General features: G+C 63.7%; 56 protein-coding genes (1 of these 56 cut by a window edge). 27 read left to right on the forward strand and 29 right to left on the reverse strand.

Going from position 1 to position 55201, the window contains the following annotated elements:
- Positions 1-360 precede the first annotated feature (360 nt).
- A complete protein-coding gene (locus DPM33_RS28685; protein ID WP_112100773.1) occupies positions 361-1149 on the reverse strand; it encodes a 3-hydroxybutyrate dehydrogenase in 789 nt (262 codons plus the stop codon).
- A gap of 225 nt (positions 1150-1374) precedes the next feature.
- Between DPM33_RS28685 and DPM33_RS28690 the strand changes: the two genes are divergently transcribed.
- Together DPM33_RS28690 and DPM33_RS28695 are read left to right on the forward strand one after the other, a co-directional pair.
- On the forward strand, positions 1375-2163 hold the full coding sequence (locus DPM33_RS28690; protein ID WP_112100875.1) for an acetoacetate decarboxylase: 789 nt from the start codon (positions 1375-1377) through the stop codon (positions 2161-2163).
- Positions 2156-3316 carry a patatin-like phospholipase family protein gene (locus DPM33_RS28695; protein ID WP_112100774.1) on the forward strand — a complete coding sequence of 387 codons (1161 nt, stop codon included), beginning with the start codon at positions 2156-2158 and terminating at the stop codon, positions 3314-3316. The genes DPM33_RS28690 and DPM33_RS28695 overlap by 8 nt, the downstream gene beginning before the upstream one ends.
- Positions 3317-3500: 184 nt before the next feature.
- On the opposite strand, the gene DPM33_RS28700 is transcribed toward DPM33_RS28695, so the two are convergent.
- A complete protein-coding gene (locus tag DPM33_RS28700; protein ID WP_112100775.1) occupies positions 3501-5111 on the reverse strand; it encodes an inorganic phosphate transporter in 1611 nt (536 codons plus the stop codon).
- A gap of 111 nt (positions 5112-5222) precedes the next feature.
- Positions 5223-5756 carry a TetR/AcrR family transcriptional regulator gene (locus DPM33_RS28705; protein WP_112100776.1) on the reverse strand — a complete coding sequence of 178 codons (534 nt, stop codon included), beginning with the start codon at positions 5754-5756 and terminating at the stop codon, positions 5223-5225.
- A 145-nt stretch (positions 5757-5901) separates the two neighbouring features.
- Here DPM33_RS28705 and DPM33_RS28710 point away from each other — a divergent pair, with 145 nt between their 5' ends.
- A complete protein-coding gene (locus DPM33_RS28710; protein WP_245442443.1) occupies positions 5902-7221 on the forward strand; it encodes an efflux RND transporter periplasmic adaptor subunit in 1320 nt (439 codons plus the stop codon).
- Positions 7218-10301 (forward strand): efflux RND transporter permease subunit, encoded by a 3084-nt coding sequence (locus DPM33_RS28715; protein ID WP_112100777.1) that lies wholly within the window; start codon positions 7218-7220, stop codon positions 10299-10301. Before DPM33_RS28710 ends, DPM33_RS28715 begins: the two co-directional genes overlap by 4 nt.
- Before the next feature lie 141 nt (positions 10302-10442).
- On the opposite strand, the gene DPM33_RS28720 is transcribed toward DPM33_RS28715, so the two are convergent.
- A complete protein-coding gene (locus tag DPM33_RS28720) occupies positions 10443-10898 on the reverse strand; it encodes a L,D-transpeptidase (protein ID WP_112100778.1) in 456 nt (151 codons plus the stop codon).
- 351 nt (positions 10899-11249) lie between these two features.
- Here DPM33_RS28720 and DPM33_RS28725 point away from each other — a divergent pair, with 351 nt between their 5' ends.
- The gene (locus tag DPM33_RS28725; RefSeq protein ID WP_112100779.1) at positions 11250-11582 is read left to right on the forward strand and encodes a hypothetical protein; all 333 of its coding nucleotides are present in this window, start codon (positions 11250-11252) and stop codon (positions 11580-11582) included.
- A 36-nt stretch (positions 11583-11618) separates the two neighbouring features.
- On the forward strand, positions 11619-11783 hold the full coding sequence (locus DPM33_RS36420) for a hypothetical protein (protein WP_167449258.1): 165 nt from the start codon (positions 11619-11621) through the stop codon (positions 11781-11783).
- 70 nt (positions 11784-11853) lie between these two features.
- Here DPM33_RS36420 and DPM33_RS28730 read toward each other — a convergent pair whose 3' ends face one another.
- Positions 11854-12555, reverse strand: coding sequence for a response regulator transcription factor (locus tag DPM33_RS28730; protein WP_112100780.1), 702 nt, complete (start codon positions 12553-12555; stop codon positions 11854-11856).
- Positions 12556-12649: 94 nt separating this feature from the next.
- Between DPM33_RS28730 and DPM33_RS28735 the strand changes: the two genes are divergently transcribed.
- Both DPM33_RS28735 and DPM33_RS28740 read left to right on the forward strand, forming a co-directional pair.
- The gene (locus tag DPM33_RS28735; protein WP_167449259.1) at positions 12650-13378 is read left to right on the forward strand and encodes a response regulator; all 729 of its coding nucleotides are present in this window, start codon (positions 12650-12652) and stop codon (positions 13376-13378) included.
- A 133-nt stretch (positions 13379-13511) separates the two neighbouring features.
- A complete protein-coding gene (locus tag DPM33_RS28740) occupies positions 13512-15614 on the forward strand; it encodes a sensor histidine kinase (RefSeq protein ID WP_167449260.1) in 2103 nt (700 codons plus the stop codon).
- A gap of 286 nt (positions 15615-15900) precedes the next feature.
- Here the strand turns inward: DPM33_RS28740 and DPM33_RS28745 are convergent, their stop codons facing one another.
- Entirely contained in the window at positions 15901-16311 is a 411-nt protein-coding gene (locus DPM33_RS28745; RefSeq protein ID WP_112100781.1) for a hypothetical protein, read from the reverse strand.
- Positions 16312-16777: 466 nt separating this feature from the next.
- Between DPM33_RS28745 and DPM33_RS28750 the strand changes: the two genes are divergently transcribed.
- Positions 16778-17980 carry an aromatic ring-hydroxylating oxygenase subunit alpha gene (locus DPM33_RS28750; protein ID WP_112100782.1) on the forward strand — a complete coding sequence of 401 codons (1203 nt, stop codon included), beginning with the start codon at positions 16778-16780 and terminating at the stop codon, positions 17978-17980.
- A gap of 265 nt (positions 17981-18245) precedes the next feature.
- Here the strand turns inward: DPM33_RS28750 and DPM33_RS28755 are convergent, their stop codons facing one another.
- Positions 18246-19664, reverse strand: a complete 1419-nt coding sequence (locus DPM33_RS28755) for an aminotransferase (RefSeq protein ID WP_112100783.1) — start codon at positions 19662-19664, stop codon at positions 18246-18248.
- A gap of 111 nt (positions 19665-19775) precedes the next feature.
- Between DPM33_RS28755 and DPM33_RS36425 the strand changes: the two genes are divergently transcribed.
- The 4 genes from DPM33_RS36425 to DPM33_RS28770 are packed head-to-tail and all read left to right on the forward strand — an operon-like array spanning position 19776 to position 22801.
- A complete protein-coding gene (locus tag DPM33_RS36425; RefSeq protein ID WP_167449261.1) occupies positions 19776-19958 on the forward strand; it encodes a hypothetical protein in 183 nt (60 codons plus the stop codon).
- Entirely contained in the window at positions 19955-20872 is a 918-nt protein-coding gene (locus DPM33_RS28760) for an ABC transporter permease (RefSeq protein WP_112100784.1), read from the forward strand. The genes DPM33_RS36425 and DPM33_RS28760 overlap by 4 nt, the downstream gene beginning before the upstream one ends.
- Complete coding sequence (locus tag DPM33_RS28765; protein ID WP_112100785.1) at positions 20869-21690, forward strand: ABC transporter permease; 822 nt, start codon at positions 20869-20871, stop codon at positions 21688-21690. Before DPM33_RS28760 ends, DPM33_RS28765 begins: the two co-directional genes overlap by 4 nt.
- Before the next feature lie 37 nt (positions 21691-21727).
- Positions 21728-22801: an ABC transporter ATP-binding protein gene (locus DPM33_RS28770; RefSeq protein WP_112100879.1), complete on the forward strand. Its 1074-nt coding sequence runs from the start codon at positions 21728-21730 to the stop codon at positions 22799-22801.
- Here DPM33_RS28770 and DPM33_RS28775 read toward each other — a convergent pair.
- The 5 genes from DPM33_RS28775 to DPM33_RS28795 all read right to left on the reverse strand — a co-directional run bounded on the left by DPM33_RS28775 (position 22765) and on the right by DPM33_RS28795 (position 27882).
- Positions 22765-24063, reverse strand: coding sequence for a flavin monoamine oxidase family protein (locus DPM33_RS28775; RefSeq protein ID WP_112100786.1), 1299 nt, complete (start codon positions 24061-24063; stop codon positions 22765-22767). The two genes, DPM33_RS28770 and DPM33_RS28775, sit on opposite strands and share 37 nt — an antisense overlap.
- Positions 24060-25139, reverse strand: a complete 1080-nt coding sequence (locus DPM33_RS28780) for an extracellular solute-binding protein (protein ID WP_112100787.1) — start codon at positions 25137-25139, stop codon at positions 24060-24062. The genes DPM33_RS28775 and DPM33_RS28780 overlap by 4 nt, the downstream gene beginning before the upstream one ends.
- 115 nt (positions 25140-25254) lie before the next feature.
- Positions 25255-26337 carry an ABC transporter substrate-binding protein gene (locus DPM33_RS28785; protein ID WP_112100788.1) on the reverse strand — a complete coding sequence of 361 codons (1083 nt, stop codon included), beginning with the start codon at positions 26335-26337 and terminating at the stop codon, positions 25255-25257.
- A gap of 57 nt (positions 26338-26394) precedes the next feature.
- Positions 26395-27081: a transcriptional regulator BetI gene (gene betI, locus DPM33_RS28790; RefSeq protein WP_112100789.1), complete on the reverse strand. Its 687-nt coding sequence runs from the start codon at positions 27079-27081 to the stop codon at positions 26395-26397.
- 168 nt (positions 27082-27249) lie between these two features.
- Positions 27250-27882, reverse strand: coding sequence for a class I SAM-dependent methyltransferase (locus DPM33_RS28795; protein WP_245442447.1), 633 nt, complete (start codon positions 27880-27882; stop codon positions 27250-27252).
- A 257-nt stretch (positions 27883-28139) separates the two neighbouring features.
- Here DPM33_RS28795 and DPM33_RS28800 point away from each other — a divergent pair, with 257 nt between their 5' ends.
- The 4 genes from DPM33_RS28800 (at position 28140) to DPM33_RS28820 (ending at position 33026) form a co-directional block, all read left to right on the forward strand.
- A complete protein-coding gene (locus tag DPM33_RS28800; protein ID WP_112100790.1) occupies positions 28140-29759 on the forward strand; it encodes a phytoene desaturase family protein in 1620 nt (539 codons plus the stop codon).
- Positions 29746-31320, forward strand: a complete 1575-nt coding sequence (locus DPM33_RS28805; RefSeq protein ID WP_112100791.1) for a phytoene desaturase family protein — start codon at positions 29746-29748, stop codon at positions 31318-31320. Before DPM33_RS28800 ends, DPM33_RS28805 begins: the two co-directional genes overlap by 14 nt.
- Before the next feature lie 211 nt (positions 31321-31531).
- Positions 31532-32761, forward strand: coding sequence for an aminomethyl transferase family protein (locus DPM33_RS28815; RefSeq protein WP_112100792.1), 1230 nt, complete (start codon positions 31532-31534; stop codon positions 32759-32761).
- A 1-nt stretch (position 32762) separates the two neighbouring features.
- Entirely contained in the window at positions 32763-33026 is a 264-nt protein-coding gene (locus DPM33_RS28820) for a hypothetical protein (protein WP_112100793.1), read from the forward strand.
- Between the two features lie 7 nt (positions 33027-33033).
- Here the strand turns inward: DPM33_RS28820 and DPM33_RS28825 are convergent, their stop codons facing one another.
- The 4 genes from DPM33_RS28825 to DPM33_RS28840 all read right to left on the reverse strand — a co-directional run bounded on the left by DPM33_RS28825 (position 33034) and on the right by DPM33_RS28840 (position 36216).
- Positions 33034-34092 (reverse strand): dipeptidase, encoded by a 1059-nt coding sequence (locus DPM33_RS28825; protein ID WP_112100794.1) that lies wholly within the window; start codon positions 34090-34092, stop codon positions 33034-33036.
- A gap of 257 nt (positions 34093-34349) precedes the next feature.
- Positions 34350-34649, reverse strand: coding sequence for a GNAT family N-acetyltransferase (locus tag DPM33_RS28830; RefSeq protein WP_095767389.1), 300 nt, complete (start codon positions 34647-34649; stop codon positions 34350-34352).
- A gap of 1 nt (position 34650) precedes the next feature.
- Positions 34651-35280, reverse strand: a complete 630-nt coding sequence (locus DPM33_RS28835; RefSeq protein WP_112100795.1) for an alpha/beta hydrolase — start codon at positions 35278-35280, stop codon at positions 34651-34653.
- Positions 35281-35283: 3 nt separating this feature from the next.
- On the reverse strand, positions 35284-36216 hold the full coding sequence (locus DPM33_RS28840; protein WP_112100796.1) for a VOC family protein: 933 nt from the start codon (positions 36214-36216) through the stop codon (positions 35284-35286).
- Between the two features lie 214 nt (positions 36217-36430).
- Here DPM33_RS28840 and DPM33_RS28845 point away from each other — a divergent pair, with 214 nt between their 5' ends.
- Positions 36431-37978: an alkaline phosphatase family protein gene (locus DPM33_RS28845; protein WP_245442448.1), complete on the forward strand. Its 1548-nt coding sequence runs from the start codon at positions 36431-36433 to the stop codon at positions 37976-37978.
- Between the two features lie 128 nt (positions 37979-38106).
- On the opposite strand, the gene DPM33_RS28850 is transcribed toward DPM33_RS28845, so the two are convergent.
- Positions 38107-39477: a PRC-barrel domain-containing protein gene (locus DPM33_RS28850; RefSeq protein ID WP_112100798.1), complete on the reverse strand. Its 1371-nt coding sequence runs from the start codon at positions 39475-39477 to the stop codon at positions 38107-38109.
- Between the two features lie 241 nt (positions 39478-39718).
- Here DPM33_RS28850 and DPM33_RS28855 point away from each other — a divergent pair, with 241 nt between their 5' ends.
- Positions 39719-40639 carry a diacylglycerol/lipid kinase family protein gene (locus DPM33_RS28855; protein ID WP_112100799.1) on the forward strand — a complete coding sequence of 307 codons (921 nt, stop codon included), beginning with the start codon at positions 39719-39721 and terminating at the stop codon, positions 40637-40639.
- Between the two features lie 8 nt (positions 40640-40647).
- On the opposite strand, the gene DPM33_RS28860 is transcribed toward DPM33_RS28855, so the two are convergent.
- From DPM33_RS28860 to DPM33_RS28875, 4 genes are all read right to left on the reverse strand, one after another.
- The gene (locus tag DPM33_RS28860; protein ID WP_112100880.1) at positions 40648-40851 is read right to left on the reverse strand and encodes a hypothetical protein; all 204 of its coding nucleotides are present in this window, start codon (positions 40849-40851) and stop codon (positions 40648-40650) included.
- A gap of 214 nt (positions 40852-41065) precedes the next feature.
- Complete coding sequence (locus tag DPM33_RS28865; protein WP_112100800.1) at positions 41066-41530, reverse strand: phage holin family protein; 465 nt, start codon at positions 41528-41530, stop codon at positions 41066-41068.
- A gap of 6 nt (positions 41531-41536) precedes the next feature.
- Positions 41537-41863, reverse strand: a complete 327-nt coding sequence (locus tag DPM33_RS28870) for an ElaB/YgaM/YqjD family protein (protein ID WP_112100801.1) — start codon at positions 41861-41863, stop codon at positions 41537-41539.
- 77 nt (positions 41864-41940) lie between these two features.
- Complete coding sequence (locus tag DPM33_RS28875; protein WP_112100802.1) at positions 41941-42702, reverse strand: Crp/Fnr family transcriptional regulator; 762 nt, start codon at positions 42700-42702, stop codon at positions 41941-41943.
- 155 nt (positions 42703-42857) lie between these two features.
- Between DPM33_RS28875 and DPM33_RS28880 the strand changes: the two genes are divergently transcribed.
- Positions 42858-43238 (forward strand): response regulator, encoded by a 381-nt coding sequence (locus tag DPM33_RS28880; RefSeq protein ID WP_112100803.1) that lies wholly within the window; start codon positions 42858-42860, stop codon positions 43236-43238.
- A gap of 38 nt (positions 43239-43276) precedes the next feature.
- Here DPM33_RS28880 and DPM33_RS28885 read toward each other — a convergent pair whose 3' ends face one another.
- Both DPM33_RS28885 and DPM33_RS28890 read right to left on the reverse strand, forming a co-directional pair.
- The gene (locus DPM33_RS28885) at positions 43277-43828 is read right to left on the reverse strand and encodes an RNA polymerase sigma factor (protein ID WP_112100804.1); all 552 of its coding nucleotides are present in this window, start codon (positions 43826-43828) and stop codon (positions 43277-43279) included.
- A 3-nt stretch (positions 43829-43831) separates the two neighbouring features.
- Positions 43832-44035, reverse strand: a complete 204-nt coding sequence (locus tag DPM33_RS28890; RefSeq protein ID WP_095767379.1) for a NepR family anti-sigma factor — start codon at positions 44033-44035, stop codon at positions 43832-43834.
- Between the two features lie 219 nt (positions 44036-44254).
- Here DPM33_RS28890 and DPM33_RS28895 point away from each other — a divergent pair, with 219 nt between their 5' ends.
- The 6 genes from DPM33_RS28895 (at position 44255) to DPM33_RS28915 (ending at position 47644) form a co-directional block, all read left to right on the forward strand.
- Positions 44255-45049: a response regulator gene (locus DPM33_RS28895; RefSeq protein ID WP_112100805.1), complete on the forward strand. Its 795-nt coding sequence runs from the start codon at positions 44255-44257 to the stop codon at positions 45047-45049.
- A gap of 172 nt (positions 45050-45221) precedes the next feature.
- Entirely contained in the window at positions 45222-45386 is a 165-nt protein-coding gene (locus tag DPM33_RS28900) for a DUF1328 domain-containing protein (protein ID WP_018429836.1), read from the forward strand.
- A gap of 188 nt (positions 45387-45574) precedes the next feature.
- Positions 45575-46606, forward strand: a complete 1032-nt coding sequence (locus DPM33_RS28905; RefSeq protein ID WP_112100806.1) for a sensor histidine kinase — start codon at positions 45575-45577, stop codon at positions 46604-46606.
- Positions 46607-46730: 124 nt separating this feature from the next.
- Positions 46731-46898, forward strand: coding sequence for a hypothetical protein (locus DPM33_RS36430; protein ID WP_167449256.1), 168 nt, complete (start codon positions 46731-46733; stop codon positions 46896-46898).
- A gap of 90 nt (positions 46899-46988) precedes the next feature.
- Entirely contained in the window at positions 46989-47315 is a 327-nt protein-coding gene (locus DPM33_RS28910; protein ID WP_112100807.1) for a hypothetical protein, read from the forward strand.
- A gap of 83 nt (positions 47316-47398) precedes the next feature.
- Positions 47399-47644, forward strand: a complete 246-nt coding sequence (locus DPM33_RS28915) for a YMGG-like glycine zipper-containing protein (RefSeq protein ID WP_112100808.1) — start codon at positions 47399-47401, stop codon at positions 47642-47644.
- 88 nt (positions 47645-47732) lie between these two features.
- On the opposite strand, the gene DPM33_RS28920 is transcribed toward DPM33_RS28915, so the two are convergent.
- The 4 genes from DPM33_RS28920 to xylF form a co-directional block, all read right to left on the reverse strand.
- On the reverse strand, positions 47733-49355 hold the full coding sequence (locus DPM33_RS28920) for a CHASE domain-containing protein (protein ID WP_112100809.1): 1623 nt from the start codon (positions 49353-49355) through the stop codon (positions 47733-47735).
- 131 nt (positions 49356-49486) lie between these two features.
- Positions 49487-50299 (reverse strand): ATP-binding cassette domain-containing protein, encoded by an 813-nt coding sequence (locus DPM33_RS28925; RefSeq protein ID WP_112100810.1) that lies wholly within the window; start codon positions 50297-50299, stop codon positions 49487-49489.
- A 15-nt stretch (positions 50300-50314) separates the two neighbouring features.
- Positions 50315-51619: a sugar ABC transporter permease gene (locus DPM33_RS28930; RefSeq protein WP_112100811.1), complete on the reverse strand. Its 1305-nt coding sequence runs from the start codon at positions 51617-51619 to the stop codon at positions 50315-50317.
- A 145-nt stretch (positions 51620-51764) separates the two neighbouring features.
- Positions 51765-52805 (reverse strand): D-xylose ABC transporter substrate-binding protein, encoded by a 1041-nt coding sequence (gene xylF / locus DPM33_RS28935; protein WP_112100812.1) that lies wholly within the window; start codon positions 52803-52805, stop codon positions 51765-51767.
- 267 nt (positions 52806-53072) lie between these two features.
- Here xylF and DPM33_RS28940 point away from each other — a divergent pair, with 267 nt between their 5' ends.
- Positions 53073-54314, forward strand: coding sequence for an ROK family protein (locus DPM33_RS28940; RefSeq protein ID WP_112100813.1), 1242 nt, complete (start codon positions 53073-53075; stop codon positions 54312-54314).
- A 159-nt stretch (positions 54315-54473) separates the two neighbouring features.
- Here DPM33_RS28940 and phoB read toward each other — a convergent pair whose 3' ends face one another.
- Complete coding sequence (gene phoB, locus DPM33_RS28945) at positions 54474-55163, reverse strand: phosphate regulon transcriptional regulator PhoB (RefSeq protein WP_010911896.1); 690 nt, start codon at positions 55161-55163, stop codon at positions 54474-54476.
- A gap of 17 nt (positions 55164-55180) precedes the next feature.
- Positions 55181-55201, reverse strand: partial view of a phosphate signaling complex protein PhoU gene (gene phoU, locus DPM33_RS28950; protein WP_112100814.1) — the final stretch only. 687 nt of this gene lie beyond the right edge of the window; the window shows 21 of its 708 coding nt (coding positions 688-708); its start codon lies off the right edge, out of view; its stop codon occupies positions 55181-55183.

A 55201-nucleotide genomic window follows, 5' to 3' on the forward strand; every position in this document is an offset into this window, starting at 1 on the left:
CAAGAAGAGCGTGTCGTTGCCCGCGACAATACCGTCGCCTTCGCGCGGCTCAGATTGCAACTGCCGCAAAGCCCGATCCGACACCACTTCGTCAAAGCCACCGTCAAGGTCAGGCAATACACTGACGGAACACTCGCAATCTTCCACGGACCGCGCCGCATTGCCACATACACCTCAGATGGCGCACCAATCCTGGACGGATGCTCAATCGGCAGAGCTGCGTGAACCGCTTCGACGCAAAACTGAAGCGGACAAATGACGTGCTACCAAACCGGACAACTTGATTAGCTACCGACAGAATCCAATTGTCGAGCAAGGCGGGCCCCCGCCCCGCCTCGCCCCACGAAATGCCGTCGGGCCTTACTGCGCCGTCCAGCCGCCATCCATAGGCAAGGTCGTGCCGGTGATCTGCTTGGCCGCGTCGGTGCACAAAAACAGCGTAAAGGCCGCGAGTTCCTCGACGGTGACGAATTCCTTGGTCGGCTGCGCCGCGAGCAGCACATCGTGCTTGACCTGCTCCTCGGTCATGCCACGCGCCTTCATCGTGTCGGGGATCTGCTTCTCGACCAGTGGGGTCCAGACATAGCCGGGCGCGATCGCATTCACGGTGATGCCGTTTTGCGCCACTTCCAGCGCCACGGTCTTGGTCAGGCCGGCAATGCCATGCTTGGCCGAGACATAGGCCGACTTGAATGGCGAGGCGACCAGCGCGTGCGCGGAAGCCGTGTTGATGATGCGACCCCACTTACGCTGCTTCATGCCGGGCACCACCGCCTTGATCGCATAGAAGGCGGCCAGAAGGTTGATGCGGATGATGGCCTCCCACTTGTCGTCGGGAAAATCCTCGATCGGCGCGACATGCTGGATACCCGCGTTGTTGACCAGGATATCGAGGCTGCCGAACGCTGCCTCGGCGTCATGGATCATGGCGGTGACGGCGGCGCCGTCCATCATGTTGGCGTCCGAGTAACGGCACTTGACGCCGAAATCCTTCTCGATGCCGGCCCGCTCCTGCTCGATCGCCGCGGCATCGCCCAGGCCGTTGATGGTGACGTTGGCGCCCTCGGCGGCAAAGGCGCGGGCGATTGCAAGGCCGATGCCGCTGGTCGAGCCGGTGACGAGCGCATTCTTCGAAGACAGGGAACCCATGGGAGATCTCGCGACAGGAGGGAAGTGAGCATAAGGGCACATAGTTTGTGCGCCGCAGCACGACAATGCCATGACCATATGTCGTAGGGATTACAATGTTGTGATGCTGTCAGGCGCCCGCAGAGCTGGCGCTCGATGGGGATGACATGGCACTGTCATGGTGCCGTGCAACATATCCTGCCGCGCGTTCCGCGCATGTCGTTCCTGAACCGATGGGTGAATAGCTTGGAAATCGACGATGTCGTGAAGCGCGCCTATGCGATGCCGCTCACCAATCCGTCCTTCCCGCCCGGCCCCTACCGTTTCTTCGACCGCGAATACATCATCATCACCTACCGCACGACGCGCGAAGCTCTCGAGGCCGTCGTGCCGGCGCCGCTCGAGATCGACGAACCGCTGGTCAAGTATGAGTTCATCCGCATGCCGGACTCGACCGGCTTCGGCGATTACACCGAGACCGGCCAGGTCATCCCGGTGCGCTACAAGGGCCAGCATGGCGGCTATGTCCATTCCATGTATCTCGACGACGACGCCCCGATCGCCGGCGGCCGCGAGCTGTGGGGTTTCCCGAAGAAGCTCGCCAGCCCCAAGATCGTGCATGAAGGCGAAGTGGTGGTCGGCACGCTGCACTATGGCAGCGTTCTGTGCGCCACCGGCACAATGGGCTACAAGCATCGCGAAGCCGATCACGACCAGGTGCTCGCCTCGCTCGCAGCGCCCAATTTCCTGATCAAGATCATCCCGCATGTCGACGGCTCACCGCGCATTTGCGAGCTGGTCCGCTATTACCTGACCGACGTCGCGCTGAAGGAAGCCTGGACGGCGCCCGCCGCGCTCGACCTTCGCCCGCATGTCATGGCCGATGTCGCGAAGCTGCCGGTGTTGGACATCGTCTCGGCCGTTCATTTCACCGCCGACCTGACGCTGGGTCTCGGCGAAGTCGTCCATGATTACCTCGCCGACCGCGGCCAATCCGCTGCCGGCGCGAGCGAGCTGGAGAAAGTCAGTGCTTGAGCGCACCCGCAACAAGACCGCCGCCGCCACCATCCAGGAGATCACCGCGCAATATGACCGCGTCGCGCTGGTCTTCCAGGGCGGCGGCGCGCTCGGTGCCTATCAGGCCGGCGTCTACCAGGCGCTTGCCGATGCCGGCTGCGAACCGACCTGGCTTTCCGGCGTCTCGATCGGAGCCATCAACGCCTCGATCATCGCCGGCAACGAGCCGAGCCGCCGCCTGCAGCGACTGGAACAGTTCTGGCAAACGATCTCGGGCCGCAAGATCTGGGCCCATACACCCGAAGGCGACATCTATCGCGATATCCGCAACCAGACTTCGTCATGGATGACCATGGCCATGGGCCAGCCCGGCTTCTTCAAGCCGCGCAGTCCCAACCCCTGGTTCCAGCTCTCGGGTGCGGAAGGCGCCACCAGCTTCTACGACACCGCCGAGCTCAAGGACACGCTGGAGAGCCTGATCGACTTCGACGTGCTGAACGACGGCAAGAAGCGGCTGAGCGTCGGCGCGGTCAATGTCAGGACCGGCAATTTCGTCTATTTCGACACCGACAAGGTGCGCATCGGGCCGGAGCACATCATGGCGAGCGGCGCGCTGCCGCCAGCCTTCCCCTCGATCCGCATCGAGGGCGAGTATTACTGGGATGGCGGCATCGTCTCCAACACGCCTCTGCAATATCTGCTCGACCAGGAAGAGGACCGCTCCTCGCTCGTCTTCCAGGTCGATCTGTTCAGCGCGCGGGGCGTGCTGCCGCGCGGCATGGCCGATGTCCTGTCGCGCCACAAGGACATCATGTATTCGAGCCGCACGCGCCAGAATACCGACAATTTCGAGCGCATCCATGCGTTGAAGATGAAGCTGCTCGATGCGCTGAAGCGCGTGCCGCCGGAACAGCTCAAGGACGGCGAGAAGGAGCTGATCGCCGACTATTCCAACGCCGGCGTGGTCAACATCGTCCACCTGATCTACCAGCACAAAGGCTATGAGGGCCACGCCAAGGACTATGAGTTCTCGGGCACCTCCATGCGCGAGCATTGGGAGATGGGCCTGGAGGACACCGAGCGCACGCTGCGCCACAAGAAGTGGCTGATGCTGCCCACCAATGTCGAGGGTGTCGCCATCCACGACCTGCACCGCGAAGACCCGACCTGACGCCTGAATAGCTGCCGCGATGGCGATCGCCGCCGCCCAAACGGGCGGCGGTTTCTTTTTTGCATCAGCAGGCTTTTCGGCGGGAGCCTGTCGCCATCGACTGAATTCGGAAAACGAAAGACGGCGCCGCGAACGGCGCCGTCTCTTCAGTCGGTCAGTTTTGAGCCGATGCGGCCCGATGGGCTCAGAAGACCTGGCGGAAGATCACGAACAGCACGAAGGCCAGCGCGATCGAGCAGGGCAGCGTCAGCACCCAGGCCAAGAGAAGGTTTCGCACGGTCGACCATTGCAGGCCGGAACCATTGGCCGCCATCGTGCCGGCGACGCCGGACGACAGCACATGCGTGGTCGACACCGGCAGGCCGAGACGGTCGGCCATGCCGATGGTGACCATGGCGACCAGCTCGGCGGCGGCGCCCTGGCCGTAGGTCAGGTGGCTCTTGCCGATCTTCTCGCCGACCGTGACGACGATGCGCTTCCAGCCGACCATGGTGCCCAGGCCGAGCGCCAGCGCCACCGCCACCTTCACCCAGAGCGGGATGAACTTCGTCGCGTTGTCGACCGCCTTATGATAGTCGGTGACAGCGTTGAGGTCGGCGGGCTGCATCGGCAGCAGCTTCTTCTTGTCGATCAGCTTCAACGCTTCACCGATCAGATAGATGTCGTTGCGCGCGTTGCTGACCAGATCGGTCGGAACATTGTCGACCGAGGCGTAGGGCTGCAGCTCGGCGGTCGTGTTGTGAATGTAGGTCTGCAGCGCGACCGTCGTCTGGTCGTTCCACGACTTGCTGCGCACGGCTTCCTGAACCGCCGCCTTTGCGGCATTGGCATCCGCGACGGTGACGCCGGGCTTGACGTACTTGCCCAGAGCCTGCTCGACGGCGACCGAGGCCGCCTTGTAGGCGTCGAGATAGTTGATGTCCGGCGTGCGGTTGAGCGCATAGGCGGTCGGCACCACGCCGATCAGGATCAGCATGATCAGGCCCATGCCCTTCTGGCCATCATTGGAACCATGCGCGAAGCTGACGCCGGTGCAGGTGAAGATGAGCAGCGCGCGGATCCACCATGGCGGCGGCGTGTTGCCCTTCGGCGCTTCGTAGAGCGCCGGATTGCGCACCAAGAGCTTCATCGCATAGAGCAGCACGGCCGCGGCAAAGAAGCCGACGATCGGCGAGACCAGCAAGGTGGTGCCGACATTGGTCGCCTGGCCCCAGTCGACGCCGCTGGTGGCGCTTCCTGCCGGGGCCATGAACTGGTTGGCGAGGCCGACGCCGATGATCGAACCGACCATGGTGTGCGAGCTCGAAGCCGGCAGGCCGAGGAACCACGTGCCCAGGTTCCACAGGATGGCGGCGACCAGAAGGGCGAACACCATCGCGAAGCCCGATGACGAGCCGACCTGCAGGATGAGCTCGACCGGCAGCAGCGACAGGATGCCGAACGCCACCGCGCCGCTCGAGGTCAAGACGCCGAGGAAGTTGAAGACACCCGACCACATGACGGCGAATTCAGCCGGCAGCGACCGCGTGTAGATGACTGTGGCGACCGCGTTGGCGGTATCGTGGAAGCCGTTGACGAACTCGAAGCCCAGCGCAATCAGAAGGGCGATGCCGAGCAGGATCCAGGGCACCGTCTTGGCGATCGCCAGATCCTGGCTGAGCGCATAGCCGACATAGATGACGCCGACGAGCACCAGCACGCCGAAAGCCGGCAGGAACCATTTGGCGCCGCCTGATTGTTCTAGGGGATGATCCGGTCTCGGGATCCCCGCCTCACTGGAAACTACGTCCACCATTGTCCCACTCCATTTGCATTGCAGCAAAGAACCGGGAAGGACGCTATGTCTCCAGGATGAAGCTGGTGTGACGCTGTTAACCGTTTGGTCACGACCAAATCGTCTGGTGACCTATCCGGCTATCTTCAGGAGCGTGGCGACGAGCAACTGGCGCTCGCTCTCGGACAGCACGTCTGAATCGAAGAGATTCATGCTGCGCATCCCCTCGATGGCGAGAAAGCAGACCAGCAGCGAGCCGAGGTCGTCCGTTTCCTCCTTCAGCCGTTCGAACAGCTGTCGTTTGAACGCCTTTATCGGCGTCAGGAAATCGGGGTCCTCCGCGATCGCCGAGAACATCCATGAAGCCGAGGGTTTGGGCTGCTCGCAATCGTCGGCCGACAGCTTGATGTAGGCCGAAAGCACGCTTTCATGGCCGGCCTCGGCGGCGCGTGCTTCCAGCGCCTTCTGGAAGTCGCTGAGATAGTTCTCGACAAGCCCCTGCATCAGCTTGGCCTTGGTCGGAAAATTGTAGAGCAGCCCGCCTTTCGACACGCCGGCGCGGCTGGCGACCGCCTCGAGCGACAGGCTTCCCGGGCCTGCCTCGCGCGCCACGGCGGCAGCGGCGGCAAGTATCTTTTCGCGCGAGTTTGCCCTGCGTGCTCTCATCCCGGCTCCCCTACATTAGCCTAGGCGGAATTGACAAGACCGTCCAGCCGGTACAGTAAGGCGCGCCATTTGAAATTGGGACCTGTCGTCGATATGTGTCCCGGCATCGATTGTTTTGCCGGTTGCCGGCTCGAGGGGACTGTCCGTGAAGCGCTTTTTCATCATCGCCGGATTCTTGCTTTTGCTCGCCCTGGTGTGCGTCGGCATCGTGGGCTTCAACTTCATGCGCGATGCCGGCATCAAGCAATTCTTTGCCACCATGAAGCCGCCGGCCGCGACGGTCTCGACCGTTACGGTCAAGCCGGCCGAATGGACCCCCGGCGTCGAGGCGATCGGCACCGTCAATGCGGTGCGCGGCGTCGACCTCACCGTCGAGACCAGCGGCATCGTCAAGGAGATCCTCTTCCACGCCAACCAGAAGGTCGCCGCCGACGCGGTGCTCCTGCAATTGGACGACGCGGTCGAGAAAGCCGATCTGGTAGCGCAGAAGGCGCAGGCCGCTTCCGATCAGGCGGCGCTGACCCGCGCCATCGAATTGCAGCGGCGGGGCGTCGGCACCGACGCGACGCTCGACGCCGCGCGTGCCGCGGCGGACGCCTCGGCCGCGCAGGTGAACAAGATGCAGGCCGTGCTCGATCAGAAGCAATTGTCCGCGCCCTTCGGCGGCACGGTCGGCATTCCGAAGATCGACGTCGGCCAGTATCTGACCCCCGGCAACTCGGTGGTGACGATCCAGGATTTGGACACGATGCGGGTCGACTTCACGGTTCCCGAACAGCAGCTGCCGCTGCTCAAGATCGGCCAGACCGTCAAGCTGGGCAGCAATCTGACCGACATGTCCTTTGCCGGTTCCATTCGCGGCATCGACCCCAAGATCGATCCGGCAAGCCGGCTGGTTTCGATACGCGGCGAGGTCGCCAATCCGGAAGGCAAGCTGACCCCAGGCCAGTTCGTGCAGATCCGTGTCGAGCTGCCGCAGGAAAACAACGTCATCTCCGTGCCGCAGACGGCGGTGACGACGAGCCTCTATGGCGATTTTGTTTTCGTCGTCGAGCCGGCAAAGCCTGCCGAGGGTGCCGCTGCCGCGCCGGCAAAGCCGGACGAGCAGAAGGCCGGCGCCGACAAGGCGGCCGGCGAGGCGGCCAAGCCGCAAGCTGACGCCTCCAAGCCAGCCGACAGCGCGGCAAAGCCCGCTGACAATGCGATGAAGCCCGCTGAAGACGCCAAGCCAACCGCGGACGGCGCCAAACCGGCCAACGCAGCGCAACAGCCCGCGCGCACCATCTCGCAAGTGTTCGTGAAGCTCGGCCGCCGCAACAACGGCATGGTCGAGATCGCCGAGGGCCTGAAGGATGGCGACCAGGTCGTCACCGCCGGCCAGAACCGGCTCTTCAACGGCATGTCGGTTGCCGTCGACAACACCATCGACCCCAGCAAATCGGCGAATAAGCAGGTCCAGCAATGAGCTTCTCCGACCTCTTCATCCGTCGGCCTGTCCTATCGACGGTGCTCGCCTGCATGATCCTGCTTCTGGGATTCCAGGGCATCTTCAACCTGTCGATCCGCCAGTATCCCAAGGTTGACGAGACCGCGATCACCATCACCACGGCCTATCCGGGCGCCAGCGCCGATCTCATCCAGGGCTTCATATCGGCCCCGATCGCGCGCGCCGTCGCCTCCACCGAAAACATCGACTACGTGACCTCGTCGAGCCGCCCGTCGTCGAGCACGGTGACGGTGCAGATGAAGCTCGGGTCCAATCCGGACGTCGCGCTCACCGAGGTGCTGTCCAAGGTCCAGGGCGTGCGCGGGACCTTGCCGGATGCCTCCAAGGACCCGGTGATCGTCAAGGGCACCGGCCAGCAGTTCGCGATGATGTATATCTCGATGCAGAATCCGAACATGACGAAGGAGCAGCTCACCGAATATATCGAGCGCGTCATTCGTCCGCGCATTTCGACCGTGGAAGGCGTCGCCGACGTTCAGGTCTTCGGCGCCCAGGAATATTCGATGCGCGTCTGGATCGACCCGATCCGGCTCGCCGCTCGAGGTGCCACGGCCGTGGACGTGCTGACCGCGATCAACAACTCGAACTTCCTGTCGGCGCCCGGCAACACCCAGAACGAGTATGTGGTCTCCTCGATCGCCGTGCATTCGACGTTGCAGACGCCTGAGGCCTTCGCTCAGCTTCCGATCCGCTCGACGGATGGCCAGGTGGTGCGCTTGCGCGATGTCGCGCGCGTCGAGCTCGGCGCCGAGAGTACCGACACCAGGGTAAGCTTCAACGGCAAGCCGGGAACCTTCCTTGCCATCTTCCCGACACCGGCGGCCAACCCGCTGACGACGGCGGCGGCGCTCACCAAGCTCGTGCCGCAGATCCAGGAAACGCTTCCGAAAGGCATGACGATCGAGGTCGTCTATGACGCGACCGGGCAGATCAGCGCCTCGATCGAGGAAGTGTTCAAGACCATCGGCGAGGCGGTCGCCATCGTCATCGTGGTCATCCTTCTGTTCCTCGGTTCGTTTCGCTCGGTCATGATGCCGATCGTGACGATCCCGCTGTCGCTGATCGGCGTGTGCTTCATCCTGTTTGCGGTCGGCTACTCGATCAATCTTCTGTCGCTGCTTGCCATGGTGCTGGCGATCGGCCTCGTCGTCGACGACGCCATCGTGGTGGTGGAAAACATCCACCGCCACATGGAAGAAGACCACATGTCGCCGATGCAGGCGGCCTTCAACGGCATGCGCGAGATCTTCTCGGCCATCGTCGCCATGACCATCACACTGGCCGCGGTGTTCGCGCCGCTTGCCTTCACCGGCGGCCTGACGGGCGCGCTGTTCCGCGAATTCGCGGTCACGCTTGCCGGTTCCGTGGTGCTGTCCGGCCTGATCGCGGTGACCATCACGCCGATGATGTCGGCGCGCCTCCTGAAGGCCGGCGCGCATGGCCGCTTCCAGCGCATCGTCGATGGCATCTTCAGCCGCGTCGAGCATGTCTACGAGCGTGCGGTCACCGCTTCGCTGAGAAACCGGCCGGTGACGCTGATCATCGTCGTGGCGCTCGTCGCGCTCACCGGCTTCATGTTCACCAAGACCTCGACCGAGCTGGCGCCGGAAGAAGATCAGGGCTTCCTGCTCTCGATCGTAACCGCGCCGCGCTACGCGACATCGGACTACACGGAGACCTATGTCAACCAGATGCTCAGCCTGGTGAGGGATATCCCGGAGACCAGGGCGCAGTTCTCGGCCGTCGCCTTCGGCGGCGCGACCAACGGCGCCTTCGTCGGTTTCGCCTTCAAGGACTGGGCGGAGCGCAAGCGCAGCTCGAAAGAGCTCCAGGCCGACATCCAGGGCCGCCTCGCCAAGGTGGCGGGCGTCGAGGCCTTTGTCTTCGCACCGCCGACGCTGCCCGGTTCCGGCGGCGGCTTGCCGATTTCCATGGTCGTGCGCTCCACGGGCAACCCCGCGGAGGTCTTCGAGCAGGCGGAAAAGATCAAGAAAAAGGCGCAGGCTTCGGGCCGCTTCATCGTCGTACAGAACTCGATGGCTTACGATGCGCCGCAGGTGACCGTCACCATCGACCGCGAGCGCGCCGCGGCGTTGAACCTGCCGATTGCCGATATCGGCAATACTTTGACGCTGCTCGTCGGCGGCGCCGAGGTGGCGCAGTTCGACCGTGATTCCAACAGCTACGACATCATCCCGCAGGTACCGCAGGAGTTCCGCGACAATCCCGAGAAGCTCGGCGAGTATTTCGTTCGCAGCGTCGACGGCAAGATGGTGCCGCTGTCGGCGGTGGTGAAGATTTCGACCAACGCCTCGCCGGCTGCCATCGAGCAGTTCAACCAGCTGAACTCCTCGACGATCTCGGCCCTGCCTCTGCCGGGTGTCACCACCGGCGACGGCTTGCAGGTGCTGGAGAACCTTGCCAAGGAGACCCTGCCCGACACCTTCTTCGTCGACTATTCCGGCCAGTCGCGGCAGGAGAAGGAGCAAGGCAACACCATCCTGATCGCCTTCGCCGCGGCCGTGGTCGTGATCTATCTGGTGCTGGCGGCCCAGTTCGAGAGCTTCCGCGACCCGCTGATCATCATGATGGCGGTGCCGCTGTCGATCTTCGGCGCGATCGTGCCGCTCAACATCGGCCTGGGAACGCTCAACATCTACACCCAGGTCGGCCTGATCACGCTGATCGGCCTCATCACCAAGCACGGCATTCTGCTGGTCGAGTTCGCCAATCAGCAGCGCGAGATGCACGGCATGCGCCGGCGCGACGCCATCATTGCCTCGGCCAAGGTGCGCCTGCGGCCGATCCTGATGACGACGGCGGCCATGGCGCTCGGCGTCGTGCCGCTGATCGTCTCCAGCGGCGCGGGCGCCGCCGCGCGCTACTCGATGGGCCTGGTCATCTTCACCGGCATCCTGGTCGGCACCATGTTCACGCTCTTCGTCGTGCCGATGTTCTACACCTTCATCGCCAGCAAGGATCTGCCGCACCTTGCCGAGAAGCCCGATCCGACGCTGATGCCGGCGCTGCCGAGCTGACCGGCATCGAGAGCTGAAAAACAAAAGAGGCCGGAATTTCCGGCCTCTTTTCTTGGCGGCTGCCTCACGGCTTCGGCTTACATCACGGAAGGCGGCAACCTGCCTGCTACTTGATCCAGTTCGTTACCTTAACCCAGCCCGTTACTTGACGATGACGATGCTGGTGTTGCCGGGGCCGAAGGCCTCGACCAGCTGGTAGAAATCGGCCGCCGCATCGGGATGGAGCCGCACGCAGCCATGCGAGGCCGGATGGCCGAGGCGGTTGACGGCGTAGGTGGCGTGCACCGCGTAACCGCCACTGAAGAACACCGAATGCGGCATCGGCGCGTTGTCGTATTTCTTCGAATACCACATCTCATGCATGCGTGTCGGCTTGAACGAACCGGTCGGCGTGATGTGCGCCCTGTCGCCAGTCGACACCTTCCAGGTGAAGGTCGGCCGGCCATCGACCCTGACCTCCATGACCTGCTGCGACAGCGAAACCGTGGCGACGATCTGATTGGCGTGGGCGGCATTGCCTGCCCCGAATAGCAGCGCCGCACCGGTAAGCGCGGCGGCGGTGACATGGATGAGCTTGGCGGAAATGGCGGTGTGCATGACGATCCCTCTCTGTTTTTTGCCGTTGTGTCCGGCTTCAATTTCGATGGGGCACTTATCGGGCGCGTCCGTTTCAGACCTATTTCGCTTGATACTCGTTTCTGTTTCGAATTCGTTTCCAAAAGTTAACAGCAAGCCTCGCGGCGCGGTGCTGCGGATTCTTTCCAGGCAGGGCGGTCAGCTGTCGCACAATGAGCCAAGGCCGAAAACGAAAGTTCATTTCGTGCCTATATGAAAGACACGTAGCCATTTTCGAAACCAATCTGCAACAAAGCGCGGCCACGGCGGCATGATGTTGATACAGGCCGACGTCAGATTTGACGCAACGGGAACAGACATCAGCAAACGAAAATGGGCAGGAAATCGAACCTCCGCTCCTGGTTTCTCAGGATCAGTGTCGCGGCGATCGTGATCGGCGGCGCCGGCTCAGTGGCCGGCAACCCGGCGACGACGCTGGCGGCGATGACGTCCGGCGAGGTTTCGACGCTGCACATGGCTCTGTTCATCGCCACGGTCTGGATTGTTTCCAGCCTGCGTGTCCACCGGCTGAAGGCCCTCTGGCGGGTCGGCCTTCGGTTGATGAGGACACGCGGCCCCTCCGGCTACTTGCTGCCGAGAGGACCGAAGGCCCGCGCCGCAGCGGGGGGCTCCGTCAGCGGCGCGGGCGCTTCGGGAGTTTCCTGAAGCACCGACGATTTTCGAGATAGGGGATTGATCGAGATGAATACGAGATTTGCTGCCTCCGTGCTTTCCGCGCTGCTTTACGCGCAGGGCCTGCTGGGCTTTGCCGCGCTGGCCACGGTGCTGCTCAAGGAGCGCGCCCAGACCGAGATAACCGCCAGCGCCGACATTCCAACTGGACACTCGGTCATCGTGGTGCGCTGAGCGCCAGCGTCGGACCCAAGTTTGCATCGCTTTGGGGGATCCGATGCTCAACGGCCCTTTTCTCTCTAACTCATTCGGTGCGCGGCGCCGGCGGATCGAAACGGTAGCCGGCGCCCCTGATGGTGGTGATGGTCTCGGTGTCGAGCTTGCGGCGCAGCCGCACGATGCGAGAATCGATCGAACGGTCGAAAGCGTCGGCATTCTCGGCGGGTGCCGCGGCAATGATGTCGTCGCGCGTCAGCACCTTGCGCGGGCTGGCCAGAAACAGCTTGAGCAACGCCACCTGCCCGGGAGAAAGCTGATCCTCCGTTCCGGAGCGATGCATGACCATGGCCGACCGCAGGTCGACGGTGGCGTTCTCCAGCACGATCAGTTCCCCGGCCGCCCTGCCGCGTCTGGTCAGCAAGCCGCCGATACGCGCGGCAAGCTCACGCACGTTGAGCGGGCTTTCGATCACATCGGCGGCACCGAGCTCGAGCGCCAGCACTTTGTCGACGAGGTCGCGCGGCCGGCAGATCAGGATGAAGTCGGGACCGCCCTCGCCGCCCCCGCCCTGGCCGCTATAGCGCCTGAGCAGTTCACGGCCCTCGGCCTGGGTGACGTCGTCGCCGACAACCACGACATCGATGCCACCGGCCGAAAGCAGCGTCTCCGCCTCCCAGGGCTGGCGCGCCTGGCGCACGTCGTGCCCGCGTCGGTCGAGATGGTCGGCGAGATCGCCCGCCACCACTTCGGCGACCGATACAAGCGCAATGACGGATCGTGCGGCCATTTTCTCCACTCCCGCCACAGACAACTCGAGATGAGTGCTGGACATCATGTTTATACCCAATCTACTTTCCACTGAAAGCGGGAGCGAGCGCGTTGTGAAGGCACGCATAATTGTCGTCGAGGACGAACCGGATCTGAGGGAGGCCGTGGCCGAGTATCTTGGCGCGAGCGGCTATGACGTCGTCACCGCCGAGAGTGCCGCAGCGGCACGCACGCTGTTCGAGGCGCAGTCCTTCCACATTGCCATCCTCGACATCGCCATGCCCGGCGAGGATGGGCTGTCGCTCGGCCGCTGGCTGCGCTCGAAGACACAGATCGGCATCATCTATGCCACCGCCGCCGGTACCGCGCTCGACCGCATCGTCGGGCTGGAACTCGGCGCCGACGATTACATCGTCAAGCCGTACGAATTGCGCGAAGTGCTGGCGCGGGTGCGCAGCGTGCTGCGCCGAGTGCCGCAGCCGGCTGAGCCGCAACCGGCGAAGGCCGAAACCGTCAACCGCCGCTTCATGAATTTCGGCGGCTTCCAGGCCGATTTCGACGGCCGCCTGGTCACCGGCGCCAATGGTGCGGTCATCGAGATGGCCAAGAGCGAGTTCGACGTGCTCGAGGTTTTCCTCACCCGCGTCAACCGGCTCCTGACGCGGGCGACCATTTCCGAAGCCATCGGCTTCGTGGAAGATCCGGAATCGTCGCGCGCGGTCGACATCCGCATCATGCGATTGCGCAAGAAGATCGAGGCCGACCCCGCCAATCCAAAATTCCTGCGCACGGTGCGCGGCGAAGGCTATATCTTCTCGCTGCCGAGCGGCGACAGCAATTGAACTCGCCCAATGCATGTTGCCCAAAAATGCGCAGCGGTTTTGGGAAACGACATGCATCAAAAACACTGGCTTAAGCTCATCGCTCTATCCATTGACGCGACGTGGTTGAGCGGGCTCCGAGAGACGGCCGACCATGACTGCTGATGCAGCACGCACCGATATGCACGGCTCGCGTCCGGGCGGTGCCGCGATGGCGGCCGTCCATGTCGTGCGCCGCCTGCGCGAGGCGGGCGACTGGCAGCGCGAGATGGATGGCATACTGGAAACGATGTGCCGAAAAATGGAATGCCAGCGCGGCATCCTTTTCCGGCTGCGCGAATTGCCGGGCGAGGGCTTCGCGCAGTCCGTCGCCGCTTACTGGATCGACCCGGATTTCGGTGGCGAACTGGCATCGCCCACGGTGATCATGCAGTCGATCATCAACTCGGACACGCTGCTGGAGCGGCTGCAGGAGGACGAGCGGCAAGGCAAGATCTTCTCCGGCCACACGCGCGACCTCGACGGTTTCCTGCGGACCGATTTCCAGAAGCAGAACATCAAGTCGTTCCTGTCGGTCTCGGTGTTTGCGCATGGTCACCTTTGGGGCACGCTTGCCGTCAACGACTGCGTCGCCGAGCGCGCATGGACGGACGAGGAAGAAGCGACGCTGCACATCATCGCCCTGGCCATCGGCGACGCCATCGAGCGCTCGCCATCCGAGGCGCATGCCAGCGAAGTGATCCGCCGCACCATGCTGCAGGCCTCGCTCGACGCCATCATCGTCATCGACGAGGCGGGCTCGATCATCGAGTTCAACCCGGCGGCCGAGAAGATGTTCGGCTATCCGCGCAGCGCCATCCTCGGCAAGGACCTGCTCAACACCATCGTTCCGATCTACTACCGCAAAGGCTACGCCTCGGGCGCCGAATACATGGCCGGCCGCGGCGCGCCGATGGTCGGCCAGCGGCTGGAGACCGTCACGCAGAACGCCGCCGGCGAAATCTTCCCGATCGAATTGACCGCGACGGAGATGCGCGTCGCCGACCGCCGGCTGATCTTCGGCTCGATCCGCGACCTGCGCGAAAAGCTGCATGCCGAGGAAGAGATCAACCGCCAGCGCGAGAAGCTGCACCAGAACGAGAAGATGGCGGCGATGGGTTCGCTGCTCGCCGGTGTCTCGCATGAGCTCAACAACCCGCTGGCGGTGGTGGTGGCGCAGTCGACGCTGCTGCATGAATTCGCCGGCGACCCGCAGACCAAGGTGCGCGCCGAGAAGGTGCGCGCCGCGGCCGAGCGCTGCGGCCGCATCGTCAAGAGCTTCCTGTCGATGGTGCGGCTGCACCCGACCGAGCAGGCCGAGACCGATCTCAACCAGGTGATGCGCTCGGCGCTCGAGGTCACCGCCTATGGCGCGCGCTCCAGCGGCATCATCATCGACACCGATTTCGCCACCGGGCCGCTGCTCGCCATGGCTGACGCCGACCACATCACGCAGGTGGCGGCGAATTTCCTCATCAACAGCCAGCACGCGCTTGTCGGCATCACCGGCGAGCGGACCATCAAGGTGCGGACGTTCCGCAACGAGCGCGGCAATCCGGGCTTCTCCGTCGAGGACAACGGCCCCGGCATTCCCGAGGCGATCCGTTCACGCATCTTCGAATCCTATTTCACCACCAAGCCAGTTGGGGTCGGCACCGGCATCGGCCTGTCGATCTCGAAATCGATCGTCGAGCGCCACAATGGCAATATCTGGTTCGAGGAGGTTGAGCCGCACGGTGCGCGCTTCGTCGTGCAACTGCCGGCTATTGCCGGCGGCGCCGCAAGCGCGGGTGAAGGGCCGGCGCGCTCGAGCGGGTTGCGCCATGCATTGATCATCGACGACGAGCCCGACGTCGCGGGTTCGCTTTCGGATATACTGGAGCTGATGGGGCTGAAGTCGCGTGTGGTGGCAAGCTGGACGTCCGCCGCCGATGTGCTCACCGGACATATGCCGCCGGACATCGTCTTTTCCGACCTGCGTATGCCGGGCATCAGCGGCATTGCGATCTACCGTGAGCTGCTCTCGCAGCAGCCCGCTCTGGCCAAGCGCTTCGTGCTGGTGACCGGCGACCTCATCGGCGCCAAGGCGGAGATCGAGGCGCTGCCACCGCAACAGCGGCCGCAGATCCTGGAGAAGCCGTTCTCGACCCTCGACGTCCGCGGCGTCCTCTCGACCGTCGCCGACGAGGCCGCCGCCGACAACGGCGCTCACATCTGAGCGGACTGACGCGGAGCCAACAGGGATTCGTAAGGAGGCGCGGCGAACCTTGTTCTGGCGTCGCTGTAGGGTCTGTCGAGATTCAGGTCAGGCCGAGCCGAGAAGGGTGGATTCCGAGAACCGGAGCGGAGCGTACTTTCAGTACGTGAGCACCGGAAGCGCAGGAAGCTACCCTTCGCAGGCCGGCCTCACCTGAATACCGACAGAGCCGAAAAAAAAGAGGCTCCCGACCGACTTCGCGGCGGGAGCCTGACTGGAGCGCAGGAGGGTGCGCTCAGGGGAGGACTTAAAAAACGTTCGGCGTGTTGGTGAGCGGCGCGGCGTTGGCGATCATGCGTATCGCGCGCTCCCGGTGCTGGCCGGACTGCTCGGCGATGGCGCGCAAGCAATCGACGCTCTCGGCGCCCCAATTCTGGCCCTTGCAGGCAAAGTCGATCGAGCGTTCCGGCAGGCGGGCGGTCCTGAGCGTGGTCTGCGCGCCCTCGACGACATTGGCCGGCGGATTGATCGAGGCGAAAGCAGGTCCGGAGGCGGGAGCAACCAGCATGCCGGCGAAGGCACAGGCGCCGATCAGCATGAACATCGCCATTGGATGGTCGCTGGCGCGCTGGCGCAATGCAAGCTTCGGCCGGCGATCATTGCGCTCCGGGCCATGCAGGCGACGGTTGGCATCGGCAATGCGGACTTTCGCGAACATCGGATTGTTCCCTTCATTATCTTTCTTTTTGGCTATGAAACGAACTTAATCGCGCCAGGTAACAGCCGAATGATTGCGACAAGTGCCTGTGTAACAAGATTGAAACAGGCGTAGGGCGTTGGCCTCTCGCCCTGCCGCAACCATTCGATGGCTGTCGAAGCTGGTCGCGGGGACATATGCGCCTGTTACACGAAGCGAACTGTAAGCCGCGTCACACAAGCACACACTGAATCGAGGGCTACCGCCCGCCTGAGAGACATCGAAACAGGCCTTCTCCGAAGTGGCGATCCGCGCACGGAATCACTGTTTCGCTTCCTCGATTAAGGCCCGGATTTTCCGGGATTTTTCCGGCTTAGGCAAGCCTGAGCTCGTCGTCACGAAATTTCCATTTTCTCACAAACCATTGCATTTCAAAGAAAAATATGTTTATATTGAATGAGTATTCAACAAAAAGAAGAGCATTCCCATGAACCCGCACCTCCGTGACGTGGCGATCCCCAACGATTGGGACCGGCGGGGTTTGCCGGGGTGGAGTTATCACTCCAACGCGCTTCTCGAGCTCGAGAAGGAATATGTCTTTCGCAATCACTGGCAGATCGCAGGCCATGTCTCCGACGTGCCGAATCCAGGCGACTATCTGACCATGGACGTCATCGGCGAGCGCGCGCTGATCGTGCGCGGCAAGGACGGCGTCGTGCGCGCCTTCAACAACATGTGCCGCCACCGCGGCAGCCGCGTCGTCGCCGACAGTCAAGGCAGTTGCAAGAACGCGCTGGTCTGCCCGTTCCATGGCTGGGTTTATAATCTCGACGGCACGCTACGCGGCGCCGCGCGCCCCCGCTCTTTCCCCGAGCTCGACAAGACCGAGTTCGGCCTGATGCCGCTCGACCTCGAAATCTGGATGGGCTTCATCTTCATCCGCTTCCGCAAGGGCGGTCCGCAGCCCTCCGTCGCCGAGCTGCTGAAGCCGATCGAAGCCGAGATGGCGCATTACAATGTCGCCGACATGGTGCCGTCCTGGGGTATCTGGACGCAGAAATCGCCGGTCAACTGGAAGTCGGTGCGCGACGTCGACAATGAAGGCTACCACGTCGCCATGGCGCATCCGGCGCTGCAGGACCTCTATGGCGCGACCTATTTCGACGAGCCCTTCATCAACGGCGTGTCGCGGTCCTTCGCCACCTACAATCCGCATGCCGGACGGCGCTGGAGCGTGCGCGAGTATATCAAGCTGGCGCCCGCCGCGACGCATCTGCCGGAGCATCTGCGCAAGGCCTGGATCTATTACGGCATCTTCCCCAACAACGCGCTGTCGATCATGCCGGAATCCGTGCAGTTCTATCAGGAGTTCCCGTTGTCCACCGGCGAGACGCTGCTGCGCGGCGCGGTCTACCGCTACAAGGACGAGACGCGCGAACAAGCTGCGGCGCGCTACCTCGCCTACCGCATCGACCGCGACACCATGAACGAGGACGTCCAGCTTTCGGTCTGGTCGAACGAATCCATGCTGTCGGAAGCCTTCGAGGGTTTTTATCTCTCCGACCTCGAATATGGCGTGCGCACCCACCACGACCACCTGCGCGGGCAGGTCCCGGTGCTCAATCTGGAGACGGCGCCGGAGGAAAAGGACATGTGGGGGCTGAACGACGCGCTGAGGTCGAGGGGTTAGCCTCCTTCCTTCTCCCCGTTCCACGGGGAGAAGGTGCCCGAAGGGCGGATGAGGGGCGGCGCCAGCGCTTCGCGATTGGCTCGCCGTCAACCTCGGAGGGCTATCGTCAGACTGAAATCTTGCAAACCGGCGCTGCGCCGACCAGCGAGTTTGTCACCACAGACGGATGAGTTCCCTCAAGCACGGCCGATCGCCAATGTCAGCGCCGCCCCTCATCCGCCCGTTGGGCACCTTCTCCCCGTGAAACGGGGAGAAGGAAGAACCCTCACCCCCGCCAGACCCCTTCTTTCCTCAGATCATCCATCGTCCGCGAAATCCCCTCGCGCAGGATCGCCACCATGTCGTCGACCTGCTCGCGGCTGATGATCAGCGGCGGCGACATCACGCACATGTTGATCAGCGGCCGCACCAGAAGGCCGAGCTCGTGGCAATGCGCGTCGATGCGTTTTCCGACGTTCTTGTCGAGCTGCAGCGGGTCCTTGCTCTCGCGGTCGGCGACGCATTCGACGCAGCCCATCAGGCCGAGACCGCGCACCTCGCCGACCAGCGGCAGCTCTTCCAGCGTCTTCAGCTGCGCCTGGAAATAGGGCGCGATATCGCGGGTGTGCTGAAGCACGCCCTCTTCCAGCAGATCGAGATTCTTCAGCGCCACCGCGCAGCCGATCGGATGGCTGGTGTAGGTGAGGCCATGGCCGAACAGCGCGTCGGGATGGTTGGAGCGGCGCAGCTGTTCCAGCAGCCGCTCCGAGATGACGACGCCGCCAAGCGGGAAATAGCCTGAGGTGACGCCCTTAGCGAAGGTGATCATGTCGGGGTCGATGCCGAACACGTCGCCGGAAGCAAAGACGTGGCCGAGCCGTCCGAAGCCGGTCACCACCTCGTCCGAGACATAGAGGATGTCGTTGTCGCGGCAGATCTCGCGGATGCGCTTCAGATAGCCGTCCGGCGGCACGATGACGCCGCCCGAGGCTTGCACCGGCTCGCCGACAAAGGCGCCGATTCGGTCGGCGCCGACGCGCACGATCGTGTCGCGGAACTGGTCGACCAGGAAATCGGTGAAGGCGGCAACGCTCATATCCTTCGGCCGGCGGAACGGATCGGGCGAGGAAAGCTTGATCACCAGATCGCCGGCGCCATCCATCCAGTCGTGATCGCGCGGGCGACCGTTCAGCGAGGCCGACAGATAGGTCGAGCCGTGATAGGCGCCGCCGCGGCTGAGAATCAGCTTCTTCTCCGGCCGTCCGCGCACATTGTTGTAGAACTGCATGAAGCGCAGCGCCGTCTCCACCGCCGACGAGCCGCCGGTGGTGAAGAAGGTGTGGCTGAGGTCGCCGGGAGCGGCATCTGCGATGCGACGTGCAAGCTCGGCTGACGGCGCATTCATCGTGTACCAGGGCGTGTTGTAGGAGAGTGCCATCGCCTGGTCGTACATGACCCTGGCCAGCTCCTCGCGGCGATGCCCGACATTGATGCACCACATGCCGGCCGGACCGTCGATCAGCCGCTTGCCGGAGGCGTCGGTGATGTAGATGCCGTCGCCCTCGCCGATCAGCGTACGAGCCTCGTCGCCGACCGAGCCGGCATAGGGCCAGGGCTGGACGAGATGGCGCTTGGCGAGCTCGACCGCATCGTCATCGCCAGGCTCGATGAGTTCGCTTGCCTTGATCTTGCTTTGAGCCGCCATCTTCGCCTCACATCATCGGGTTGCAGAAATTTTGTCGCACATCAAACGACGCGGAAAACCATGGAATTTCGTGCTTTCATCACTTCATTTTGAATGTCCGTTCAATCAATATTGCAGAAATATCGCTTGATTTCAATCGGCGGATACGCTCATGATGAAAGAAAGCCGGCAAGCCACGGAGCCATCGCGTTCCAGCAAAAATCGGGAACAGGCGGCCGGCGTCACCAATGGGAAGGCCGCATGGCGGGACAGTTCGAGCCAGCTACTGAAATTGCGCCCGGAGCGTTGCAATGACGGCGGCTGCGGAAGGGTCGCCCCCGCTGCGCGTGGCGGGAATGAGACGAAGTCCCCTTCTGCAATCGGAAGCCGTCCAGGGCTTTGCCTTGATCAGCCCGACCTTCGTCTACGCCCTTATTCTCCTCGTCCTGCCGATCCTGGTCGTCATTGCGCATTCCTTCTGGACGCAGAACTATCTCACCATCGACCATACATTCACGCTGGAGAATTACCGGATCGCGCTGACCGAGCCGATCTACCGCGACCTGCTCTGGCGCTCGCTCTACATCTCGCTGACGGTCAGCCTGCTGACCGTGGTGCTCGCCTACCCGATCGCTTATTTCATTTCCTTCCACGGCGGCCGCCACAAGAGCCTGTGGCTGTTCCTCATCACCATCCCGTTCTGGACCAGCTACCTGCTGCGCGTGATGTCGTGGAAAGTGATCCTCGGCTACAATGGCGTGCTCAATTCCGGGCTGATGGGGCTGGGCATCATCGACGAGCCGTCGACGGCGCTGCTGTATAATTCGAGCGCCGTCATCATCACGCTCACCCACGCCTGGGCGACCTTCGCCATCCTGCCGATCTTCGTGTCGCTCGAAAAGGTCGACCGCACGCTGGTCGAGGCGGCGACCGATCTCGGCGACGGGCCGCTGCGCTCCTTCCTGCGCGTGACCTTGCCGCTGTCGGTGCCGGGCGTCATCTCGGCGGCGCTGATCGTCATGATCCCGACCGTCGGCGACTATGTCACGCCCAAGCTCGTCGGCGGCAAGGACGGCGTCATGATCGCCAATGCCATCCAGGCGCAGTTCGGCAAGGCGTCGAACTGGCCGCTGGGCGCGGCACTCTCGGTCACCACCATGGTCATCGTCTCGTTGATGGCCGGCGCCACGGTGCTGATCATCCGGGCTCTCCAGAGGCTGGCGCGATGACGGCGATCAGACGTTTCCTGCCCAGCTGGCTGTCGAGCTATGCCGGCCTCTACATCCTCTTCCTCTATCTGCCGGTGATCTTCCTGCCGATCTTTTCGATCAACACGGCGGCGACCCCAAAGTTCCCGCTCTCCGGCGTCACGCTGCACTGGTACGAGGACCTGCCGAAAACGCCGGCGCTGATCGACGCCACCTGGAACAGCCTGATCGTCGGCGTCTCCGCCTCGATCCTGTCGACGGTGCTCGGCATCCTGGCCGCCCGTTCGATCACCCGCTACCGCTATCCCGGCCGGCGCACCATCAACGGCCTGATCATGGCGCCGCTGGTGCTGCCGGAAGTGATCGTCGCCATCTCGATGCTGCTGGTCATGCTGCAGCTGGGCCTCAGCCTGTCGCTGTTCACCGTCGTGCTCGGCCATGTGCTGGTCTGCATCCCCTATTCGATGACGGTGCTGACCTCCGGCTTCGAAGGTTTCGACCGCAGCCTCGAGGAGGCATCCGCCGATCTCGGCGAGAGCGCCTTCGGCACCTTCCGGCGCGTGACGCTGCCGATGGTCGCGCCGGCAATCATCTCCAGCCTGCTGGTCTGCTTCACCATCTCGCTGGACGAGTTCATCATCGCCTTCTTCCTCACCGGCACCGAGGCGACGCTGCCGATCTACATCTGGGGCCAGCTGCGTTTCGCGGCCAAGCTCCCAGGCGTGCTGGCGCTTGGCACCTTGCTGCTTTTTGCGTCCTTCGTGCTGATGACGATTGCCGAAATCCTGCGCCGCCGCGCGGCGAGACGCACCCAGAATGAGGGAGGCCTCTATGCTTGAGCGGGTCCAGTCCGAGCGCACACAGTCGGATCGCACGATGATCGATATCCGCGACGTTACGCGCAGCTATGGGTCGTTCAAGGCGCTGGACAATGCCTCGCTCGCGATCCGGGAGGGCGAGTTCTTCTCGCTGCTCGGTCCCTCCGGCTGCGGCAAGACGACATTGCTGCGCATGATCGCCGGTTTCGATACGCCGACGAGCGGCTCAATCGCCGTCGACGGCCAGCCGATGGACGGCATCCCCGCCAACCGCCGGCCAACCAACATGGTGTTCCAGAGCTACGCGATCTTCCCGCATCTCGATGTCGAGCAGAATGTCGCCTATGGCCTGAAGCGCCTCAAGCTCGGGGCCGGCGAGGAAAAGCGCCGTGTCGAGGAAGCGCTGGCGCAGGTGTCGCTCACCGGCCTCGGCAAGCGCCGCGCCACCGAACTCTCCGGCGGTCAGCGCCAGCGCGTCGCGCTCGCCCGCGCGCTGGTCATGCGGCCCAAGGTGCTGCTGCTCGACGAGCCGCTCTCGGCGCTGGACAAGAAGCTGCGCGAGCAGATGCAGGTCGAATTGCGCCGGTTGCAACAGGCGGTCGGTATCACCTTCGTGCTGGTCACCCACGACCAGTACGAGGCCTTGGCGATGTCGGACCGCATCGCGGTGATGTTCGGCGGCCGTATCGCCCAGGTCGCCTCGCCGAAGGAGATCTACCAGCGCCCGATCAACCGCCAGGTCGCAGACTTCCTTGGCGGCATGAACTTCGTCAAGGCCGAGATCGTCGAGGAGAACGGCGCTTCGCTGGTGCTCGACACGCTCGGTTTCGGCCGTGTGAAGACCGACAAGCCGAAGGCCTTCGTGCGCAATGGCGGCAATGCGACACTGGGCATCCGCCCGGAACGGCTGCGCGTCCTATGGGACAATGCGGCGGCGAAATTCGAAGTCGCCGGCAAAGTCGTCGAGCGCCACTATTTCGGCGAGATCACGCACCTGATCGTCGAGATACCAGGGCTGGAAAAGCCGCTCTCGGTGACCGAGACCAACGATTTCGGCGCCGACGACATCCCGGTCGGCACCTCGATCCGTCTCGGCTACGACCCTGAGGCGCTGGTGGCGATGGCCGACTGAATTTTGCCGGCCGCAATGCGGCCAGCGACGATCGCGCCCTCGACGTAGCCGGGGAAAGACGGCGAGACTTCCGAAGCGGCGATATACACGGGCGGCGCGCCGGCGAGGATGGTGCGCTCGGCATCGCGCGCGGTTACATCGACGATGAGGTCGCTATAGGCGCCGCCGCTCCAGCGGTCATGCGTCCAGTCACGCGCGCTGAAATCGAGAATGTCGGCGGCTTGTGGGCCAAGCGCCTCCACGAGCCGCGCAGTGACCTCCGCGCGCAATGCCGTCTCATCGAGCGGATGCCAGCGCAGAGCCAGAGGCCCGCCGACAAAGACGATCAGAGCGGCATGGTCGGCATCTGTGCTGGCGTCGCAGGCGAACAGCCCCGCCTGGTCGCGCCACATGACCATGCCGCACAGGTCCCGCTCGCGCCAGAACGGGCTGGCATACCGCACCAGGATCTTGATCACCGAGCCGCTTTCCCAGACGCTTAGCGCCTTTGCAAGCTCGGCAGGCAAGGCAGGCGCGAAGTCGAGTTTCGCGGCCGTCGCCGGCGGCAGGGCAAGCAGCGCCGAGCGCGCTTCGATGACGCCGCGGGCCGAGATCACGCGAACGCCTCGCGGCCCACGCTCGATCCGCGTCGCGGCTTCGCCGAGCCGGAGCCGGCCGGCGAGATCGCCGGCCAGATCGTCGGCCAGCGACTGCATGGTCTCGCGCAGAAAATACTGCAGCTCGAACACCTCATTGGTGATGCGACGGTCGTTGTCGATCAGGTACCAAAGCGGCACCTTGTCCAGCGCCAGGCACCACAGCCCCTCGATCATCGACCGGAACGCGGCCTTGGCGTCGGCCGTATCCTTCTGGCGCTCGAGCCATGTCGCCACGGTCAGCCCGGCGATCGAGGCATCGTCCGGCTCGATCCTGTTCATGCGCTCACGGATCGCCATCGCGACCTGATAGGTCCGCTCGGCTTCCTCTGCCGACATCCACGGATGGGTGATGAACTCGCCTTCGATATAGGTCTCGACGAAGGTCTTGCCGCGCGCCTTGGCCAGCGCCATCAACTCAGGCATGTCCTGGCACAGGAATTGGCCGCCGCTGTCGATGAGTTCGCCAAGTCCGTTTGGCCTGGCTTCCGCCCGCCCGCCGACGCGGTCGCGCGCTTCCAGCACAAGGAAATCGATGCCGGCGCGCTTCAACTCAAGCGCCGCCGACAGGCCGGTGAATCCGGCGCCGACGATGACGACATCGGTTCTCTCAATGGTGCTGCTCAATAGCCGGCCTTGATCTTCTCGAACTCGGCGACCATGCGCTGCTTCAGGTCCGGCGCTATCGGCTGCTGGAACAGCGTCTTGTCGAGGAACTTGTCGAGATTGTCGAAGCCGCGTTCGGTCAGCAGCTTCTGGTCCATCGCCGCCATGCCCGCGCTGTTGCCGTGACCGTAGCCGAAGGTCTTCACCATATACTCCGAAACGTCCGGCGCGTTGACGGCGCTCAGGAAATCATAGGCCTGGTCGAGCTTGCCCGGCGCATCCTTGAGCAGCACATAGCCGCACACCCAGGTCGAGATGCCTTCCTTGGTGTCGCGGTTCATGGCGATCGGCATGCCCTGGCCCTTCAACGTCACATAGGTCTCGTTCCAGCCCCAGACCAGGTCGACTTCGTTGCCCGTGAAGGCCTGGTTGAGGTCGGTATCGTCGGTCCAGTAGAAGCGGACGTTCTTATGCACGCCGCGCAGGAAGGCGGACGCCTGCTTGAACTGCTCGTCCGTCATCTTGGTCCAGTCCTTCAGGCCGATGACCAGGCTCGCCAGCGCATAGGCGTCGTCGACATTGTCGCCGATGGTGACGCGGCCCTTGAATTTGGGATCGGCGAAGATCTTCAGCGACTGCGCCTCGTCCTTGGTGACCTTGTCGGTACGGTAGAGCAGCGAGGTGTTGCCCCAGTCGAACGGCATGAACCACGCCTTGCCGTCGGATGTCGTCGCCAGATCCTTCATCGCCATGATGCCTGGGTTGAGATCCTTCCAGCCGGCGATCTTGGAGGTATCGAGCGGCTGCAGCAGGCCGGCCTCGCGCCACTTCACCACGCTCTGCGAACAGGGATGCGCGACGTCGGCCTTGAAGCCGGCGCGCATCTTTTCGAAGGCCTCGTCCTCGTCGCCGAAGAAAGAGAAGGTCGGCTCGGCGCCGTATTTGGCGGTATAGGCCGGATGCAGCAGCGGATCCTCGTAGCCCGACCAGTCGAAGACGACGAGGTCGCCGCCGCCACCTTCGGCAAGCGCATAGGCAACACCCGCGCCGACGGTGACGACGGCGGCCAAGGCAAGGCGGCGAAGCATGGATGTCATGGCGCGAAAACTCCCCCATCGCGGACGCATGAGGGGAGGTTAGGAGAATTGCGAGGCTTTGACGAGCCCGCCCGTTCCGCTTTGATGCGGAGCAGGCGAGACCCCAAGACAGAGCTCAATAGCCGGCTTTGATCTTCTCGAACTCGGCGATCATCTTCAGCTTGAGCTCGGAGGGCAACGGCTGCTGGAACAGCGTCTTGTCGACGAATTTGCCGACATCGTCGTAGCCCTTTTCCTTCAGGATCGCCGGGTCGACACCGGCCATGCCCTTGGCGTTGGCCTGTCCGTAACCCCAATCCTTGACCAGCACCTTCGCGACTTCCGGATCGTTGACGGCGTTGAGATAGTCATAGGCCTTGTCGATGTTGCCTGGCGCGTCCTTGAACAGCACATAGCCGCACACCCAGGTCGAGATGCCCTCGTCGGTGTCCTTCTTCGACTTGATCGGCACGCCGGCCTTCACCGACTGTACCGTCGCATCGTTCCAGGCCCAGGCAAGATCGACCTCGCCGCCGGAGAGCAACTGCACGATGTCGGTGGTGTCGGTCCAGTAGGAGCGGACGTTCTTGTGCACTTGGCGCAGGAAGTCGGACGCCTGCTTGAACTGGTCGTCGGTCATCTTGGTCCAGTCCTTGAGCCCGATGGCGAGGCTGGCCAGCGCATAGGCGTCGTCGACATTGTCGCCGATCGAGACCCTTCCCTTGTACTTCGGATCGGCGAACACCTTCAGCGACTGCACGTCCTTCTCAGCGATCTTGTCGGAGTTGTAGGTCAGCTGGGTATCGCCCCAGTCCCACGGCATGAACCAGGCCTTGCCGTCGGAAGTGGTGGCGAGATCCTTCATCGCCATGATGCCGGGATTGAGGTCCTTCCAGCCGGCGATCTTCGAGGTGTCGAGCGGCTGCAGCAGGCCCGCCTCGCGCCACTTCACCACGCTCTGCGAGCAGGGATGGCCGAGATCGGATTTGAAGCCGGAGCGCACCTTCTCGAACGCCTCGTCCTCGTCGCCGAAGAAGGCGAAGGTCGGCGAGTCGCCGTTCTTCTCGACATATTTGCCGTGGAAGCTCGGATCCTCGTAGCCGGACCAGTCGAACACGATCAGGTCCTTGTCGGCGGCGACGGCGAACGCCGCCGCCGAAGCCGCGAGCGCGCCGCCAAGCGCTAATGTCAAAGTCAGGCGTCGGCTAAGTTTTCTCATGTTGTTCCATCCTCTTTTGGTTTTTTGATTCATACCGGTCTTGCTGGCCGGCTGTTGCTACCCGTAGTGCTTCGGAAAAGCGGCGGCCAAAAATGCGTTGGCCGCCTGCAAGGCTGTCTCGCGCGTGGTGTCCTCCGTCCCCATCATCAGCCGCAGCCAAAGGCCCTCGAGCATCGCCGACAGCGCCAGCGCTATGACCTGCGGTTCGTAGCTGTAGCCACCACTTGCCTTGAGCGTCGCGCAGAGATCGATGAAGACCTGCTGGTAATAGGCGTCGCGCGAACTGCTCAGCGCCTGATAGGTCGGCCGCGATTTGGCTTCGCCCCAGAAGGCAAGCCAGGCGGCGAGCTTGCGCTTGTTGCAGATCGAGCGGTCGAAATCGGCCCAGACCAGTTGCTGCAGCTGCCTTGCCGGATCGTCGCCGGCCTTCTGCAGGGATGTGCGCCAATGCGCCGAATACTCGTCATACATATGCTGCAGCGTGGCGATGAGCAGCTTTTCCTTGCTCTCGAAATGGAAGTTGACGATGCCGCGCGACAGGCCGGCGCCGTCGGCCACATCCGCCATCGTCGTTTCGGCATAGCCGCGCTTGGCCAGTGAATCGATCGTCGCCTCGATCAGCTGCAGTTGCCTGACCTCTTTCGAAGCCTTGCGGCCGCGCTTTTCGGCCTCGCCCTTTTGCGCCGTTTCGGAGAGAGCATCGCTCGCCGCTGCAGTCTTCATGGGTGTGACGGTCTCCAGCATTGCCGGCTATCCGACCGGCTTCCAACCGCGCAGATGAGTGGGGCGGTGCTCGCCACTGTCAAGCACCTTCTGCATTGCCTCCCAGGTCTTGATGTTCTTGTCGACATAGGCCGCGCCGACCGCCGCCGCGGCCCGGGCGTAGAGCGGTCCTTTCAGCCGGGCGAGTTCCTACCGCGCCACCTCGCGATACCATGGATTGCGGTCGCGGACGGTGATGTCGGTGAAGCCGGCGCGCCGCATCGCCTCGGCGTAGCGCGCCGGCGAGGCCATGGCGAAGGAGAGCCCTTCGGCCGCGACATAGGCCTTCATCTGAGGCGACGGCTCGCCGTCATGCCCGATCATCCAGTTCGATGCCGCGAACACCCCGCCGGGTCTGAGCACGCGAAAGATCTCGGAAAACAGCGCGTCCTTGTCCGGCACATGCAGCAGCGCGTCCTTGGAGAAGACGACGTCGAAGGAAGCGTCGGTGAAAGGCAGCGGCCCGGGCGGCGCCTGGACGAAGCTGACGCGGCGCTCGAGGCCTTGCCTGGCCGCCCCTCGCCTCGCCGTTTCGATCACCGGCTTCTCGACATCGAAGCCGGTGGCATGAGCAGCGCCGTGCCTCGCGACCAGATGAAGCGTGATGCCGCCGGCGCCGCAGCCGATATCGAGGATCGTCTTGCCCTTGAGCGAGAGGCCTTCGACCACGCGGTCGACCTCGTCCGGACCGCCCGGCGACAGGTAGCCCTCGCCCCACAGCGCTTCGAGGAAGCGAATGGCCGTGTCGTCATACTCCGGCTCGGTGTCAGCCGTCTCGATCATCGGATCTTCAACCCCAAGTGCCGATGTGGATCAGTCCCCAGAAATCAAGGCAAAGCCTAGCGCATCAACGGGAAAACGCAACACCATTTGTTGAACATTCATTCAATATGGCTGGACAAAAAACCGTGATCCGTGCCAAATTCGAGAAATCGGGGAACAGACAGCACCGAGCAATCCCGGGAAAAGTGTGAAGCGGGTTTCCAGCCGGAATTGCATAAAAACAAGAAGTTAGGGCGGCGGATGGAGGTTGAGCGCAGATGAAGGCATGGGACGCGATCGTGATCGGCGGCGGCCATAACGGGCTGGTCAACGCCTGTTACCTGCAGCGCGCCGGGCTGGATGTGCTGGTGGTCGAGAAGAACGACTGGGTCGGCGGCGCGGCCACCAGCCGCGAGCTGACGCCGGGCTTCCTCTACTCGAATTGCTCCTATGTCTGCTCGCTGTTCCGGCCCGAGATCATGCGCGATCTGGAGCTGCCGCGCTTCGGCCTGCAGGTGATCTCCTATGAAGGCGGCGCGGTGTTCACGCGCGACGGCGACTACCTCGCCAACTATCGCGATCATGATGCGCACCGCCGCGAGTTTGCGCGCTTTTCAAAGCGCGACGCCGAGGCCTATGACCGCTATTCGCGCGATGTCACCAGGCAGTGCCGCTTCATCCAGCCGCTCTTGATGCGCACCGCGCCCGACCCGACCAGCTTCAGGCCGCGCGACCTCGGCGAACTGCTCTATCTCGGCAAGAAGTTCGCCGGTCTCACCGCCGAGGAGATGGTACTGACCCTGCGCTTCTGGACGATGTCGATCTCGGATTTCCTCGACGAGTATTTCGAGACCGACGTCATCAAGGCGAACTTCGCGATCTCCGGCATCATCGGCACCGCGCTCGGCCCGATGTCGCCCGGGACGGCTTATGTGCTCCTCCACCACTATATGGGCGAGGTCGACGGTTCCGTCGGCGCCTGGGGCTATGCGCGCGGCGGCATGGGCTCCGTGACCAAGGCGCTGGCCGCATCCTTCAAGGCCTCGGGCGGCACCATCCGCACCGGCTCCGAGGTCGACCATGTGCTGATCAAAAGCGGCAAGGCCAAGGGTGTCGTGCTCGCCGGCGGCGAGGAGATCTTCGGCAAGCTCGTCATCTCCAACGCCGACGTGAAGCGAACCTTCCTGAAGCTTGTCGAGGAGAAGGAACTGCCCGACATTTTCCTGCGCCGCGTCCGCAATTTCAAAATCCGCGGCTCGTCCGGCAAGGTCAACATCGCGCTGGATTCGCTGCCCGAATTCCCGGCTCTGCCCAAGGATTCGCCGGTCTATCGCGCCGACATGCACTTCACCGATTCCATCGAGCGCATGGAGCGCGCCTATGACGACTGGAAGGCCGGACGCTGGTCGGCCGATCCCTTCCTCGACATGATGATCCCGACCACGCTCGATCCGACCATGGCGCCGCCGGGCAAGCATTTCATGAGCTGCTTCGTGCAATACGCGCCGCCCAAGATCGACGGACGCGAGTGGACCGCTGCCGACCGCGACGGCTTCGCCGAAAGCGTGATTTCCCAGATCGCCGATTACTCGCCCGGCTTCCGCGACCGCATCGTCCATATGGAAGTGCGCACGCCGCGCGAGATCGAGGCCGAGGTCGGCCTCACCGAGGGCAACATTTTCCAGGGCGAGCTCACCTTCGACCAGCTGCTCTTCAACCGCCCGGTGCCGGGCTACGCGCAATATCGCTCGCCGGTCGGCGGGCTCTATATGTGCGGCTCCTCCACTCATCCCGGCGGCGGCGTCATGGGCGCGCCCGGACGCAACGCCGCCGCCGAGATCCTGCGCGATCTCGCCAAGCCAACCCTGCATATGAGCCCCGCCCATGACGTCATCTGATTTGAACTGGGATGCCATCGTCATCGGCGGCGGCCATAACGGCCTCGTCGCGGCCGCCACGCTGGCGAGGTCCGGCCGCAAGGTGCTGTTGCTCGAGGCCGGCAACGAAATCGGCGGCGCGGCGCGCACCGAGGAGTTCGCGCCGGGCTTTCGCGTCTCGGCGGTCGCCCATCTGCTCAACCGCCTGCATCCCGATGTGATGAAGACGCTGGAGCTGGAGCGCCATGGCCTCAAGGTCGAGCGCGGCGATTTCGTGCCCTCGGTCGCGCTGTCGAAGGATGGTCCGCTGGTGCTGCACGGCGCCTATGGCGAGGTGCTGACCGGCGCCAGCCCGTCGGAGCAGTCGGCTTGGAAGGAACTGCGCGCGCAGCTGCTGCGCTATGCCGGCATCCTGAAACCCTTTCTGTCGCGCCGGCCGCCCGATCTCGGCGGCATGTCGCTCGCCGAAATGACCGGGCTTGGCCAGACCGCGCTGGCGCTGAAGAAGCTCGGCAAGGAAGACATGCGTGATTTCCTGCGCCTGCTTCTGATGAACGTCTATGACCTGCTCGACGAGCAGCTCTCGGACGACAGGCTGAAGGGCCTGCTCGCCTTCGATGCGACCTTGGGCAGTCACCTCGGGCCGCGCTCGCCGACCTCGCTGCTCGGGCTGTATTATAGGCTGGCCGGCGAGATCGGTGGCCTCGCCGGGGCGCAGATACAGCCGAAAGGTGGCATGGGCGCCGTCGTCGACGCCATCCGCTCCGCTGCGGAGAAGGCTGGCGTTATGATCCGCCCGGTCTCGCCGGTCGCCAAGGTGATCGTCGAAAAGGGCCACGCCGTCGGCGTCGTCACGCAGAAAGGCGAGACGCTGCGCGCCAGGACCGTCGTTTCCGCCATCAATCCGGCGACGACGATCCTCGACCTCGTCGGCCCGCGCGAGGTCGATACCGGCTTCCTGCGCAAGGTGAAGAATATCCGCATGAAGGGTGATGCGGCCAAGCTGCATCTGGCGCTCGACCGGCCGCCGCAATTCACAGGCGTCGATGCCGCCGGCCACAAGGGCCGCCTCGTCATCGCGCCCTCGCCCGATCATGTCGAGTGCGCCTTCAACCCGTCCAAATATGGTGAGTTCTCGCCCGAGCCGGTGATGGAGATCACGCTGCCCAGCCTTGCCGATCAATCGCTCGCGCCGTCCGGCGCCTGCGTGCTCTCGGCCGTGGTGCAATACGCGCCCTACGCGCTGAAACAGGGCTGGACCGCCGGCAAGCCGCACTTCCTCAAGGCGATCATGGCGCAGCTTGAAGCCTATGCGCCAGGGATCGGCGCGACGGTGCGCCATGCCGAGTTGCTGACCCCGGCTGACATCGAGGCGCGCTACCGCATGCCCGGCGGCCACTGGCACCACGGCGAACTGCAGGCTGACCAGATGCTGATGTCGCGGCCGGTCTCCGGCTGGTCGGGCTACGACACGCCGCTCGAAGGCCTGTTCCTGGCCGGCGCCGGTTCGCATCCGGGCGGCGGCATCTCCGGCGCGCCCGGCCTCAACGCCGCGCGCCGCATCATCGCTATGAGGGCATGAGGATGATTTCGCTATTCACAAACGCAGCGCTCTACGGCGCCCCCCTCTGGCCTGCCGGCCATCTCCCCCACTTGGGGGGAGATCAGCTGTCCGCCCGCCCGGCTCACCTCTTGCAACGTTGGCGATTGGCGAAAGCTGGGACGACTGCCAATCTCCCCCCTTGTGGGGGAGATGTCCGGCAGGACAGAGGGGGGCGCGAAGGAACGCCGTCATGAATCGTCATGTGAAAATCAAGTCCGCGCGCAGCGCAGCGCAATCCCATTTCCGCACGCTGCGGCTCGGCACGCCGTTCCAGCCGCGCATTGACGCGCTGGGTCTGAAGCAGGATTGGTACAGCTGGGCCGGCTACCGCGCGCCGCATTCGTTGTGGGACGAGGAGCTCGAATATTTCGCCATCCGCAGCCAGGCGGCGCTGTTCGACATCTCGCCGATGACCAAGTACCGGATCGAAGGCCCGGACGCCGAGGCCTATCTCGACCGCGTCACGTTGCGCGATGTGACGAAGCTGAAACCAGGCCGCGTCCACTACACCGCCTGGTGCGACGACGAAGGTTTCGTGCTCGACGACGGCACGCTCTTCCGACTGTCGTCCACGCGCTTCCGGCTGTGCTCGCAGGAACGGCATCTGCCCTGGCTGCTCGACAGCGCCATCGGCTATGAGGTGAGCGTCGAGGAAGAGACCGAAGCGGTCGCCGGGCTGGCGCTGCAGGGCCCGACCTCCTTCGCCATCCTGCGCGACGCGGGCTTCGCCGGAGTCGAGCGGCTGAAGATCTTCGACCTCGCCGAGTTCGCGCATGATGGCGCCACCATCACCATCTCGCGCACCGGCTTCACCGGCGATCTCGGCTACGAACTGTTCGTGCCGGCCGACAAGGCGCTGAGCCTCTGGGACCGGCTGATGGCGGCGGGCGAGCTGCGCGGCATCCGCGCGATCGGCTACACGGCGCTGAACCGCGCCCGGCTGGAAGCCGGCCTCATCGTCGCCAATGCCGACTTCACCGCCTCCGAGCACGCCATCCGCGCCGACCGCCTGCGCATGCCCGACGAGATCGGCCTTGGTTTCATGGTCGATCCCGAGAAAGGGCACTTCAACGGCCGCCGCGCCATCCTCGAGGCCCGGGCCAGGAAAAAGCTGCACCATGTGCTGGTCGGGCTGGAGATCGAAGGCAACATCCCGGCCGAGCATGCCATCGTCTACTACCGCAAAAGCCACGAGGTTGGGCTGGTCAGTGCGGCGATGTGGTCGCCCATGGCCAAGCGCAACATCGCGCTTGCCTCCTTGCAGCGGCCCTATGGCGACACGATCGTCGACGACCTCTGGGTCGAGATTTACGCCATGCGCGAGCTGCAGTACCAGAAGCTGATGAAGAAGGCGAAGGTGGTGCCGCGTCCCTTCATCAAGCTCGACCGCCGCACAGCCAATCCCCCGGCGGATTTCTGAGATGCCGAGCGCAGCGGAAGATTCCGACACGGCGACGGAAGCCGCCGAGCAGTGGCAGTTGGTCAACACGCCGCTGGGCGATATGTGGTCCGGCCGCACCCGTTATGCAGCGGCGATGTTCTTCTTCAAGCGCGGCGAGATGAATGCCGAGACGCTGGAGGTCTACCGCATCTGTGCCCGGCTCGATGCGGAAAATCCCTTGCCGATCATCCGCGACCGCGGCGTCGGCAAGGAATGGCTGAAGCGCATCGGCTACGACCAGTAGGCGCGCTTCACCCTATGGTGCGCTCCAGCACGCTCAACCAGTTCCGGTAGGCGATCTTCTCGATCAGCGCGCGGCCAAAGCCACGCGCGGCTAGCGCGTCGATGAACTTGGGCAGGCCGGCGACGTCGCCGATGGGGGCCGGGATCATCGCGCCGTCGAAATCGGAACCCAGGCCGACGCCGTCCTCGCCCAGCGCCTGCAGTAGCGAATCGATGTGGCGCACCATGATGTCGATGCTGGTGTCGGCATTCATGCGGCCGTCTTCGCGCAGGAAGCCGGTGGCGAAGTTCAGGCCGACCATGCCGCCCGACTCGCGGATCGCGCCGAGCTGCCACTCGGTCAGATTGCGCGAATGGCCGCAGATCGCATGCACGTTGGAATGGGTGGCGACCAGCGGCGCATCGCTAAGATCGGCCACGTCGCGAAAACCCTTCTCGTTGAGATGCGAGAGGTCGATCATGATCCTGAGCTTGTTGCACGCCTTGACCAGCGCCTTGCCGGCATCGGTGAGACCTGGCCCGGTATCGGGCGATGACGGAAAGCGGAACGGCACGCCATTGCCGAAGGCGTTCGGCCGGCTCCAGACGATGCCCAGCGAACGCAGGCCGGCGGCGTGCAACACGTCGAGCATGGCAAGCTCGGGGTCGATTGCCTCGACGCCTTCGATGTGGAAAATCGCCGCGATCGAGCCCTTCGCCATGGCGGCGCGCACATCGCCGGCGCTGCGGCATATAGTCAGCGCGCCGGCGCGCTCCAGCCGGAACAGGATCGAGGCCATGCCGATGGTCGAGGTGATCGCCTCGGCCTGCGGCAGTTCCGGCGGCAGAGGCTCGTTGTCGCTCGGCGCCGGCGGCACGGCGCTGCGCTTCGACTTTTCGACCGGCGGCGGAAAGATCGCGAACATACCGCCGGCAAAGCCACCCTTTTTGGCGCGCGGCAGGTCGATATGGCCACCCGGCGTCCCCTCGATGAACAGCTTTTCGACGTCGGCTTCCTTCGACTGGTAGAGTCGAAGCAGCGTGTCGTTGTGTCCGTCGAAAACGGGGATCAGGTCGGTATCGGTCATCAGGGGAGCCATTCAAATCAGTGACGGGCGGGACGACAGGTTCGTCCGAGCGAACCGCCAACTTAGGCAAGATGGCCAAGCCGTGCAAATGCCAAGGCTGGGCCTCTTCCTTCTCCCCTTGCGGGAGAAGGTGGGTCGGCGCGCAGCGCCGAGACGGATGAGGGGTATTCCAGCGGATGAGCCGCTGGCTTTCCCTGGAACACCCCTCATCCGGCCGCTTTGCGGCCACCTTCTCCCACAGGGGAGAAGGAAAAACCTCACCGCTTCAGCACATCCGCCCATTCCGGGTGGCGGCGGAACTGGGCGTTGGCAAAGGGGCAGAGCGGGATGATCTTCTTGCCGGCGGCTCGCGCATCCTCGACCGCACGGGTCACCAGCCGAAGCCCGGCGCCCTGGCCGCGAAAGACATCCGGCACCTCGGTGTGATCGATGATGAGCTGGTGCTCGCCAATCTTGGTGAAGGTCATCTCGGCCTCGGCGCCGCCTGGTCCGCGCAGCACGTAGCGCCCCTTGGAGCCGCGATCCTCCAGCTCGATCTCTGGCAGTTGGTCAGCCATTTTACTTGCCTCCTTCGGCAGCCGGCGCCAGCGCGAAAAACCGCCGCGCCGCCTCGATTTCGTTCGGCTGAACCTCATGCCCGCCGTCGTGCCATTCCACTGTGACATCGGCACCGTCGGCGCGCAAATAGGCCTCGAGCCGCGACGTCAGATTGGGCTGGCAGATCGGATCGCGCTTGCCGGCGGTGATCAGGATGTGACGACCGGCAAGGCTGCCTTGCACTTCAGGCTCGAACGGGATCAGCGGATGCATAAGCGCCGCGGCGTCGAACAGGCCGGGCTCGGCGAACACCACCGAAGCCAGGACGTTGGCGCCGTTGGAATAGCCGAGGCCGAACACCGCCGAAGGCTTTGCCGCCTCGACATGTGCCTTGACGAAGCCCGCCATCTTCTCGGTGGCGCGCGCCAGGTCGTCCATATCGTAGACGCCCTCGCCGGTGCGACGGAAGAAGCGGGCAGCGCCATGCTCGGACACATCGCCCCGCGGCGAAATGATCGTCGCCGACGGCACAAGCTCACGGCCGAAGCCAAGAAGCTGGTTCTCGTCGGCGCCGGTGCCGTGGAAGACGAACAGCAGAGGGCTGCCCGGCGAACCGGGCAGCATTTTGTGGATGTAAGCGTCCTTGCTCATGGCTCAGTCTTCCAGCTTCTGCAGATGCTGTTCGAGATAGGGCCGCAGATGCTGATGCTGCGATGGCAGCTTCAGCGCCTCGCCCAGATGCGCGGTGTCCTCGTCACGGTCGAAACCCGGCTCGTTGGTCGACACCTCGAACAGCACGCCACCCGGCGTGCGGAAATAGATCGCCCAGAAATAATCGCGATCGATCACCGGCGTCACGCCATAGCCCGTGTCGACCAGCGCCTTGCGCACCTCCAACTGCTTCGCGCGATCCTCGACGGCGAAAGCGACGTGGTGCACCGAGCCGGCGCCGAGATTGGCAAAACCCGCGCCCGGCAGCGATTCGATGTCGACGACATCGGCGCCATTGCCGTTCTTGATCGCCAGCCGGCGAACATTGCCGGATTTGTCGACCTCCTCATAACCCATGAACTTCAACAGCTCTTCGGTGGCGCCGCCATCCTTCAGCCTGAGCGAGACCGAGTGAAAGCCGCGGATCGCCTCGTCGCCGGGGACCCCGCCCTTGACCCAGGGCGCCCTGCTGTCGGCCTTGTCCTCGACCAGCGCGAAGCTGTCGCCGTCGGGACCGGTGAAGGTGAGCCGCTTCTCGCCAAAAGCCTCAGTGCGGGCAACATTGCCGACGCCCTCGTCGGCAAAGCGCTTTTCCCAATAAGCGAGCGTGCCTTCCGGCACCGAAAACACCGTGGTACCGACTTCGCCGACGCCGTGCCGGCCCTTGGCGATATCGGGAAACGGGAAATAGGTCATCACTGAACCCGGCGTGCCGACCTCGTCCGCGTAGTAGAGATGGTAAACGTCCGGCGCGTCGAAATTGACCGTCTTCTTGACGCGGCGCAGGCCGAGCTTCTTCGTGAAGAACTCATTGTTGCGGCGCGCATCGCTCGCCATCGAGGTGACGTGATGCAGGCCCTTGATCTGATTGAGCATGATATTGCTCCTTCCTGTCCTTGGTGCGGCCCTCGCCGCTGTCCACGCCAATATGAGGATAGCCCGGCCAGCGGCAAAGCGGGCAAACACAGAATGGACTGTGTCATAAAAGTGAACGACTGTTCAAAATATGTTCACCAATCCATCACCGGTGTGTCGGCTTGCAACGCCGGTGATTTTCCGTTCCATCTGGGCGCTTCACAAGGAGACAGTCTTGGAAAATCCGACGGGCCGCCCGAACGTTCTCCTCATCACCTGCGACCAGTGGCGTGGCGATTGCCTGTCGGCGGCCGGCCATCCGGTGGTGAAGACGCCGAATGTGGACGCTCTCGCCGCCGAAGGCGTGCTCTTCCGCCGCCACTATGGCGGCGCCGCGCCATGTTCTCCCGCTCGCGCCTGCCTCTATACCGGTCTCTATCAGATGAACAATCGCGTCTGCCGCAACGGCACGCCGCTCGATGCGCGCCACGGCAACATTGCCCTGTCGGCGCGCGCGGCGGGCTATGACCCGACCCTGTTCGGCTACACCGATGTCTCGCTCGATCCGCGCCAACTCGCCGCCGGGGATCCACGGCTGCGCAGCTATGAAGGCGTGCTTCCCGGCTTCACTGTGCGGCAGTCCCTGCCCGAGCATCAGAAGCAATGGCTGTCATGGCTGCGGGCGCAAGGCATCGACACGAGCGCCGGCAGCCCCGGCATCCACCGCCCCGCCGAAGGGCAAGCGGAACGCGACGTGACCAACGCTCCCCCGGTCTACACGAAGGACCAGACGCCGACCGCTTTCCTGGCCGGCGAATTCACTCGCTGGCTCGGCGAGCAGAGCACGCCGTGGTTCGCACATATCTCCTTCATCAGTCCGCACCCGCCCTTCGTCGTGCCGGAACCCTACAACACCATGTACGATCCTGCGGAAGGTCCCGCCTTCAGGCGCGCGGCAAACTGGCAGGACGAAGCCGGGAGCCACCCCTACCTCGCCTATGATTTCGCCACGCAGAAAAGGACAAAGTTCGTCCCCGAAATCGAGGGCGAGGTGTCGGACTGGAGTGAGGAGAACTTCCGCCGCGTCCGCGCGATCTATTACGGCATGATCTCCGAGGTCGATGCACAACTCGGCCGCGTTTGGGAAGCAATCAAAGCGGCCGGCGCCTGGGACGATACGGTCATCGTGCTCACCTCCGATCATGCCGAGATGATGGGCGACCATTTCATGCTCGGCAAAGGCGGCTTCTTCGACGGCAGCTACCACATTCCGCTGATCATCCGCGACCCGCGCCGGAGTGCCGCGGCCGGTTCATCCGTGGATCGTTTCACCGAAGCCGTCGACATCTTCCCGACCTTGCTCGACCTGATCGGCACCGCGCCGCAGCGCCACCTCGACGGCCGTTCGCTCGCGCCCTGGATCGACGGCAAGGAGCCGGAGACCTGGCGCGACGCCGCGCATTGGGAGTTCGATTTCCGCTCGATTGCGGGGGGCGACGCCGAACGCCATTTCGGCATCGAATCTCGCACCTGTAATCTCGCCGCTATCCGCACGGCGGATTTCAAATATGTCCATTTCGGCGGCGGTTTGCCGCCGCTTCTGTTCGACCTGACCAAGGATCCGGGCGAACTGAAAAATGTAGCGAACGACCCGGCCTATCTGCCGGTGCGACTGGAATTTGCCGAGAAGATGCTCGCCTGGCGCGCCGAGCACCTGGACCAGTCGCTGGCGCTGGCGGAGCTGACGGAAGATGGCGTGGTTGGGCATGTGAGTAGGCAGTAGGCAGTAGGCAGTAGGCAGTAGGCAGTAGGCAGTAGGCAGTAGGCAGTAGGCAGTAGGCAGTAGAATATCTCCAACCGCCGAGTGCTCTGCCAACCCCTTTTTTCGCCTACTGCCTACTCACCATTCCCTTACTTCAACATCATCCGCTGCTGGTCGCGGTTAGCGGCGTAACTGCTCTTGTCATAGGCCGTCTGCGCCTGCAGCTGCTCCTTGGTAAAGTTGGTGTAGAGGTACTTCTTGCCGTCCTTGTCGGTCATGAATTTGAGCTTGTCCATGCCGACCGCCACTTCCTTGGCGCCGATGCCGAGGAACCCGCCGACATCGATGACGACCGCGTCCGGCTTGTTGTCGGGCGTCAGCACGACGTCGCCGATGGAACCGATTTTCTCGTCGTTGGCGCCATAGACCGTCGTGCCCTTCAGATCATCGACCCTGATATTGCCCATAGGCATTTCCGTCAGCGTCGACTTGTCGATCGAAGCGGTCTTGGTCTGGTCGGCGGCGGCCGCGCCGCTATCGGCCGGCTTGTTTTCAGCCGTGCTCTGGGCAGGCGGTGTCGCAGGCTTGGTCTCGGCGGTCGACTTGGCCGGCTCGGCCGGCTTGGCTCCCTTGTCGGAAGTGGTGTTCGACGATGTCACCGCCGGAGTGGTCGTGGCCGGCGCATTGTTCGCGGCCGTCGTCGAGCCCGGCGCCGGATCATAGGCCTTGCGGTTGAAGTCCGGCTGCGCCTGCAACTCCTCCTTGGTGGTCTCGGCCACCAGCCAGCGATCGCCGTTCTTCTCGGCCCACTTGGCCTTGGCGAAGTCATAGGTGACGTTCTTGGTGCCCATACCGAGGAACCCGCCGACGCCGATCACCAGCGAATCCGCCTTGCCGTCCTTGGCCAGCACGATATCCTTCACGTCGCCGATCTTCTGCGCATCGTCAGCAGTGCCGTTATAGACCGACTCGCCCATGATGTTGGTGGCGAGGTTACCCTCCGCCTTCTTCACCGGCTCGGCCGGCTGTGCGGCGGCCTGCTTCTGCGTTCCCGTGGTATCGGTTGCCGCGGGCTGCGTGGCGTCGGTGGACTGTGCCGGCGCGGGATCATATGGCTTGCGGTCGAATGCCGCCTGGGCGTTCAATTCGTCCTTGCTGGTCTTGGCCACCAGCCAGCGGTCGCCGTTCTTCTCGGCCCATTCCAGCTTGCCGTAGTCGAAGGCCACGTCCTTCGTGCCGACGCCGAGGAAGCCGCCGACGCCGATGATCGCGGATTTGGCCTTGCCGCTGGAATCGAAAACGACATCGTCGACCTTGCCGATGTTCTGCGCGTCGTCGCCGGTGCCGTTATAGACGAATTCACCAATGATGTTGCTCATCAGGGCGCCATCGGAACGCGGAACCGGAGCCGTGTTTTCGACGGCGGGAGCCTGCGCCGGAGCCGGCGTTGTCGTCTGCGCAAAAGCGCCGGTGGCAAGCAGCGTTGCAAGCGCGGTTGTTGCAAAAAGGGTGCGGATCATGATGGTCTCTCCTCGTGCCTTATGTCGTGCATGCGGCTTCTCCGGCGACCTGATAAGCGGCGGGCCGGCAGCGGCATTGTCGACAGGTTCACAACGTTGTGACCCGAGCGTTGTTCCAAATGGCGAGCGTCCCGGGTGCCCGGACTTTCGACCTCCGGTGGAACCTTCGCGCCCGTCTCTTCGTTCAGCCGGCGGCTGATGGGTCTTTCAGCCCAGACTTGATGACAAGACGGAGCGGGGCATGCGGTTTGCTGCAGTGCTGAACCAGGATGGCGGCACCTTGCGCACCATCGACATCGAAGCGTTTTCCGAGCAGTTGCGTCAGATACTCGAAGCGGCGGGGCATTCGGTGGCGATCGATATCGTTGCCGGCCGCGACATCGCCGCGGCACTGGAAAAGGCCATCGCCAGGCGCAACGTCGACGTTATTCTCGCCGGCGGCGGCGATGGCACGATTTCCACCGCGGCGTCCCTCCTCATGAACAAGAAGAAGGCTCTGGCGATTCTCCCCGCCGGCACGATGAACCTCTTTGCGCGCGGCCTAGGCATTCCGCAGACACTGGACGCTGCCTTGAAGGCCTTCGCCGAGGGCGAGGTGATCGCCGTCGACATAGCGAGCGCCAACGGGCAACCTTTCGTGCACCAGTTCTCCGTCGGGATGCACGCCAAGATGGTCCAGTTGCGCGAGAAAATGGATTTCGGCTCACGCCTTGGAAAGATGCGAGCCTCCGTGCGCGCCGCGTGGGCGGCGATCAAGAACCCGCCGGCGCTTAAAGTGAGCCTCAGCGTCGGCAAGGCGGAGATCGTAACCCGCACGACCGGCATTGGCATCTCCAACAATCTGTTCGGCGAAGGCCACTTGCCTTATGCCGACAATCCGGCCGGCGGTGTGCTCGGCATCTATGTCAGCGTCGCACGCCGGCGTCATCACCTGGCAAAGCTGCTGCTCGACATGCTGCGCGGCCGGTTGCGCCAGAGCGCGCATGTCGAAGTGCATCAAGCTGGCAAGGCCGTGCTGAAGATCCGCTCGCCCGCCAGGAAGTTCAGCGCGGTCCTGGATGGCGAATTGATCAGGCTGGAGCGCGAAACAACGATCGAAATCCACCCCGGCGCACTGAAAGTGCTCGTTCCGGCGAGCAATGCGCAGGCAAAGGCGGCGTGATCGAAGGATCAGCCGCCCTGGCCGGATTTCTGCGCCGCCGCAGGCGCTTCCGGCACGCTCTGCTGCGTCGTCGGCGACTTGATCAACTCCCCGTAAATTTCGACCGCTCCCCATGCGATGAAGGCGAGCAACAGCCCGGCGATGAGTATCCTGAGCGCATGCCAGCCCCAATGTCCCTGGCGCGCTTTGTCTCCGGGTATGATCTTGGTCAACTTGGCCTCCATGCTGCGCGGGGGGCGGCGGGCGCTTCAAGCGCGGATACGTTCGGGTAACGGGTCCTTTGCACGAAGGTTCCGCGACCCGGCCGCGACGCCTCTCTTGAGACGAACGAAGGCGGAGCATGACTTTTGGGAGCGGTGGCGACAGTCAGCCGTCAGAGTAGACCCTTTGGAGCGGTTCGTCGTTTCCGAGAAACGCTGAACCGCCCTAAGGCATGTCTTCCGGATCCGTCTTCCGCGGCTTGGGTTTGGCGTTCTCGCGATAAATGGCGTAGGCGACGACGGCCAAAGCGGGCGCGACAATGGCCCCCAGCCCGCCTTTGCTCTTGGCAAGGGCCGGAAGCAGGGCAAGTGCCGCGGTAATGCCCACCGCCGTCATGTCGGCCTGGCGCCGCCTCGCGCGCCGCCTGCTGCGCATGCTGGTCGTCAGCTTGTGAACGACGAGGATGAGCCCGGCGATCACCAGGAACCCGATGCCGAAGCCTAGGCTGGTCGCCAGCGGTCCGTAGCGCGCCGCCAGCCAGACATAGGCTGCGCCGATGAGGAAGCCGACGCCGCACAAGGCAAAAATGGCGGCAAGCCCGTAGAGGATTGCCGTCATCCGCGCTCTTTGCAGAGCGGCCATCGCCTCGCCCGAGGCAAGGGCAGAGATCAGCGAGACAAGCGTCCCCATCTGCGGCTAGCGGCGGGACAGGAGGGCGAAGAGGAAGCCGACGCCAGCCGCGATCGCCAGCGACGTCACCGGCTTCTCGCGCACTTTTGCTATCAGCTGCGCTTCCATGTCCTCGGCACTTCCCCGCATGCTGTCGAACGCGGCTTCGCCCTGCGCGCGCAGTTGTTCGACGCCGTCCGCGGCGGCGCGACGGGCCGCGCCATAGCCATGCTGGCCGGTCTTGGCGAGCTGCTCGGTGAGTTTCTGGATATCCGCTTTCAATTGCTCGATATCGGCCTCGAGGTCGGCGGTGGTGGCTTGATCTGCTGCTGATTTGCCCGCGGCGGTTGCCATTCTCTAACTCCTTGCGTTTGCATGGATTTCAACGTCGATTCTGCGCCAAGGTTCCAAGCTTAGCGGTTCTGACCGCCCTAGATAAGCGGTCGGCGTTCTTCGCCGAGCCCCTCCCAGCGGGCGAGCTTCTTCAGCCCATCATAATCGATCACTTCGCAGCCGCCGTCTCGCCACATCACGAGCTTGCGGTCCATCAGCTTGCGGATCGTCTTGTTGGTGTGAACCAGCGACAGGCCGAGCGTGTCGGCGATGTGCTGTTGCGTGATCGGGATTCGCACCGGCGTCTTGCCATTGAGGCCGACGCCGCGGGCCCGGCTGGCGATGAAGGCGATGAGATAGGCGGCACGTTCGAGGGCGGTGCGGCGGCCAATGCTGAGCAGGTTCTCGTCCAGCATCCGTTCCTCGCGCGACGCGATCCAGGTGATGTCGTAGGCAAGGCCGGGATAATTGCGGTAGAGTTCATGCAACTGCTCGCGTTCGAAGACGCAAAGCAGCATCGGCGACAGGGCTTCGACGGAATGCTGCATCTCGCCCATCAGGCTGCCTTGCAGGCCGATGAGGTCGCCAGGCATGGAATAATTGAGGATCTGCCGTCGTCCGTCAGGCAAAAGCTTGTAACGGAACGCCCAGCCGGACAGCACGGTATAGAGATGTGCGCTATGGCTGCCTTCGACCAGGACCGTCGCCCCCTTGTCGACGGCGAGCTCACCGCGCTTGAAGGTGCTGATGAATGACAATTCCTGCTTGTCGAATTCGCGAAAAGCGGGCAACGGGCGCAGCGGACACTTTTCGCAAGGGTATTGACGACTGGCAATCGAACGTGCGCTTTGGCTGGACATTTCGACCCCTCTTCGAAATCCCTGCCCTCATGGGCGCATGGAAACGTTTGACACCGGCAGGGGTTCCGCGAGGCATGAAAGGCCCATGTCTTTTTTAAATGACATGGCGGCGGATTCGCTGCATGAGTGCCGCCCTGCCGAGGAGACACTGATAGGTGCCAGCATTGCTTGACGGACTGCGTATCCTCGTCCTTGAAGACGAGTTCCTGATCGCGATGGATGTCGAGCAGCTTTGCCGCGACCACGGCGCCGCGGACGTGACGATCGCGCGCGAACTCACGGAGGTGGACGGACAGGCGCTGCCGTCACACTTCGACGCCGCGGTGGTCGACCTGATGCTTGGCGGCGTTTCGACGCTTGGTTTCGCCGCGCGGCTTCGCAGCGAGGGCGTGCCGTTCGTGTTCGCCTCCGGCTATTCGGATTCGGACGAAATCAGGGGCGCGTTCCCGGACGTCCGGCTGGTGACCAAGCCTTATTCGGGCGACGACCTGATCGAAGCCGTGGCCATCGCCTGCGGCCGCGCCAACGCGGCCTGACAGGCCATAACTCTAAGTAGACACCTCGCTGGTTCGGCTCACGCCGCGTTCGAACCCGTCACCTGCGCCGAGATCGCATCGGGACCGAACTCGTCCTCTCCGGAAATCTTGAGTATCTCCTGCAGCCTGGTGCGCGCCCGGCTGACCCGGCTCTTGATCGTGCCGACCGCGCAGCCGCAGATTTCGGCGGCCTCTTCATAGGAGAAGCCGGAAGCGCCGATCAGGATGATGGCTTCGCGCTGGTCCTCGGGCAGTTGCTCAAGCGCGCCGCGGAAATCCTTGAGGTCGAGCTGGCCATGCTGGGCCGGATGAACGGCAAGCCTGGCCGTCATGATGCCGTCGCTGTCCTGCACCTCGCGGCCGCGCTTGCGCATCTGGGAATAGAATTCGTTGCGCAGGATGGTGAACAACCAGGCCTTGAGGTTGGTGCCTGGCTGGAAGCTCTCATGCTTGTCCCACGCCTTGACCAGCGTTTCCTGGACGAGGTCGTCGGCCCGGTCGGCGTTCTGCGTCAATGAAACGGCGAAAGCGCGCAGGCTCGGGATCGCACCGAGCAACTCGGTTTTGAAGGTCTGGGATACCGCAGCCATGCCTCAGTCCTTTTTCTGGGCAGGTTCGGTCTGTTCCAGCTGGCTGAGCAACTGAGCGAAACGGTCCGGCACATGGTCCGAGACCAACTCGTCATAATATTGCTTGAGCTTGCGGGCAATTTCGGAGTTTGCTCCAAGTGGGTTGCCGTCCCCGTTCCGATGCCTGCTTGCGGCATCAGCCATTTGTTTTTTCGACATTTCTTTCATAGTCGCCCTAATTTCCAGCACGCGAACCGCTCTTCGACTTCAAACCACAACGCAAGCGGAACGCTCGTCTGGTTGCCCATCCCGAAACCCGGAAACGCCCGCCTGCTAATTTAGTTCCACAGCCGGCGGAACTTTTTCTGAAAGCCGGCGTTTGATTTTCCGGGGCTTGCGATCGGCATGGCCTTGAACATGCAACGTCATCTGAGGGAGACGTAAATAATGAGTTTGTCCGCAACCATCGCCCCGCATCTTCCGTTCCTGCGCCGCTTTTCGCGGGCGGTATCGGGATCGCAGGAGAGCGGTGACGCGCTGGTCGCCGCGATGCTGGAAGCCATCATCGCCGACACCGACATCTTTCCCGAAGCCTCCAGCGACCGCATCGCGCTGTACAAGGTTTTCGCCAGGCTGTTCACTTCCGTGGCCATCCGCGTGCCGCAGGAACAGGCGCAGACCGCCTGGGAGCAACGGGCCGCCGCCAACCTGAACGCGATCGCGCCGCTGCCGAGACAGGCTTTCCTGCTGGTGGCCGTCGAGGGCTTCAGCGAGGACGAGGCAGCGGAAATTCTCGACGTCGACGAGGATGAGTTCTCGCAGCTGCTTGCCCAGGCGAGCAACGAGATTTCCCGGCAGGTCGCGACCGACGTGCTGATCATCGAGGACGAGCCGCTGATTGCCATGGACATCGAGGAGATGGTCGAAAGCCTCGGCCACCGCGTGGTCGGCACGGCGCGCACCCATGCCGAGGCGGTGGCCATGTTCGGCAAGACGCGGCCGAAAATGGTTCTGGCCGACATCCAGCTCGCCGATGGCAGCTCCGGCATCGAAGCCGTCAACGAGATTTTGTCCTCGACGCCGGTGCCGGTGATCTTCATCACCGCCTTCCCGGAACGCCTGCTGACCGGCGAACGCCCGGAGCCGGCCTTCCTGGTCACCAAGCCCTTCAATCCCGACATGGTCAAGGCTTTGATCAGCCAGGCCCTGTTCTTCGACCGGCAGGCCAAAGCCGCCGCCTGATTCCGTCAAGCCCGAACTTTTGAGCGTCAGGCGAGGCCTTCGCGCCTCGTGTGACGCTTGTCTGTTTTTGCGATCGGAAAAGCCCTCTCAAGGGGATCGTCTTTTTCGGCAAATGGTGGAACAAACGGCACCGAACCACGTTCTTTTCCCGACATAAGTAAGGAGACGCATCATGCTGTACTGGGCGCTCGTATTTCTCGTAGTTGCGATCATCGCCGGCGCGCTTGGGTTCGGCGGCATAGCCGGTACATCGGCAGGCATCGCGCAGATCCTGTTCTTCATCTTCCTCGCCTTCCTGGTGATTTCGCTCATCGCGGGCCTCTTCAGGAGAGCCTGACCGCTACACTGGAAGCCGCACCCCTCAAACGGTTTCCAGCCACCGCCGGACGGTGCCTCGAAAGAGCGCCGGCCGGCGGACCGTTTTTGGGGTCCGCGATTTCGGGGAGGCCCATGCGCGGAACCAGTTGCGAAGTGAGCCGTTCAAGGATCGAGTGCGGGCGAGGACCGAGTGCGGGGATATTTCCGATGCCTTCCGAGGGTCCCACGAAAAACAGGGTTGAAAAGCAGGATAGTGAAGTGATCGCGATGCATCCTGCCGAAAGCGGGATGCAACTGGGCCGGGCCTTGCTTCATGCCCTGCACAATGCCGGAATTTCGGTTCTCTACCAGGATCGGCAGATGAAAACGGTCTGGGCGCGCAACATGAGCGCGCCCTGGGCGTCAGAAACCGCCGACGGCAAGGATTTGCTCTCGCCCGCGCAGGCCGAACGCATAAGAGCGACCAAGCTCAAGGTGATCGCATCCGGCAGTGCGGACCAACTCGAGCTCAGCATTCCCGGAAGCCAGGGCGTGCGCTGGTTCCAGCTGTGGATCGATGCCGATCACGGGGATTCCGGCGAAGTCCTCGGCGTCGTCACCACCATGGTGGAGACGACGGAGCAGAAACGCCGCGAGCAGACGCTGAAGACTTTGCTGCGCGAAGTCAGCCATCGATCGAAAAATCTGCTCGCCATCATCCAGAGCATTGCCACCCAGACCGGGCGCTATACCGAGACGCTCGGCGAATTCCTGGCGCGGTTTCGCGGCCGGCTGCAATCGCTCGCTTCCTCGCAGGACCTCGTCACATCCTCCAACTGGCGAGGCGCGGCGCTGCAGGAACTCGTATCCGGCCAGGTCGGCCGCTACAGCAGCGATCTGTCGCAAAGCCTGCGGTTCGCGGGCGAGAATCCGTATCTCAATCCCAACGCCGCCCTGCATATTGGCCTGGCTATGCATGAACTGGCCGTGAACTCCGTCAGCTATGGCGCGCTGTCGCGGCCGGACGGCCACGTCGAAGTGCGCGCCCTGCTCGAAGCAGAGAACGGAGCCTCGCCCAACCTCCTGCTGACCTGGACTGAAGCGGTCGGCGACGCGCCGCGCAACGAGAAGCGCTTCGGCAGCGTGGCGCTGGAGCGCGTCGTGCCGATGTCGCTCAATGGCTCCGCGACGCTGGAAATCGGCAAGGACCGCATGGAGTACCGCCTCACCGTCCCGCACGGGAATTTCGAGACAGATTGAGGGTTGGCCCTTTGCCGGCGAAGCCTTAACCGGCTGTTCACCATAAAGTTCGATCCTGTGCTCCCGGCTAACGATGCGCCGGAAACCCGTCCGCGCCCCGGCGCGCGATCTGGGAGACTGAATGATGGTCGCCGAATTGAACAAGCTGGAGCAGGCTGCCCGCGTCTCGATGAGCGGCTTCCAGGAAGCCGAACCGCCGCCGGCGCCACGATCCTCGCACCTGACGGTTCGTCTTGGCGCCATCGCGCTTCTCGCCGCCGTGGCCCTGACCGCGGCCTGGCAATTGTTCTGATCCCGCGGGCGGCTCTAAAGTCTGACCAAAATCCAGGCCTGGAACTTTCTTTCGCCGAGAATCGTTGTTCGCGGCGAGAGGTTTGGAGCCATGGAACACATTGCCGCATTGCTCTTCGTCGTCGGCTGTTCGAGCTCGATGACCGATTGCCGAGAACTTCAGGTGCCGGTCAGCGTTTTCGAGACCGAGCAGGCTTGCACCGCCGAAAGGCCATTCGCGCTCGGCGACTTGCGGGGCAAGGCTCCCCACATCATCGGCCAGTGCCTCGCCGCCGATCCGGCGCTGGAGGACGACTACGACCAGATCGTCTGGAACGTGCGGCCCGACGGCACGCTGGTGGCATCCCTGGAGGTTTCCGGCACGCTTGTCGCGTCGAACGCCGTGCGCCCCGAAAAAGACTATCTTAGCCAACAGTAAAATCGGGCAGGCAAAGCCCGCTTTTTCATGCTAAATGATTGCTGGCACTGCCAAAAGTGAGGACAAAAGTGAGGAGCAATTCTATGCGGAAGATGATCATTGCCATGGTTGCCGTGGTCGCCGTCAGCGGCTGCACCAGCACCGAGCAGGACGTCGTCGGCGGCGGCCTGATCGGCGCCGGTATCGGCGGCCTGGTCGGCGGCGGCAAGGGCGCGCTGATCGGCGCTGCCGTCGGCGCCGGGTCGGGCCTCCTGGTCCGCAACCTGCGCAACGGCTATTGCCAGTATCGCGATCGTCACGGCCGGATCTACACGGCCCGCTGCAACTAGTTCAGCAAGGAAGCGAACCGGGGGCCGGTTGCCGGCCTCCGGTTTCTTTTTTGAATTCAAGATCGCGCACCTGGGACTTTTGGGTTGCTCACCCGGCCAGCGGGATCTTGATTTCCACCTTCAGTCCGTCGTCGCTGTAATCGCGCGCGATCGTGCCGCGCAATTCGCGTGTGACGTTGAGGTCGATCAGCTTGGTGCCGAAGCCGGTCTTGGCCGGTGCTTCCAGTTTCTTCTGACCCGCTTCGCGCCAGTTCAAGAGCAGCGTCCGCTCGTGGCCGGGCCCATCGACGCTCCAGTCGACCTTGAGGGCGCCCACGGAGTTGCCGGCTTCGCCATATTTCAGCGCGTTGGTGGCGAGTTCGTGGAAGGTCAGCCCGAGCGCCTGTGTCGTCGTCTCGTCGAGCAGCACTTCCGGCCCGGACAACACGCCCTCGGGAAGATCCTTGCCGAACACCTGCCCGAGCTCGATGCGCAGCAGATCGCCGAGATCGGCCTTCTGCCAGCGTGAGCGCGTCAGCATATCCTGCGATGCAGCCATGGCCTGGAGGCGCGCCGAGAACGACGCCGAAAACTCCTTGACGTCGGTGGCTTGTGAGGCCGTCTGCCGCGCGATCGCCAGCACGCGGGTGATCGAATTCTTGATGCGGTGCTTCATCTCCTGCAGGATCAGGTCCTTTTCCAGCAGGCTCTTTTCGGTCGCCTCGTGCAGCGCCGATTTCGCGTCATAGGCTCGCTCCTGATAGCGCGCCACCAGGGCGATAGCGCCGGCAAGCAGCAACCCGAACATGCCAAGCATCACCGGAATGGCGCGCGAGGATGGCGGCTCGAAGGCGCTCGTTGGCCTGAACAGCAAAGTCCAGGGCCGGCCGGCAACGACGATATCGCGGCGTGCCAGAAGCTTCGCGCCGATACGTTCCGCCGGCGGCGCTTCCGAACGGAAAAGCAGGTTGCCGGCCTCCGGCTTGCCGTCATAGACCTCGACATTGACCGGCAGCAGCGGCGAATGGCTGAGCGCGACCTGGAACAGGTCGCCGGCGCGGAATGCGGCATAGAGAAAACCGGCGGTCGAGGAGCGGCTGGCGTTGATGACGTCGGGCGCGGTTTCGACGTTCAGCCGCACGAAAACCAGGAAACCCGTGAAAGTCTGCGTCACTCCGGCGCCCTGACCAAGCTGGACCAGGCCGCTGGCATGCTGCTGGTCGTCGGCCATCGCCTTTTCGATCGCCGCGCGGCGTACCGGCTCGCTGAACATATCGAAGCCGATGATCGACTGATTGGACGTATCGAGTGGCTCGAACAGCACGATGGGTGTCCGCCATGGCTCGGTTGTTTGGGGGTAGATCGGGTGAGCTGATCCGTGGTCATGCAGGATATCGCGTTCGACAGCGGCCTCGTCACCGGCTTTGGCGAGCCTGAGGAAGCCGATGCCGCGCAGGCCGGCGAAATTGTCGTCGATGTTCAGCGCGGTGAAGAAGGCCTTGAATTCGCCGCGCGTTATGTCGCCGTTGCGCGCATCGAACAGCGCCTGCGTCGAGCGCAGCAGCGACAGATGCAGGTCGATGCGGCTTTCGATGCGGCTGAGCGCATCGTCGGCGGTGCCTTCGAACTTGATCCGCGCCGCTTCCTGGGTCGCGAAATAGGCGAACCCAGCCATCGTCAGGCTGATCAGCGCGACGGCGATGAAAGCGACGATTGGAAACAACTTTTTCAACGCAAGGTGCGGCCCATGGAAGGTTGGCCGCCTTTATGCGCAAGACTTGACGCCAATACAATGGCGAGGCCAAACCATCACGGCGTACTGGCACATCAATCAATCGTAAATTAGCCGGCTAATCTGTGATCTCATGCCGCGATCTTCAACGCACCCGGTCCCGGAATGGCGCCCGGCGGACACTTGCCGAGGATGATCATGCCGAGCACCTCGTCCTGGGTGACGTCACTGGTGCGCGCGGTGCCGACCACCTGGCCGTTCTTCATCACGCACACCCGGTCGGCGAGCTCGAACACGTCGTGGATGTCGTGGCTGATCAGGAAGATGCCGATGCCGTCCGCCTTGAGCTGCTTGACCAGCTCGCCGACCTGGGCCGTCTCCTGCGGCCCGAGCGCGGCCGTCGGCTCGTCCATGATCAGGATGCGGGCGTTGAAGAGAATGGCGCGCGCGATCGCCACCGACTGCCGCTGTCCGCCCGACAGCTTGACGACCGGCTCCTTGAACCGCTGGAAGCGCGGATTGAGCCGGCCCATCACCCTGCGCGCCTCGGCTTCCATGGCGACGTCGTCGAGTGTGCCCCAGCCCGTCATCAGCTCGCGGCCGAGGAAGAGATTGGCCGCGGCATCGACATTGTCGGCCAGCGCCAGCGTCTGGTAGATCGTCTCGATGCCGTATTTCTTGGCGTCGCGCGGGTTGGAGATCGATGCCTCGTCGCCATTGACGAATATCTCCCCGGCATCGCGCTTGTAAGCGCCGGACAGGATTTTGATCAGCGTCGACTTGCCGGCGCCATTGTGGCCGAGCAGCGCCACCACTTCGCCCGGGAAAAGATCGACGGAGGCGTCGTCGACGGCGCGGATGCCGCCAAAGGCGATCGAGATGTTGCGCATGTCGATCAGCGGTGTGCCAGTCTGATGGGTTTGGGGAGCGGCTTTCTCGGCCATGATCCTTCTCCTGCCTTACACGCGCTTGCGGTAGACGGTGTCGAGCCAGACGGCGACGACCAGCACGGCGCCGACGACGATGCTCTGCAGCGGCGAGTCGATGCCGAGCAACACCATGCCGGACTGCAGCGACTGCATCAGAAGCGCGCCGAGCATGGCGCCGAGCACGGTGCCCGAGCCGCCGGCCAGCGATGTGCCGCCAATGACCGCGGCGGCGATGACCAGAAGCTCGTCCAGCGTACCCAGCGCATTGGTCGAGGCGTTGAGGCGCGCCGACGAAATCGCCGCGCTGATCGCGGCCAGCACGCCCATGATCATGAACACCTTCATCGTCACCCAGCGTGTGTTGATACCTGCAAGCGAAGCCGCTTCGGGATTGCCGCCGATAGCGAAGACGTAGCGACCGAAACGGGTGCGCTTGGTGATGAAGGTCATGACGATGCCCACCACCACCGCCATCAGCACCGGAATGGCGATGCCATGGGCGATGAACAGCCCGCCTTCGGGAATGGTGATGCCGTTCTTCTCGGCGTATTGACGCACTATGCCGACCGGCCAGGGATAGGAGTTGGCGACCCAGACGGCGCCGAGGATGACGGCGCAGGCGACCACGCCGAGGAAGACCTCCGCCCACACAGGCCGAAGCGGGAAATGGAACCGCTTGCGCTGCGAGCGGCCGTTGAGCAGGGCGAAAGCTACCGCCGCGCAGGCAACCGCGCCGATGATCCAGCTCGCGGTGGCGCCGATCGAGCCGCGCGGCCCACCGCCCATCAGCTGGAAGGTGGCGTCGAGCGGCGCCACGGTTCGGCCGCTGGTGATCAGCCACGCCATGCCGCGCCAGACCAGCAGGCCGCCGAGCGTGACGATGAAGGCCGGCACTTCCATATAGGCGATGATGAAGCCCTGGAACGCGCCGATGAGCAGGCCGAGCGCCACGCCGGCGGCCAGCGCGATGATCCAAAGCCAGGGATTGCCGAGCTGGAAGCCCAGGACGCGGATGAGGAATTCCGCCTGCGCCACGCCCATGATCATGCCGACCACGCCTTCGACCGAACCGACCGAAAGGTCGATATTGCGCATGACGATGACCAGCACCATGCCGGTCGCCATGATCGCCACCGACGAGGTCTGCACCGAGAGGTTCCACAGGTTGCGCGGCGTCAGGAAAAGGCCGCCCGACAGGATGTGGATGCCGATCCAGATGACCAGCAGCGCACCGACCATGCCGAGCATGCGCGTGTCGAGTTCGGTTGCCTTGAGAAAGCGCCCAAGGGCGCCGAGTTCGGCCGCGCGTGCGCGATCCACGGTCGTGTCGGTCATAACGTCCTCCCACCGGTTTGCCGTCTGGCGCGGTTTCCGGAACACGATGCTGTTTGCTCTCCGCCTCGATCAGGATGGCGAGCTTTTGGAAAAGCGCCGCGGCCTTTCGGCCGCGGCGCCGAACGCAGAACCGTCGTCGGCCAGCCTAGTTGCAGACCTTGACACTGCCGGCGGCAACGCCGGCGCAGACTTCGTCCTTCTTGATCCAGCCGGCGTCGATGACGACGTTGAGATTGTCCTTGGTGATGGCGACCGGGGTCAGGAACAGCGACTTGACGGTGTTGCCGCCAGGCGTGGTGAAGTCCTTGGCGCCGGCGATGTCGGCCATCTTCTTGCCGTCGGCGAGCTGCGAGGCGATCTCGGCGGCGTTCTTGCCGAGTTCGCGCGCGTCCTTCCACACCGACACGGTCTGGGTGCCGAGCGCGATGCGGTTCAGCGCGGCATGATCGCCGTCCTGGCCCGACACCGGCACGGTGCCGGCCAGGCCTTGCGCCGTCAGTGCCGCGACGACGCCACCGGCGGTGCCGTCATTGGCCGCCACGACCGCATCGACTTTGTTGTCGTTGGCGGTCAGGAACTGTTCCATGTTCTTCTGCGCGTTGGCGGGCAGCCAGCCGTCGGTATAGGCCTCACCGACATTCTTGATCTTGCCCGAGTCGATGGCCGCCTTGAGCACTTCCATCGAGCCCGAAAACAGGAAATCGGCATTCGGATCCGAACCCGAGCCCTTGATGAAGACGTAGTTGCCCTCGGGCTTGGCCTTGAACACCGCAGCCGCCTGCAGGCGACCGACTTCCTTGTTGTCGAAAGTGAGGTAGAAGACGTCCTTGTTCTCGATCAGGCGGTCATAGCCGACGACCGGAATGCCTTCGTCGAGCGCCTTCTGCACCGCCGGACCGATCGCGGAGGCATCCTGCGCCAGGATGATCAGCGAATTGGCGCCTTGCGAGATCAGGCTTTCGACGTCGGTCAGCTGCTTACCCGGATTGGACTGCGCGTCGGCCGAAATATACTTGTCGCCGGCGGCCTCGATGGCGGCCTTCATCGCGGCTTCGTCGGTCTTCCAGCGCTCTTCCTGAAAATTCGACCACGAGACACCGATCACCTTGTCCTTCGCCTCGGCGACCGAAGCCAGCGCCAGCGACATGGCAACACCCGCCAGAATGGCGGCTGCGAATTTCTTCATGATTTCCTCCCTTGCACCCTTACGGCGCGACCCAGACTGACCTTAAGGTCGGTACAGAGGCTTTTTTTCGAGCCTCGAAAAAATAGTGATCCAACGTTTGGCCGCTGTCAACTCGGATTCTGATGGTTTTTGAGGTGCCTCGAACTTTTTTTCGAGATCCGCAATAAATAATGACAGCGTCGTCGGCTTCTGCCACTATCTCTAGCAGGTCACCGACGACCCGTGGCATCATCAGGCCGTGATGACCAGGAGGAAATGTTTCAGACAATGTCGGTCGGAATCCGCCACGACGATTTGCGCCGCCGCAACCGCGCCATGGTGATTTCGGCCGTGCGCCGCGCCGGTCAGCCATCGCGGACCGAGATTGCCGCCACCACCGGGCTCAGCCATTCGACCATCTCGGCGATTTCCGCCGACCTGATCCAGGAGGGCATTCTCACCGAAAGCAAGGCCACCGAGCCGACGGCGTTGAAACGCGGCCGCCCCCAGATCGGCCTGGCGCTGAACCCCGAAGCCGCCGCGGTGCTGACCGTTGTCTTGTCGCTCAACTTCCTGTCGGTCGCCGTCATCGACTATGCCGGGCAGGTGGTTGCCGAGGAGCAGCAGCGCCTGGACACGCTCGTCATGCCGCGCGACGAATTGATCGGCGCATGCGTGGCGATCGTCCGGCGCCGGCTGCAGGATCCCGACCTCGACCTGGGCAGCGTCGCCCGCATCGCCATGGGTATTCAGGGCATCACTGATACCCATGCACGCGCCATGCTGTGGTCGCCGATCACGCCGCTGACCGATATTCCATTTGCCGACATCCTCGAGACGGAATTCGGCATCCCCGCCACCATGGAGAACGACTGCAACATGATGGCGGTAGCGCTGCAGTGGCGCGACCCGGAGCGCTATCGCGACGACTTCATCGCCATCCTGTTGTCGCACGGCATCGGCATGGGCCTTGTGCTGAAAGGCACGCTGTTCACCGGCACGCATTCCTCCGGCGGCGAGTTCGGCCATATGATCCACCGCCCGGGCGGCGCGCTTTGCCGCTGCGGCCGCCGCGGTTGCGTCGAGGCCTATGCCGGCAATTATGCGATCTGGCGCAGCGCCATGAACATGAGCGAGGACGCCGAACCGGTCGATGTCGGCGACGCCGACATGCGCGCCCTCGCCGCCAGGGCGCGCGAAAAGGACGGCCCCGAGCGCGAAGCCTATCGCCGGGCCGGCGAGGCGCTGGGCTTCGGCCTCGGCAGCCTGTTTGCCCTGATCGATCCGGCGCCCGTCGCCATGGTCGGCGTCAGCGCGGCCGCCTTCGACCTGATCGAGCCGGCGCTGCGCGAGGCGATCGCCCAGACCGCCGGCGGCCAGCACTCGACATCGATCTCCTTCGACACCGAACCAAACGAACTGCCGCTGATCCGTGAAGGCTGCGCCATGCGCGCGCTGACCTTCGTCGACCAGGAGATTTTCGCGCCGGGCGTTCAGGCGAGAGCGATTTCAGGCAAACACGTCGCGTAGCGGCAAGTCCAGGCGCCAGGATACGCCTGGATTCAGATCAGGCCGAGCCGACAATGGTGGGTTCCGAGAACCGGAACGGAGCGTACTTAGGTACGTGAGTACCGGCAGCGCAGGAAGCCGCCTTTCGCAGGCCGGCCTCACCTGAATCTCGGCGTATCCCTAATCCTCGCGGATCGCGTAGCCCGCCCCACGAATGGTGCGGATAACGTCGGGCATGCGGCCGTTGTTGACGGCCTTGCGCAGGCGGCCGACATGCACGTCCACGGTGCGCTCGTCGATATAGATCGTCTCGCCCCAGACATTGTCGAGCAACTGGCTGCGCGAGAACACGCGGCCGGGGTGCCGCATCATGAATTCCAGCAGCCGGAACTCGGTCGGGCCGAGCCTGATCTCGCTCTTCTTGCGGTAGACGCGGTGCGATTCGCGGTCGAGCACGATGTCGCCGACCTTGAGCACGCTGGACAGCACCTCCGGTTTGGCGCGGCGCAGCAGCGCCTTGACGCGCGCCATGAACTCCGGCGTCGAGAAAGGCTTGACCAGATAGTCGTCGGCCCCGGTCGAGAGGCCGCGCACGCGGTCGCTTTCTTCACCCCGCGCGGTCAGCATGATGATCGGCAGCCGCTCGGTCTCGGGCCGCATCCTGAGACGCCGGCAAAGCTCGATGCCGGAAACCGCCGGCACCATCCAGTCGAGCACGAGCAAATCGGGAACGTTTTCCTGCAGGCGGATTTCGGCCTCGTCGCCACGGGTCACCACTTCGACCTGGTAACCTTCGGATTCGAGGTTGTAGCGGAGCAGCACCCCCAGCGGCTCCTCGTCCTCCACCACCATGATGCGTGGCGCGATCATCGGGGTAACCTTTTCCGTCAGGCCGCTGGCGCCGACAT

This window comes from Mesorhizobium hawassense (assembly GCF_003289945.1).
Taxonomy (GTDB): Bacteria; Pseudomonadota; Alphaproteobacteria; order Rhizobiales; family Rhizobiaceae; genus Mesorhizobium; species Mesorhizobium hawassense.

What these genes read in the sequence shown, in the direction of transcription:
- DPM33_RS28840 (WP_112100796.1), bottom strand. Translation starts at nt 36,216, where the DNA reads ATGCTCAATCAGATCAAGGGCCTGCATCACGTCACCTCGATGGCGAGC.
- DPM33_RS28940 (WP_112100813.1), top strand. Translation starts at nt 53,073, where the DNA reads ATGTCGGTCGGAATCCGCCACGACGATTTGCGCCGCCGCAACCGCGCC.
- DPM33_RS28745 (WP_112100781.1), bottom strand. Translation starts at nt 16,311, where the DNA reads ATGTTCGCGAAAGTCCGCATTGCCGATGCCAACCGTCGCCTGCATGGC.
- DPM33_RS28720 (WP_112100778.1), bottom strand. Translation starts at nt 10,898, where the DNA reads ATGCACACCGCCATTTCCGCCAAGCTCATCCATGTCACCGCCGCCGCG.
- DPM33_RS28885 (WP_112100804.1), bottom strand. Translation starts at nt 43,828, where the DNA reads ATGGCTGCGGTATCCCAGACCTTCAAAACCGAGTTGCTCGGTGCGATC.
- DPM33_RS28825 (WP_112100794.1), bottom strand. Translation starts at nt 34,092, where the DNA reads ATGACCGATACCGACCTGATCCCCGTTTTCGACGGACACAACGACACG.
- DPM33_RS28835 (WP_112100795.1), bottom strand. Translation starts at nt 35,280, where the DNA reads ATGAGCAAGGACGCTTACATCCACAAAATGCTGCCCGGTTCGCCGGGC.
- DPM33_RS28870 (WP_112100801.1), bottom strand. Translation starts at nt 41,863, where the DNA reads ATGGCAACCGCCGCGGGCAAATCAGCAGCAGATCAAGCCACCACCGCC.
- DPM33_RS28815 (WP_112100792.1), top strand. Translation starts at nt 31,532, where the DNA reads ATGAATCGTCATGTGAAAATCAAGTCCGCGCGCAGCGCAGCGCAATCC.
- DPM33_RS28770 (WP_112100879.1), top strand. Translation starts at nt 21,728, where the DNA reads ATGATCGATATCCGCGACGTTACGCGCAGCTATGGGTCGTTCAAGGCG.
- DPM33_RS28780 (WP_112100787.1), bottom strand. Translation starts at nt 25,139, where the DNA reads ATGACATCCATGCTTCGCCGCCTTGCCTTGGCCGCCGTCGTCACCGTC.
- DPM33_RS28830 (WP_095767389.1), bottom strand. Translation starts at nt 34,649, where the DNA reads ATGGCTGACCAACTGCCAGAGATCGAGCTGGAGGATCGCGGCTCCAAG.
- betI (WP_112100789.1), bottom strand. Translation starts at nt 27,081, where the DNA reads ATGCTGGAGACCGTCACACCCATGAAGACTGCAGCGGCGAGCGATGCT.
- DPM33_RS28865 (WP_112100800.1), bottom strand. Translation starts at nt 41,530, where the DNA reads ATGGGGACGCTTGTCTCGCTGATCTCTGCCCTTGCCTCGGGCGAGGCG.
- DPM33_RS28785 (WP_112100788.1), bottom strand. Translation starts at nt 26,337, where the DNA reads ATGAGAAAACTTAGCCGACGCCTGACTTTGACATTAGCGCTTGGCGGC.
- DPM33_RS28930 (WP_112100811.1), bottom strand. Translation starts at nt 51,619, where the DNA reads ATGACCGACACGACCGTGGATCGCGCACGCGCGGCCGAACTCGGCGCC.
- DPM33_RS28915 (WP_112100808.1), top strand. Translation starts at nt 47,399, where the DNA reads ATGCGGAAGATGATCATTGCCATGGTTGCCGTGGTCGCCGTCAGCGGC.
- DPM33_RS28900 (WP_018429836.1), top strand. Translation starts at nt 45,222, where the DNA reads ATGCTGTACTGGGCGCTCGTATTTCTCGTAGTTGCGATCATCGCCGGC.
- DPM33_RS28750 (WP_112100782.1), top strand. Translation starts at nt 16,778, where the DNA reads ATGAACCCGCACCTCCGTGACGTGGCGATCCCCAACGATTGGGACCGG.
- DPM33_RS28875 (WP_112100802.1), bottom strand. Translation starts at nt 42,702, where the DNA reads ATGTCCAGCCAAAGCGCACGTTCGATTGCCAGTCGTCAATACCCTTGC.
- phoB (WP_010911896.1), bottom strand. Translation starts at nt 55,163, where the DNA reads ATGATCGCGCCACGCATCATGGTGGTGGAGGACGAGGAGCCGCTGGGG.
- DPM33_RS28755 (WP_112100783.1), bottom strand. Translation starts at nt 19,664, where the DNA reads ATGGCGGCTCAAAGCAAGATCAAGGCAAGCGAACTCATCGAGCCTGGC.
- DPM33_RS36420 (WP_167449258.1), top strand. Translation starts at nt 11,619, where the DNA reads ATGAATACGAGATTTGCTGCCTCCGTGCTTTCCGCGCTGCTTTACGCG.
- DPM33_RS28805 (WP_112100791.1), top strand. Translation starts at nt 29,746, where the DNA reads ATGACGTCATCTGATTTGAACTGGGATGCCATCGTCATCGGCGGCGGC.
- DPM33_RS28700 (WP_112100775.1), bottom strand. Translation starts at nt 5,111, where the DNA reads ATGGTGGACGTAGTTTCCAGTGAGGCGGGGATCCCGAGACCGGATCAT.
- DPM33_RS28800 (WP_112100790.1), top strand. Translation starts at nt 28,140, where the DNA reads ATGAAGGCATGGGACGCGATCGTGATCGGCGGCGGCCATAACGGGCTG.
- DPM33_RS28740 (WP_167449260.1), top strand. Translation starts at nt 13,512, where the DNA reads ATGACTGCTGATGCAGCACGCACCGATATGCACGGCTCGCGTCCGGGC.
- DPM33_RS28895 (WP_112100805.1), top strand. Translation starts at nt 44,255, where the DNA reads ATGAGTTTGTCCGCAACCATCGCCCCGCATCTTCCGTTCCTGCGCCGC.
- DPM33_RS28910 (WP_112100807.1), top strand. Translation starts at nt 46,989, where the DNA reads ATGGAACACATTGCCGCATTGCTCTTCGTCGTCGGCTGTTCGAGCTCG.
- DPM33_RS28730 (WP_112100780.1), bottom strand. Translation starts at nt 12,555, where the DNA reads ATGGCCGCACGATCCGTCATTGCGCTTGTATCGGTCGCCGAAGTGGTG.
- DPM33_RS28725 (WP_112100779.1), top strand. Translation starts at nt 11,250, where the DNA reads ATGGGCAGGAAATCGAACCTCCGCTCCTGGTTTCTCAGGATCAGTGTC.
- DPM33_RS28705 (WP_112100776.1), bottom strand. Translation starts at nt 5,756, where the DNA reads ATGAGAGCACGCAGGGCAAACTCGCGCGAAAAGATACTTGCCGCCGCT.
- xylF (WP_112100812.1), bottom strand. Translation starts at nt 52,805, where the DNA reads ATGAAGAAATTCGCAGCCGCCATTCTGGCGGGTGTTGCCATGTCGCTG.
- DPM33_RS28850 (WP_112100798.1), bottom strand. Translation starts at nt 39,477, where the DNA reads ATGATCCGCACCCTTTTTGCAACAACCGCGCTTGCAACGCTGCTTGCC.
- DPM33_RS28685 (WP_112100773.1), bottom strand. Translation starts at nt 1,149, where the DNA reads ATGGGTTCCCTGTCTTCGAAGAATGCGCTCGTCACCGGCTCGACCAGC.
- DPM33_RS28890 (WP_095767379.1), bottom strand. Translation starts at nt 44,035, where the DNA reads ATGAAAGAAATGTCGAAAAAACAAATGGCTGATGCCGCAAGCAGGCAT.
- DPM33_RS28760 (WP_112100784.1), top strand. Translation starts at nt 19,955, where the DNA reads ATGACGGCGGCTGCGGAAGGGTCGCCCCCGCTGCGCGTGGCGGGAATG.
- DPM33_RS28905 (WP_112100806.1), top strand. Translation starts at nt 45,575, where the DNA reads ATGCCTTCCGAGGGTCCCACGAAAAACAGGGTTGAAAAGCAGGATAGT.
- DPM33_RS28765 (WP_112100785.1), top strand. Translation starts at nt 20,869, where the DNA reads ATGACGGCGATCAGACGTTTCCTGCCCAGCTGGCTGTCGAGCTATGCC.
- DPM33_RS28820 (WP_112100793.1), top strand. Translation starts at nt 32,763, where the DNA reads ATGCCGAGCGCAGCGGAAGATTCCGACACGGCGACGGAAGCCGCCGAG.
- DPM33_RS28795 (WP_245442447.1), bottom strand. Translation starts at nt 27,882, where the DNA reads ATGATCGAGACGGCTGACACCGAGCCGGAGTATGACGACACGGCCATT.
- DPM33_RS36430 (WP_167449256.1), top strand. Translation starts at nt 46,731, where the DNA reads ATGGTCGCCGAATTGAACAAGCTGGAGCAGGCTGCCCGCGTCTCGATG.
- DPM33_RS28925 (WP_112100810.1), bottom strand. Translation starts at nt 50,299, where the DNA reads ATGGCCGAGAAAGCCGCTCCCCAAACCCATCAGACTGGCACACCGCTG.
- DPM33_RS28715 (WP_112100777.1), top strand. Translation starts at nt 7,218, where the DNA reads ATGAGCTTCTCCGACCTCTTCATCCGTCGGCCTGTCCTATCGACGGTG.
- DPM33_RS28855 (WP_112100799.1), top strand. Translation starts at nt 39,719, where the DNA reads ATGCGGTTTGCTGCAGTGCTGAACCAGGATGGCGGCACCTTGCGCACC.